Source organism: Winogradskya humida (assembly GCF_016862215.1).
In the GTDB taxonomy this organism is placed as follows: Bacteria; Actinomycetota; Actinomycetes; order Mycobacteriales; family Micromonosporaceae; genus Actinoplanes; species Actinoplanes humidus.
The window spans coordinates 1-41,794 of record NZ_BOMN01000007.1 but is presented as its reverse complement, the minus strand read 5'-3'; the positions used below and the strand labels follow the sequence as shown (position 1 = coordinate 41,794).

Genomic DNA, 41,794 nt, shown 5'->3' with positions numbered 1-41,794 from the left:
GGCATGCGCTGGACTTGCGGGACGACCCGACGTGGCGTCCGGTCCGGCATGCGCCGGACCGGCGGGATGACCCGACGTAAAGCGCGGCCTAGCGTCGTTGCCGGAGCTGCGGGGATTACCGAACGTGAAGCGCGGCTCGGCGTGGCTGCTGGCGCTGTGGGGATTACCCGGCGGGGTCAGTGGGCGACGCGGGTGCGGGTGTTGTTGCGGGGGCGAGGGGCTGCGGCGAGGGCGGCGACCATGGCGTCCATGTCCGCGCGGGCCTGGGCGCGGGCGCGGTCGGCGAGCATTGCCTCGTAGGCGTTGCTCTGGGCGGTGCGGGCGTTGCCCATCACTCTGCGCTCCATGCCGGTGAGGAACTCGGCGGTGCGGGAGACAAAGGTGCGGGAGGCGGCAGCGAAGCCACTCTCAGTAGCAGTCATGTCAGGACTCCACAGACCTGTCGGCGCCAGGGACCAGAACCAGTTTGCCTGAAGCCCAGGGTGCCGGAGCCGTATTTCGGCCGGGTGACGCCACCGTCACAGTCTTCCGGGGTCAACCGATCATCCAGGGTGCCGCAGGTGGGTGCAGCGACACGCGTGGGACGGGTGTGACAGATATGACATCTGTCGCCCGGCAGCGCATTATGCCGCAGTCCATCTCGTGAGGATCGCCATACCCCGGAGGGCTGGACAGGACGGCCGCCACCTAGCATCGGGCCGAGGACACCCGGAGAGGGGAGTCGTTCGGTGACATCCGATCAGCGTGGTGCGGGACCGCAGAATGTGCTCGAGGAGATCCTCGAGGGGGTACGCGAAGACGTAGCGGCCCGGCAGGAGAAAGTTTCGCTGGACCAGGTTCGCGAGCTCGCGGCGGCGGCTCCGCCGGCGATCGACGCGTACGCGGCGTTGCGCAAGCCCGGGGTGGCAGTGATCGCGGAAGTGAAGCGGTCGTCGCCGTCCAAGGGTGCGCTGGCCGACATCCCCGACCCGGCGGTGCTGGCGGGCGAGTATGCGGCCGGCGGTGCGCGCTGTATCAGCGTGCTGACCGAGGGCCGGTGGTTCGGCGGTTCGCTCGCCGACCTGGCCGCGGTGCGCGCGGCGGTGGGCGTGCCGGTGCTTCGCAAGGACTTCGTCGTCTCCAGTTATCAGATCCACGAGGCCCGCGCCCACGGTGCCGACCTCGTCCTGCTGATCGTGGCGGCGCTCGAGCAGAACGTGCTGACCGGTCTGCTGGAGCGGATCGAGTCGCTGGGCATGACCGCGCTCGTCGAGGTGCACAACGAGGAAGAGGCCGACCGGGCACTGGACGCGGGTGCCCAGGTCATCGGGGTGAACGCCCGGGACCTGCGGACTCTCGAGGTGGACCGGTCCGTCTTCGAGCGGATCGCGCCGGGGCTGCCGAACAACGTCGTGAAGATCGCCGAGTCGGGGGTGCGCGGTCCGCACGACCTGATCCGGTACGCCTCCGCGGGTGCCGACGCGGTGCTGGTCGGCGAGGGCCTGGTCACCCAGAAGAGTCCTCGTGACGCGGTCGCCGAGCTGGTCAACGCCGGTAACCATCCCGCTACGCCGAGGCCGGTCCGATGAGTGCACCCGTACTGCCCGATCTTTCCGGACATTTCGGGCAGTTCGGCGGGCGGTTCGTGCCCGAGGCGCTCGTAGGTGCGCTCGACGAGCTCGAGGCCGCGTACCGATCGGCAAAGAACGACCCCGTCTTCCAGGAGCGCTTCACCGGTCTGTTGCGCGATTACGCGGGTACGCCGTCCCTGCTCTACCGCGCCGAACGGCTCTCCGAGGCCATCGGTGCGGAGGTGTTCCTCAAGCGTGAGGACCTGAACCACACCGGCGCGCACAAGGTCCGCAACGTGCTCGGCCAGGCGCTGCTCGCGAAGCGGATGGGCAAGCCGCGGGTGATCGCGGAGACGGGCGCCGGCCAGCACGGCGTCGCCAGTGCCACCGCCGCCGCGCTGCTCGACCTGGAATGCGTCGTCTACATGGGCGAGATGGACACCGAGCGGCAGGCGCTGAACGTCGCGCGGATGCGGATGCTCGGCGCCACCGTCGTGCCCGTCACGAACGGCTCGCGGACGTTGAAGGACGCGCTGAACGAGGCGCTGCGGGACTGGGTCTCCAGCGTCGACACCACGCACTATCTGCTCGGCACGGCGGCCGGCCCGCACCCGTTCCCGGAGATCGTCCGGGACTTCGTGGGCGGCATCGGCATCGAGGCCCGCGGGCAGATCCTGGACAGGATCGGCAAGCTGCCCGACGCGGTCGTCGCGTGTGTCGGTGGCGGGTCGAACGCGATCGGCATCTTCCACGCGTTCGTCCCGGACGAGGGTGTGCGGCTGTACGGCTTCGAGGCCGGCGGCGACGGCATCGAGACCGGGCGGCACGCTGCGTCGATCACCGGTGGTTCGGTCGGTGTGCTGCACGGCAACCGCACGTACCTGCTGCAGGACGAGGACGGGCAGACGAAGGAGTCGCACTCCATCTCGGCCGGGCTCGACTACCCGGGTGTCGGGCCGGAGCACGCGTGGCTGCACGACACGGGCCGGGCGAGCTACGAGCCGGTCACCGACGCGGAGGCGATGTCCGCGTTCCAGCTGCTGTGCCGCACCGAGGGCATCATCCCGGCGATCGAGAGCGCGCACGCGCTGGCCGGCGCCGCGAAGATCGCCCCGCGGCTCGCCGCCGAGCTGGGCCGTCCGGCGACGATGATCATCAACCTGTCCGGGCGTGGCGACAAGGACGTGCACACCGCCGGGGCGTACTTCGGAATTCTTGATGAGAACGAGGTCATCGTGCCGGGGGAAGTGACGTGAGCATCGCCGCGACGTTCGGTAAGGCCAAGGCGGAGGGCCGGTCGGTCCTCGTCGGCTGCATGCCCGCGGGGTTCCCCACGGTCGACGACTCGATCACGTCGATGGTCGCCATGGCCGAGGCCGGCTGTGACGTCATCGAGGTCGAGCTGCCGTACTCCGATCCGGTGATGGACGGGCCGGTGATCCAGAAGGCGAGCGACATCGCCCTGGCCGCCGGCGTCCGCACCCGGGACACTCTCAAGATCATCGAGGCTGTCTCCGCCACCGGCGCCACGGTCGTGCTGATGACCTACTGGAACCCGATCGAGAAGTACGGCGTCGACGCGTTCGCCCGCGACCTCGCCTCGGCGGGTGCCACCGGCATGATCACGCCGGACCTGATCCCCGACGAGGCCGGCGAGTGGATCGCCGCCGCCGACAGGTACGCGATCGACAAGACGTTCCTGGTCTCGCCGTCGTCGACCGACGAGCGGCTGGCCATGACGGTCGCCAACTGCCGGGGCTTCGTCTACGCCACCGCCCTCATGGGGGTCACCGGCGCGCGGACCAGCGTCTCGTCGCAGGCCCCCGAGCTGGTCGCCCGCATCCGCGCCGCCGCCCCGGACCTGCCCGTCGGCGTGGGTCTCGGTGTCGGCACCGGTGCGCAGGCCGCCGAGGTCGCCGCGTTCGCCGACGGCGTGATCGTCGGCAGCGCGCTCATCCGGTGTGTGCTCGAGGCCCCCGATCTGGCGACCGGGCATCAGCGGCTGCGCGCGCTGAGTGCCGAGTTGGCAGAAGGTGTACGCGCGGGCCAGCCCGCCTAGTGGCAAGGCGGTAGGGTGCGCGCGTGAACTACGACTACGCCTCCATCCCCAGTCCGACGACGTCGGTGTGGCACCTGCTGGGCCTGCCCGTCCGGGCGTACGCGCTCTGCATCGTGCTGGGCATCGTCGTGGGTGTCCTGGTCATGGAGCAACGCCTGCGCCGCCGCGGTGTGGCGCCCTGGGCCTCGCTGGACATGGCGGTCTGGGCCGTGCCGTTCGGCATCGTCGGCGCCCGGATCTACCACGTCATCACGTCGCCCGCCGAGTACTTCGGCGCCGGCGGTGAGCCGTTCCGGATCTTCCAGATCTGGGAGGGCGGCCTCGGCATCTGGGGCGCGGTGGCCGGTGGCGCACTCGGTGCCTGGCTTGCCGCCCGCCAGCTCGGCCTGCCGCTCTCGGTCTTCGCCGACGCGCTCGCGCCCGCCCTGCCGCTCAGCCAGGCCGTCGGCCGCTTCGGCAACTGGTTCAACAACGAGCTCTACGGCAAGGCCACCACGTTGCCGTGGGGCCTGCAGGTGCACGACATGGACCGTTCTAACCCGGGTCACGCCACCGTCATCGACGGCAAGGCCGTGACTCTGCCGGGCCTCTACCAGCCCACCTTCCTGTACGAGGCCCTGTGGGACATCGGCGTCGCGGTGCTGGTGTGGGCCCTGGACCGCAAGTACAAGTTCGGCAAGGGCCGGGCGTTCGCGATCTACGTCATGGCGTACACCGCCGGCCGGTTCTGGATCGAGATGCTGCGCGTCGACGACGCCAACCACTTCTTCGGCATCCGGCTCAACGTCTTCACCGCGATCATCGTGTTCCTCGCGGCGCTGATCTACTTCCTGCTCGTCAAGGGTCCCCGCGAGTACGTCGTGCCGATCGACGCCCCCGCCACCGCACCCGTGGCCGCAGCCGAGAGCGACATCAGCCAGGTCGACGTCGCCGGTGGTCCGGACAAGGAGCCGGCGAAGGCTCCGAAGGCTTACCGGGTGGTGAGCGAGGAAGAGTTCCGGGTGTACGAACGTACGGGAATCCTCGCGCCCGCCGCACCCGGAAGCGAACCCGAACCCGAACCCGTTCCCGTCGCGGTGTCCGTCGCCAAGCCGGCTGTTGAGCCTGCCGCCGGACCCGCACCTGCGCCTGAGGTTTCCGCCTTCGCAAAGCCGGCCAAGGCCGCTGAGCCGGCCAAGCCCGTTGAGCCGGCCAAGCCCGTTGAGGTTGCCGAGTCCGCCAAGGCCGCTGAGCCGGCCGAGCCCGCCGTTGCGCCTGCTGCGAAGAGCGACGCCCCCGCTGGTAGCAAGGCGGACGACGAAGCTGCCGCCCCCGCCGACGAGCGTTAAGGCCCGGGGCGCGGTAATGCGCACGGCGGTGGTGGTGGGTGCGGGGATGGCCGGGCTGGCCGCCGCCGGTGCACTGGCCCGCGACGACTGGCAGGTGACGCTGCTGGAGCGGGGCGAGCGGGTTGCCGCGCCGCCGACCGCCCTGGTGCTCTGGCCCAACGGCCGGCGTGCCCTGGACGCGCTGGACCCCGACGGCGGCTGGTCGTCGATCGCGGCGCCGCTGCCCGACGGTGGGGTACGCCGCCCGGACGGTCAGTTCCTGGTCGCGCCGCACACCCGTCCGGGTGCGGGCCCGGCGCCGGCGGTGGTGCACCTGGAGGACCTGTACGACGCGCTGGTGGCGGGTCTCAACGATCACGTCGAGATCCGCACCGGCGTGGAGATCACCAAGGTCCGCGCGCATCGGGGGTCTCGCCCGGCGGTCGGCGACGGGCGGGTCTTCTACGAGGCCGACCTGATCGTCGCGGCCGACGGTATCGACAGCGCGGTCCGGCACGCGCTCGCCCCGGAAGCCGTGGTGGTTGGCTCGGGCTTCGCCGCGTGGCAGGCCGTCGTGCCCCGCTACCGAGCCCCCGACCTGCCACCGGATCAGGCGGCCGGGGGAGAGACCCTGGGCGCCGGGTACCGCTTCGTCTCCATGCCGCTCGGGGAACGCGCGGCCGGCAAGGGCGGCATCTACTGGGTCGCGACCGCCGCCGGGGCACCGCGTCCCGAACCCGCGGCGACCCAGCTGGCCCTGCTGCGCCGGTGGTTCGCCGCGTGGCATCCGCCCGTCGGGGAGCTGCTCGCCGCCACCCGCCCCGAGGATCTGGTGCCGCAGGAGGTTCGCGAGCTTCGGCCGCTGCCCCGGGCTTACGGGTTCCGGTGCGGCAGTGGTGGCGTGGTGCTGCTCGGCGACGCCGCCCACGCGATGCCGCACCACCTGGGTCAGGGTGCCTGCCTCGCGTTCGAGGACGTCGCGACGCTGCGGTCGCTGGTGGCCACGGCTTCACCGGGGGCTGAGCTGGGCCAGGCGGTGGAGGACTACGACCGGGCGAGGCGCCCGAGAACCGCTTCGGTGGTACGCCAGACGCGGCGCATGTCAGCCGTCGTGCAGGCGCGCGGCCGGCTGGCACTGCGAGCCCGCAACGCCGCCCTCGGCTCGCTACGCCCCCGGATCCTCGGCCACGCCCACGGCCACACGGCCGACTGGCAGCCGCCCGAATAAGCCCGCCCGAACAAGCCTGCCCGAACAGGGCCGACGGAACAGGGCCGCCCGGACAAGGCCGCAGGGCGTCAGACCGTTGCGGCGGCGGGGGAGCCGATGCAGGCCGTCCCCGCGCGACGGAAGCCGATCTTGGAGTAGAGCCGGGCCACGTCGTCGTCGGCCGCGGACAGGAACACCATGTCGTCACCCTCGAGCAGGGCGCGGCGGGCGAGGTTGGCGGTCAGCTGGGAGGCGTACCCCTGGCGGCGGGCCGAGGGCAGCGTCGCCACCCCGACCACCTCGCTGACGCCGTCGACCCGCTGCACCGAGCCGCACGCGACGATGCCGTCGGCCGGTGACTCGACAACCGCGCTGATGCACCGCCCCGACGCGTGCCGGCGCTCCTGCTCGGCGATCATCTCGGCGCTCGGCTGCGGCACGGCGTCGCGTTGCTCGGGCCCGGCGGGGTCCAGGATCAGCGCCCCGGCGGTGGCGGTGCTGGGCGCGGCGGAGGTCGCCGAGGCGGGGGCGCCGAAACCGAGCCGCCCCACCGCCCGCGTCGCGGCGATGTCCGCGGCGAAGGACGCCGAGCCCGGCTCGAGGAAGCGGATCGCGGCGCCGGGGATGGGCAGCTCGGGCACCAGGGCCGCCCGGTCGAGCACGAGCAGCGGCGCGAGCAGCACGTCGAGCCCCGCGGAACGGGCCACCGCGAGCAGGTCCGGGGTCGTCTCGTGCACCCATTCGAAGGCTTCGGGGGCGCTGACCTCTCGTTGCCGGGCGCGGACGGCAGTAACATCGGCAGCGGACGGTGTTTCGCCGCCCAGGCGTGGCCGGGCGTAGTAGGGCCATCCCCTACCCTCGCGGACGAACAGCACGAATTCCCCGATTTCCTCCGCGACCGCGGCGTCACGGGGGACAGCGTCGTAGAACCGCTCCAGCCTGGGGAAGATATCGGTATCCTCTAGCGCCACCGCGGCAGCGTATCGAACCAGCGCGGATCAAGGGTGATCCCGGCGCGGGCAGTGTGATCCATCCGCACCTGGCGTTCGGTGCTGACTAACGTAGTATCGAGAGACTTTTGCAGGGCCGACGTCGTCCCGACCTGAAACGGAAACACAAGTGACGATCGGAGGCCCGGTGGCTGCGCAGCATTCCCAAGGCTCGCAAGGGCTCTACGACCCGGCAAACGAACGCGACGCATGCGGCGTCGCGTTCGTCGCTGACCTGCACGGGCGACGGTCTCACGACGTTGTCGCCAAGGGTCTCTCCGCGCTGATCCGGCTCGACCACCGTGGCGCCCGTGGCGCCGAGTACAACACCGGCGACGGCGCCGGCATCATGATCCAGGTCCCGGACGCGTTCCTGCGCGAGATCGTCGACTTCGAGCTGCCGGAGCCTGGCGCGTACGCCACGGGTCTGGTCTTCCTGCCGACCGATGTCTCCGACGCGGCCCGTGCCATCGCGGTCTTCGAGAAGTACGCCCTCGTCGAGGGTGCGGAGATCCTGGGCTGGCGCGACGTCCCGGTGAACCCGTCCGGCCTGGGCGCGACCGCGGAGGCCGCCCGCCCCGCGATCAAGCAGGTCTTCCTCGCCGCCGAGCGGCTGACCGGCGCCGGCACCGGGCAGCGTCTCACCGGCCAGGAGCTCGACATCGTCGCGTTCTGCGTGCGCAAGCAGGCCGAGCGGGAGACGCAGCAGCGCGGCGTCGGCGCCTACTTCCCGTCGCTGTCGGCGCGCACCATCACGTACAAGGGCATGCTCACGCCCGACCAGCTGCCGGAATTCTTCCCGGACCTCACCGACGAGCGGATGGACAGCGCGATCGCGCTGGTGCACTCGCGGTTCTCGACCAACACGTTCCCGTCGTGGCCGCTGGCGCACCCTTACCGGTTCATCGCGCACAACGGTGAGATCAACACGATCCGTGGCAACAAGAACTGGATGGCGGCCCGCGAGGCGCTGCTGAAGTCGCCGAACGTGCCGGGCAACATCAAACGGCTCTTCCCCATCTGTACGCCCGAGGCGTCCGACTCCGCGAACTTCGACGCCGTGCTGGAGCTGCTGCACCTCGCCGGGCGCAGCCTGCCGCACTCGGTGCTGATGATGATCCCGGAGGCGTGGGAGAACGACCCGGGCATGGACCCCGCCCGCCGCGCCTTCTACCGCTTCCACGCGAGCCTGATGGAGCCGTGGGACGGTCCCGCGTCGGTGGCCTTCACCGACGGCACGGTCATCGGCGCTGTCCTGGACCGCAACGGCCTGCGCCCCGGGCGCTGGTGGCACACGAGCGACGGCCTGGTCGTGCTCGGCTCCGAGGCCGGCGTGCTCGACATCGACCCGTCGACCGTCGTCGCCAAGGGCCGCCTGCAGCCGGGCCGGATGTTCCTGGTCGACACCGAGGCCGGCCGGATCGTGCACGACGACGAGATCAAGGCCGAGCTGGCCGCCGCCAAGCCGTACGACGAATGGCTGCACGCCGGGCTGATCGACCTCGGTGACCTGCCGCCGCGCGAGCACATCATCTACACGCACGACTCGGTCATGCGCCGCCAGCAGATCTTCGGCTACTCCGAGGAGGAGCTGAAGATCCTGGTCGCGCCGATGGCCCGGCTCGGTGCCGAGCCGCTCGGTTCGATGGGTACGGACACGCCCATCTCGCCGTTGTCGACGCGCCCGCGGCTGCTGTTCGACTACTTCCACCAGCTGTTCGCCCAGGTCACCAACCCGCCGCTGGACGCGATCCGCGAGGAGATGGTGACCAGCCTCTCGATGACGATCGGGCCGGAGGGCAACCTGCTCAACCCGGGGCCCGCGAGCTGCCGGCAGATCGTGCTGCCCTACCCGATCCTCGACAACGACGAGCTGGCCAAGCTGCTCTCCATCGACGAGGACGGCGACCTGCCCGGTTTCAAGGCGGTCCGGGTCTCCGGTCTCTACCCGTTGCGCGACGGTGCTGCCGGCATCAAGGCCCGGCTGACCCAGATCTGCCGCCACGTGTCGGAGGCGATCGAGGACGGCGTACGCATCCTGGTGCTCTCCGACCGTGACTCGAACGCCGACCTGGCGCCGATCCCGTCGCTGCTGCTCACCGCGGCCGTCCACCAGCACCTCGTCCGCGAGCAGACCCGCACGCAGGTCGCGCTCGTCGTGGAGAGCGGCGACTGCCGGGAGGTGCACCACGCGGCAGTGCTCATCGGGTACGGAGCCGCGGCGGTCAACCCGTATCTCGCCTTCGAGAGCGTCGACGACCTCATCGCGACCGGCCCGCTCGCCGGGATGGAGTCGCAGAAGGCGGTCCGCAACTACGTCAAGGCGCTCGGCAAGGGCGTCCTGAAGATCATGTCCAAGATGGGCATCTCGACGGTGTCGTCGTACTGCGGCGCGCAGGTGTTCGAGGCGGTCGGCCTGGACAACAAGCTGCTGCAGCGTTACTTCGCCGGCACGTCGGGGCGCATCGGCGGCTCCGGGCTGGCCCAGATCCACGCCGAGGTGGCCGTCCGGCACCAGAAGGCGTACCCCAGCAACCCCGCCGAGCGCAGCCACCGCCGTCTCGAGGTCGGCGGCGAGTACCAGTGGCGCCGCGAGGGCGAGGTCCACCTCTTCAACCCGGAGACGGTGTTCCTGCTGCAGCACGCCACCCGCAGCAAGCAGTACGACGTCTTCAAGCAGTACACCGCGAAGGTCGACGGGCTGGCCGAGGCGGCGGGCTCGCTGCGCGGGCTGTTCCGCTTCGACCCCGGCCGCGTGCCGGTGCCGCTGGACGAGGTCGAGCCGGCGTCGGAGATCGTGAAGCGCTTCGCGACCGGTGCCATGTCGTACGGCTCCATCTCCGCGGAGTCGCACGAGACGCTGGCGATCGCGATGAACCGGCTCGGCGCGAAGTCGAACACCGGCGAGGGCGGCGAGGACGTCGAGCGGCTCTACGACCCGGCGCGGCGCTCCAGCGTCAAACAGATCGCGTCCGGCCGCTTCGGCGTGACGAGCGAATACCTCGTGAACGCGGACGACCTGCAGATCAAGATGGCGCAGGGCGCGAAGCCGGGCGAGGGCGGGCAGCTCCCCGGAAACAAGGTGTGGCCCTGGATCGCGAAGACGCGGCACGCCACGCCGGGCGTCGGGCTCATCTCGCCGCCGCCGCACCACGACATCTACTCCATCGAGGACCTGGCTCAGCTCGTTCACGACCTGAAGAACGTGAACCCGGCTGCGCGCGTACACGTGAAACTGGTTTCTGAGATCGGGGTCGGCACCGTCGCAGCGGGCGTGGCCAAACTCAAGGCCGACGTCATCCTGATCTCCGGCCACGACGGCGGGACGGGCGCGTCGCCGCTCAACTCGCTCAAGCACGCCGGTTCGCCGTGGGAGCTCGGCCTGGCCGAGGCGCAGCAGACGCTGCTGCTCAACAAGCTGCGCGACCGGGTCACCGTGCAGGTCGACGGTCAGCTCAAGACCGGCCGCGACGTGATCATCGCGGCGCTGCTGGGCGCCGAGGAGTTCGGCTTCGCGACCGCGCCGCTGATCGTCTCGGGCTGCATCATGATGCGCGTCTGCCACCTGGACACCTGCCCGGTCGGCATCGCCACGCAGAACCCCGTGCTGCGCGAGCGTTACACCGGCAAGCCCGAGTTCGTCGAGAACTTCTTCATGTTCATCGCCGAGGAGGTCCGCGGCTACCTCGCCGAGCTGGGCTTCCGCACCATCGACGAGGCGATCGGGCAGGCCGAGGTGCTCAACGTGGTCCCGGCGCTCGACCACTGGAAGGCCAAGGGCCTCGACCTGAGCCCGGTGTTGTTCGTGCCGGAGCTCGAGGAGGGCGCGGCCCGCCGCGGCATCGTCGCGCAGGACCACGGCCTGGACAAGGCGCTGGACAACGAGCTGATCGCGCTCGCCCAGCCGGCCCTGACCGACGGCACCGAGGTGCGCGCCGAGGTGAAGGTCCGCAACGACCATCGCAGCGTCGGCGCGATGCTCGGCGGCGAGGTCACCCGTCGCTACGGCGGCAACGGCCTGCCCGACAACACCATCGCGTTCACCCTGCGCGGCACCGGCGGCCAGTCGTTCGGCGCGTTCCTGCCGCGCGGCGTGACCCTGCGGCTCATCGGCGACACCAACGACTACGTGGCCAAGGGCCTCTCCGGCGGCCGGGTCGCGATCCGTCCCGCCGAGGACGCGCCGTTCGTCGCGGAAGAGAACATCATCGCCGGTAACACCATCCTCTATGGAGCGACGGCGGGCGAGCTGTTCCTGCGCGGCAAGGCCGGTGAGCGGTTCGCCGTCCGTAACTCCGGCGCCTCGGCGGTTGTCGAGGGCGTCGGCGACCACGGCGCCGAGTACATGACCGGTGGTGTCGTGGTGGTGCTCGGCTCGATCGGGCGCAACTTCGCCGCGGGCATGAGCGGTGGCATGGCGTTCATCCACAACCTGGACGCGTCCAAGGTCAACCCGGAGCTGGTCGACCTGGCCCCGCTGACGGTGGAGGAGCAGGAGATCCTGCACCGGCTCGTCACGACCCACCTGGACGAGACCGGCTCGGCGGTCGCCGAACGGCTGCTGGGGGACTGGCCGGCCGCGGTGGCGGAGTTCACCGCCGTCGTGCCGCGTGACTACAAGCGAGTGATGGAACTGATCAAGACCGCCGAGGCTGCCGGTCGCGACGTCGACGAGGCAGTTATGGGGGCGACTCGTGCCTGATCCGAACGGTTTCCTGAGGTACGAACGGCAGTTGCCCAAGCGGCGCCCGGTGCCGGTGCGCATCCGCGACTGGCACGAGGTCTACCCGCCCGCGGGCGAGGAGCTCATCCGCGACCAGGCCACCCGGTGCATGGACTGCGGCATCCCGTTCTGTCACGAGGGCTGCCCGCTGGGCAACCGCATCCCTGACTGGAACGACCTGGTCCGCACGGGAGCGTGGGCGGCGGCGGCCGAGAGCCTGCACGCGACGAACAACTTCCCGGAGTTCACCGGGCGGCTCTGCCCCGCGCCCTGCGAGGCGGCCTGCGTCCTCGGCATCGCCGACGACCCGGTCACCATCAAGCAGGTCGAGGTGGAGATCGCCAACCACGCGTTCGACCTCGGCTACGTCAAGCCACAGCCGCCGGTCACCCTTTCCGGCAAGTCGGTCGCCGTCGTCGGCTCCGGGCCCGCGGGTCTCGCCGCCGCGCAGCAGCTGGCCCGGGCCGGGCACGCGGTCACGGTCTTCGAACGCGACGACGCGATCGGTGGCCTGCTGCGCTACGGCATCCCCGACTTCAAGCTGGAGAAGGAGCGCATCGACGCCCGGATGGAGCAGATGTCCGCCGAGGGCGTCGAGTTCCGCACCGGCGTCAACGTCGGCGTCGACATCTCGGCTGCTTCTCTCAGGGAGCAGTTCGACGCCGTGCTGCTCACCTGCGGGGCGCTCGAGAGCCGTGACACCCCGGGGACGCCGGGACGCGAGCTGGGCGGCGTGCACCTCGCCATGGAGCACCTCGTCCCCGCCAACCGGGTCGTCGCGGGTCTGCAGGACAGCACCCCGATCGACGCGAACGGCAAGCACGTCGTGATCATCGGCGGCGGCGACACCGGCGCTGACTGCCTCGGCGTCGCCCACCGCCAGGGCGCGGCCGGCGTCATCCAGCTCGACCAGTACCCGCTGCCCCCCGAGACCCGCGTCGCCGGCCAGCACCCCTGGCCGACGTGGCCCGTCATCCTGCGCAACTACCCGGCCCACGAGGAGGGCGGCGAGCGCGTCTTCGCCGTCGCCGTGCAGGAGTTCGTCAACGACGGCTCGGGCAACGTTTCCGCCGTGCGGGTCGCCGATGTTGTGGTCGAGCGGGTTGACGGAGTGCGCACGGTCACCGTCACCCCCGGCTCGGAGCGCGACCTGCGCGCCGAGCTGGTGCTCCTCGCGATCGGCTTCGAGGGCACCGAACGCCAGCCGCTGCTGGAGCAGTTCGGCGTCACCCCGAACCACCGCGGCTCGGTGGACTCGGGCGACGACTGGCAGACCGACGCCCCCGGCGTCTTCGTCGCCGGCGACATGCACCGCGGCGCCTCCCTGATCGTCTGGGCGATCGCCGAGGGCCGCGCCGCCGCCGCCGCGATCCACACCTACCTGGGCGCGCCCGGCGAGCTCCCGGCCCCCGTACGCCCCTCGTCGCAGCCCCTCGCGACGGTTCGCTGATTCCGGGCAGGTGGGACGGCTCCGGCCGTCCCGCCTCCCGCCTCAGCGTGTGCGGTCAGCCCACCAGGGTGACATCCGAGACCCGCAGCTGGAAGTCGTGCGGTTGCCCGCCGACCTGGAACTGCAGTTCACCGAGCCGCGTGGTCGTCTCGGCGGTGAACTCGAAGTTCTGAGACCGCGCTTCCGGCCCGACCCGCACGTCACGGGTGAAGAAGTAGACGGTGGCTGTCTCTGCGGGTTGCTGCACCCGGACCCTGACTGTCGCCGCGACATCGGACTGCACGGTGAATGACAGCTTGTAGTGTTTTCCGGCCACCATCGGCAGGCAGCCGCGCAGCACGATCATGTTGAAGTTGTGCTTCGTGCCGGTCGGCACCTGGGCCACGAATTCGTGCAGCGCGTACGGGTACACGTTGACGCGCCCGTCGCTGGCCCACCAGTCGTTCGCCTTGAGGTAGCCCTTCGGGTGCTCGTGGCGCACCTCCATGAGGTCCGTCGGGCCGGGCGGGGCGTCCTGCACGCAGGGGGACGTGGCCGGGCGGATCCCGGCGGCGCCGATGGAGAGACCCTCGGTGCCTTCCGGTGGGGAATTCTTCAGCTGACCTTGCGGAGGGGAACCCTTCGCTTGGTCACGACCGGAGAGCCAGGCTCCCGCGCCGCCCGCCGCGACGAGCGCCACCATCAGGGCAGTCACCAGCGCCAGCTTCCTCGTCAGGCGAGGCGTTGGCACAGGTGCGGGCTCAGGCGCAGGCTCGGGGTCGGGCTGTTCGTCCCGCCGCCGTTCGCGGTGTAGCTGCTCGACGACCTGGACCAGCACGTCGTGGCGTTTACGCCACTGGATGATCTCCTCGCGATCGGCCCCGCACGCCCGGACAAACGGCTCGACGACGCGGCTCCAGTCGGGCGGGCGCCGGACCTTGCCCTGGACAATCGTGTAGAGATGGCTGCGGCTGAGGTTCAGCTCCCGCGCCAGCGAGGACGAGCTGCGCCCGGACCGGCGCTGAAGCTCGCCCATCTCGAAGCAGAAGTCCGCAACCGGTCCGGCGCCCGTTTTCTCAGTCATGTCTACGTCCCCGTGTCCTGCGTTGTCCGGTGACCGTCCGATATCGACATGGTACGAGCGGCACCAGCCCATCGATCGTCCTGAATTGTCAGGTGTCCGCCACCGGACAGTGCCGCCGGGGCACACCATGCCGTATGGCAAACGGATACGGGGGCAGGCCCGGCCCCGGCAGCAGGACGCTCTGGCTGTTGGTTGTCGGGGTCATCGTGGTGGCACTCGTGCCGCTGCTGGTATTTCTGGCCCGCGACGAGGGTCGCAGCCGGCTCATCAACGTCGTGTCGGTCATCGTTGAATTCCTCAGCCTCGCCGTCGCGCTGCGCCATCACCCGCCGACCAGCCGCGCCCGCACCCCGGCGACCGCCCGCCAGTGGGTGATGGCGGTGGCCGGCATCCTGTTCACCGGTGGTGTGGTCGGCTTCGTCTGGCGTTACAACACACATTCCCCGCTGCCGGCGGCGCCGTTCCGGGTGACGGCGATGACCGACGCGCAGAGCGTCTCGTGGTCCCCGGCGGCCGGCACCGTCCGTCGGCACCGGCTCGAGTTCACCCCGGTCCTGACCAACTCCCAGCCAACCGGGCTCTGTGTGCGCGATACCCGGATCACTGCCGACCTGTACGCGGGCCCGGCCATCCAGGACACCGCGACCGTCGGCGACGGCCGCAAGGTCCGCCTCGACCTGGGCCCGCGCGGTTACCCCATGACCGTCCGGCTGACCGTGCACACCCCGCCGGCGTGCGAGATCGACGTCGTCGCCACCAATCCCACGTTCCGCGGCTGAGAGAGATCACCATGAGAAAGCGCGTCAAGGCAGCCGTGGCAGCCTTCCTCACCCTGGTCCTCGTCGTCGCCTGCGGCGACAGCCAGCTCGGCGACGCCCCCCGGACCGTGAGCCTGAACAGCGACATACCCGGCTGGGGACTCTCCCGCGGCGGCGACTGGAGCGGCTTCGACTACGACCTTGCCCGCTGGCTGGGCAACCAGGCCGGCTTCAAGATCCGGCCCTTCGACACCCTCACCCAGAGCCGTGAAAAGTTGCTTCGCGACGGCACCGTGGACATCGTCACCGCCACCTACTCGGCAACCGACGAACGGCGGAAGCTGATCGACTTCGCCGGCCCGTACATGGTCGCCCAGCAGGCCCTCCTGGTCCGCACGGGCGACGCCGCCAAGCTCGTCGCGGGCGACACCCACGCGATGACGATCTGCACCATGGCGGGTTCGACCAGCGAATCGCAGCTGACTCAGAACGGCTACACCTCTTACCACGCCCGACCGACCATCACCGACTGCCTTGACGAGTTGCACGCGGGCACGGTCCAGAGCATCAGTACCGACGACCTCATCCTGTACGGCCTGAGCGCCGCCGAACCCGGTAAGTACAAGGTGCTGGACGATCGGATCGGCGGCCTCGAGTACTACGGCATAGGCCTGCCCAAGGGACACAAGAAGTGGTGCGACCAGCTCTCCGCCGAGTTGAGCGACTTCATCACCTCGGGCCTCTGGCAGTCCTTCCTGGCCAAGAACCTCCCCGACATGCCCATGGACCAGTACCGCGCACACAGCCCCGCCAGTATTCAGCCCTTCGCCTGCGCCGACTGAGCACCATGGGCCTGAAATGCGGATGACGTGATTGCTGAGGGTGAGGGATGGCAGTCGCCGCCGTCACAGGGGGGCCGGGCGATAAGCTGAGGCCGTATCGCGGTCGCTGACGCCCGCACCCCGCCGCTTGCGGGCGCGGGGTTCGGCCACCCGCATTTCACCATCCTGACGGGGGTCGGCCGGCAGGCCCGCCCGAAAGAGAGATTAGCCTGATGGCTGTGACACGCCGCGCCAAGATCGTTTGCACCATGGGTCCCGCAACCGCCTCCCCCGAGCGCATGCTCGGCCTGGTCGAGGCGGGCATGGATGTGGCCCGTATGAACTTCAGCCACGGCAGCCACGAGGATCACCAGAAGATCTACGAGCTGATCCGCGCCGCCGCGAAGCAGACCGGCCGGGCCGTCGCGGTCCTCGCCGACCTGCAGGGTCCGAAGATCCGGCTCGGGAAGTTCGCCAACGGGCCGCACGTGTGGGCCACCGGTGACAGCGTCACCATCACGAGCGACGACATCCTCGGCACCCCGGACCGCGTCTCGTGCACCTACAAGAAGCTGCCGCAGGAGGTCAAGGTCGGTGACCGCCTCCTGATCGACGACGGCAAGGTGGCGATCGAGGTCTCCGCCGTCGACGGCAACGACATCCGCTGCCTGGTCACCGAGGGCGGCCCGGTCTCCAACAACAAGGGTGTCTCGCTGCCGAACGTCGCGGTGAGCGTCCCGGCGATGAGCGACAAGGACGAGGCGGACCTGCGGTTCGCGCTGGGCCTCGGCGTCGACCTGATCGCGCTCTCCTTCGTGCGCTCGCCCGACGACATGAAGCTCGTCCAGGAGATCATGACCGAGGAGGGGCGCACCGTCCCGGTCATCGCCAAGGTCGAGAAGCCCGAGGCGGTCGACCACCTCGAGGCGATCGTGCTGGCGTTCGACGGTGTCATGGTGGCCCGTGGTGACCTCGGTGTGGAGCTCCCGCTCGACCAGGTGCCGCTCGTGCAGAAGCGCGCGGTGCAGCTGTGCCGCGAGAACGCCAAGCCGGTCATCGTCGCCACCCAGATGCTCGACTCGATGATCGAGAATTCCCGCCCGACCCGGGCCGAGGCCTCCGACGTCGCCAACGCCGTGCTCGACGGTGCGGACGCCGTCATGCTCTCCGGCGAGACCTCGGTCGGTAAGTACCCCGTGCTGACGGTCAGCACCATGGCCAAGATCGTCACCACGACCGAGGGTGGCGACTTCGGCGTCCCGATCCTGCAGCACGACCCGCGCACCCACAGCGGCGCGCTGACCGTGGCGGCGGCCCGCATCGCGCTGAACATCGGCGCCAAGGCACTCGTCGCGTTCTCGCAGACCGGTGACACCGTCCGGCGTCTCAGCCGGCTGCACAGCGAGCTCCCGCTGCTCGCCTTCACGCCCGTCCCCGAGGTCCGCGACCAGCTCGCGCTCTCCTGGGGTGTCGAGACGTTCCTGACGGACTTCGTCCAGCACACCGACGACATGTTCCGCCAGGTCGACCAGGCCATGCTCGGCCTCGGTCTGGCCAAGCCCGGTGAGTACGTCGTGGTCGTGGCCGGCAGCCCGCCGAACGCCCCCGGCTCGACCAACACCCTGCGGGTCCACCAGCTCGGCTCGCTCGTCGACCCGAGCACCGTGTGACCGTGCCCCTCTCCGGGCAGGCCGCCGTCGACCAGCTGCTCGAGGTCCTCGACCTCAAGCAGCTGGACCAGGACCGCTTCCAGGGCGAGAGCCCACAGGTGGGAGCGCAGCGGGTCTTCGGCGGCCAGGTCGCGGGTCAGGCGCTCGTGGCGGCCGGACGCACGGTGGATCCGGCCCGCTCGGTGCACAGCCTGCACGGCTACTTCGTGCGCCCCGGCGACCCCACCGTCCCGATCGACTTCACCGTGGAGACGATCCGCGACGGCCGCTCGTTCTCGGTGCGCCGCTCGACGGCCCAGCAGCACGGCCGGACGATCTTCTTCATGTCGGCGTCGTTCCAGGTGACCGAGGCGGGTCTCGACCACCACACACCGGCACCGGTCGACGTGCCGGGCCCCGAGGACACCCCGACGATGGGCGACTGGCTGGAGCGCTATCCGGAGCGGCGGTCGTCGTTCAACGCCTCCCCGCAGGCGATCGACGTCCGCTATCTGGGCACGCCCGGCTGGGTCCCGCCGGGCGACCGGGCGGCGGCCTCCGAGCAGCGCGTCTGGATGCGGATCAACGGCAAACTGCCGGACGACCCGCTCATCCATGCCTGCGCGCTGACGTACGCGTCGGACCTCTCGCTGCTCGATTCGGTCCTGTCCGTGCACGGCGAGGTGTGGGGCCCGGGCGGCGTTATCGGCGCCAGCCTCGACCACGCGCTGTGGCTGCACCGCCCGTTCCGCGCGGACGAATGGTTCCTGTACGACTGCACGAGCCCGTCCGCGTCGGGCAGCCGTGGCCTGGCCAGCGGGCGCATGTTCACCCGCGACGGCACCCACATCGCCAGCGCCGTCCAGGAGGGCCTGCTCCGGCGGGTCGGGGCCTGACCGGCGGCACGGAAGACCCCGCCGGTGCGGGATCCCCAGCCCGGCGACTGGCCGGCTTGCGGGCCCCGCGCCCGGCGAGGCGGGTCAGTCCAGCAGGCGGCCGCGCGTGATGATCGAGGTGTCGTCCATGCCGGGCATCGCGGCCCGGGCCGCGTGTGACGTGGGGTCCAGCAACGGCAGCTGCGAGTTGTCGGCGTAGCGCTGCGGTTCCTCCGAGGCGTTGGCCGCCGCGATCGCCGCTGCCTGTGCCGAGGCCTCCGTCGACGCCGCGAGGGCGGGATCGGGCAGTTCGGCGCCCTCGGCGGTGTCGGGGACGCGTACCTGCTGGGCCTGGTCGGCGGCGGCCTGGGCGGCCACTCCCGCCGTGGGGGACCCGGTCACTCCGGCGAGCGCGAGCATGGTGTCCAGATCCGCGGTGGTCCGCAGCACCTCGTCGTGGAAGGTGCCCGGCGTACCGTCGCTTACGGCGCCGGAGAAGCCCGCTGTGGGCGTACCCACAGGATTTGTTGAATGAGACGGCCTGGACAGATCCGCCATGCCCGCGGCCGACGTGCGGTGGGTGGTGGCCGCGGCGTGCCTCGGAGCCGGACCCCGCACGGGTGCCTCGTTGTAATCGCCCAGGCCCGCCGTGTAACCGGCAACGCCGAGCGCGCGCTCCTCCGGGAGCTCCAGCAGCCGCTGCGCGCGCGTCCCGGCCGTTGCCTCCCGCAACCTCAGCGAGGCCACCAGGTCGGCAACACCCCGGATCGCGGCTGCGCCGCCGAGAATCACGACCACGATCTCAGCCGTACGCGCAAACGAGCTCGCGCCGTAGAACCCCAGCCCGACCTCCAGCACCCCGACCACCGTGAGCAGTCCCCAGATCCGGTCGTTCTCCCGGGTCATCATCGCGATCGCCAGGTCGGCGGCCCCGCGCACCATGAGGTACCAGCCGATCAGCGCCGCCGGCGTGGTCCACGTGTTGCTGCTGTCGGCGAGGAGCACACCCCCGGTCGCGGCGAACAGCGCGGCCATGCCGAGGTTCAGCCACCACGTACGCGTCCCTGCGAGTGCCCGGACGGCCTCGGTGAGCGCCGCGAACAGGATGACCGGCCCGGCCACCTCGGCGACGTCGGCGGGTTCGAGCCGCAGCACGCTCCAGGCGACCGCCAGCCAGGCCACTCCGGAAAAGAGCAGAAAGCCCCACATCCCGTCACGCACGACGGTCATGGGGGATGAGCCGGACCACAACATGGCGCCTCCCGCGGTGCTGGTACTGCCATGACAACACCAGCCGGGTCCGGCAAACCGGTCTTTCCGGAAAAACCCGCGGTCGGCGCGCCCGGGGCCCATGATCGTTTTTGGCGCACCGTCACGCGTTCCGGCACACGTCACCCGATCGTGGGGAAAAGTCACGGGGAAATGCGGGCCGGTCGCTCTGCGTGCAATTGATCAACGATTTCGAGCTTGGCGGCGCGCGTCGTCGCGGACGTTCTCCTGCTGGCTGTTGCGGCAGGTCAGCGCGTTCGGGCGTACCGATAAAAAATCGACCCCCGGGATGGACCCGGGGGTGCGACGTCGTACAGAAGTGCCGAGGGCGGGATTCGAACCCGCACGCCCTTTCGGACAGAGCATTTTGAGTGCCCCGAGTCTGCCATTCCTCCACCCCGGCGCGCACGACTCACCGCGACCAAGGTCACGGCGATACGAGCAGGACACACACTACCTACTACGCTGTCGGGGGTGACACCCAGATACCCGGGTGTCGCGACTTCGGGAGTGTTGGGGGTAGGAGTTTCGTGGCCGACACGCAGGCGAGTGCCGAGCGCAGGCGGGTGTTGATCGCCGAGGACGAGGCTCTGATCCGGCTCGACCTGGCCGAGATGCTGGTCGAGGAGGGCTATGACGTCGTCGGTGAGGCCGGCGACGGCGAGACCGCGGTGCGCCTGGCCGAGGATCTCATCCCGGACCTGGTCATCCTCGACATCAAGATGCCGATCATGGACGGTCTCGCGGCCGCCGAACGGATCGCCGGCGGGCGGATCGCCCCCGTGGTGATCCTCACCGCCTTCAGCCAGCGCGATCTGGTCGAACGCGCCCGGGCAGCCGGGGCGATGGCCTACCTCGTCAAGCCGTTCCAGAAGTCCGACCTGGTGCCGGCGATCGAGATCGCCCTCTCCCGGTATTCGGAGATCTCCGCCCTCGAGACCGAGGTGGCCGGGCTCACCGACCGGCTCGAGACGCGGAAATCGGTCGAGCGGGCCAAGGGCGAGCTCATGACGAAGTTCTCGATGACCGAGCCGCAGGCGTTCAAGTGGATCCAGCGCACCGCGATGGACCACCGGATGACCATGCGCGAGGTCGCCGACCGCATTCTCGCCGAGGGCCAGGAGCCTTCGGCTGAGGTCCAGCCGCCCCAGTGACCTCGGCCGGCCGTCCAGCTTTGCGCCGTTGTGTGGCGGCGCTGCTGGCGGCCGGGCTGGCGGGGTGCTCAGCCGATCCGCCGGCCCCGCCCTCGCCGTCGGAGATCGGCCGCACCTGGCGGGCCGTCGAGCTTCCCGCGCCGCAGGGCGCTCCCGGCCGTACGGTGCTGCGGGATGTGACCTTCTGCCCCGGGCACTGGTTCGCGGTGGGTGCGGTGGCGACCAGCGTCGAAGCGACCCGCCCGGCAGCCTGGTCGAGCACCGACGGCCGGTCCTGGAAGCCGTTGGCGATCGAGGCGAAGACGTACTACGGCGAGCAGAACATCCTGTCATCGGTGGCCTGCCGGGACGGCCGGATGGCCGCGGTCGGCGCGAAGGTGGGCGGCGCGCACGGCAACCCCCGCACCAGCTCCTGGTACGAGACCGCAGCCGGCACCCTGCGCGAGGTCACCGCGCCTTTCGAGCTGTACGGCGGCCCTCAGGCGGTCAACGTCTCCCGGCTCGACGCCGGCCCCGCGGGCTGGCTGATCACCGGCAACCGGATGAGCGGCGCCGCGGCCTGGACCTCGGCGGACGCCACCCGGTTCGACATCCACGAGCGCGCACCCGGCCTCGCCTCCACCGCGGCGGGGGAGAGCTGGGCCTTCGACGGTGTCCCGTCCGGCGCCGGCTGGCTGGTCGTCGGCGGCTACCTGCCCACCGGCCGCATCGACCGGGACGCCGCCGGCTGGACCTCGTCCGACGGGAAGACGTGGACGGCGGTCTCCGCCGCTGACCCGACGCCGGACTACGAGGAACTGCAGCGGGTGGCCGTCGCCGACGTGCCGGTCGCCGTCGGGGTCCGCGGTGGCCGGTTCGGGGCGTGGCGGTTGCAGGAGCGGACGTGGGTCCCGGCCGGTGCCTTCGGTGCCGTCGCGCCGGGTGGTCGCGGTGGTGTCAGATCCGTGGCGTACGCCGATGGGGTCCTCACCGCCGTCACCTCGGACGGGGTCGCGTACTCCCTCTGGTCCTCGCCCGACGGTGGCAGAGCCTGGTCGCCGGTCGCGATGCCTGCCCGCGTGGCCGCCGGGGCGGACAGCGCCGCCGCCGTCGCCGTAGGACCCGGCGGGGTGCTGCTGATCGCCGACGATGCCCAAAAGGCACTAATTTATCTGGACGAAACAGACAGGTAACGTCCGAAACGTGTTGCATGGGCCACTCGGGCAGGACAGGCCAGGCCTAACGCGCCGGGCTTCGTAACGGTTTGGCAAGTGTGCCTTCTACGGCTTACGCAGGTAATGCCGGGCAAGTACGCTCCGCCATCACAAGCAGTAAGCAGGCAATGCGGTACGGACATGACGGGGACGGCACGTGATGACCTTCTGTCCGCGGCGCCCCGCCTGCACCAGGATGAAAGGTCATAAGCCTTGAGGCGAAACTTTGTACGGGCCCTCGGAGCCGTGGGTCTGTCCGCGGCACTGCTCGGCATGGCAGCTTGCCAGGACGCCGGCAGCGACGACACTACGGATTCGGCCGCCTGCGGCGGCAAGATCGCCATCTTCGGCGCCTTCACCGGTCCCAACGCCGGCCTGGTCATCCCGTCGCTGAACGGGGCCAAGCTCGCCGTCAAGCAGTTCAACGCGGCGAACCCCGACTGCAAGGTCACCATGCAGGACTTCGACACTCAGGGCAACGCCGACCAGGCGACCCCGATTGCGAACCAGGTGGCCCAGGACCAGTCGTTCACCTCGGTCATCGGTGGTCACTTCTCCGGTGAGTCGAAGGCCACCATGGCGACCTACGACGCCGCCGGCCTCGTGATGGTCAGCCCGTCGGCCACCGCCGCCGAGCTCACCACGCTCGGCCACAAGAACTTCTTCCGCGTGGTCGGCAACGACGACACGCAGGGTGAAGCCGCGGTCACCTACATCAAGAACGTGCTCAAGGGCCAGAAGGTCTTCGTCATCGACGACGGTCAGACCTACGGCGTGGGCATCATCGACAAGGTCAAGGCCGGTCTCGGCGCGACCGTCGCCGGTTCCGACAAGGTCCAGACGGACCAGCAGAACTTCGACGCCACGATCTCGAAGATCAAGTCCGCGAAGGCTGACGTCATCGCGTACGGCGGTTACACCAACGAGGCTGCCCCGCTGCTCAAGCAGGCCCGCGCCGCCGGCGTCACCGCCAAGTTCCTCGGCTTCGACGGCCTGTACGACCCCGGATTCCCCAAGGGTGCCGGTGCCGCCGCCGACGGCGCGGTCGTGACCTGCCCGTGTCTGCCCGCCGCTGAGGCCGGTGGCACGTTCTCCGCCGACTTCACCAAGGAGTACGGCGAGGCGCCGGGTTCCTACGGTGCAGAGGGCTACGACGGCGCGACGATCCTCCTCGAGGGTTACAAGGCCGGCAAGAAGACCCGCGCCGAGCTGCAGGAGTGGGTTCGCGCCTACGACAAGCAGGGTGTCTCGAAGTACCTGAAGTTCGCCGAGAACGGCGACGTTGACAAGAGCAAGGTCGTCATCTGGTCCTACGACATCACCGGCGGCGCGTTCAAGCCGCAGCAGGAGATCAAGCTCAGCTAGTACGCGGTTCTGTGACGCGGCCGGAGGCGGATGCCTCCGGCCGCGTCTGGTGCAAAAAGGGGATTTCGTGAACTTCGATGAACTCTTCGGGCACCTGGGCCAGCACACGGTGGACGGTTTGGCGAAGGGCTCTATCTACGCCCTCGTCGCGCTCGGATACACCCTGGTCTACGGCGTACTGAAGCTGATCAACTTTGCCCACTCCGAGGTCTTCATGATCGGCACTTTCGCCGTTCTCGGGGTGTGGAACCTGCTGGGCGCAGACGGCACGCAGGGCGTGGCAATGACGCTGCTGCTGCTTGCCGCGGGATTGCTGGGCGGAGCCTTGGCCTCGGGTGCCACCGCGGTCGCGGTGGAACGCGTGGCCTACAGACGGTTGCGCCAGCTCAACGCACCACCGCTGATCTTCCTGATCACCGCGATCGGCATCTCCATGGTGCTCTCCGAGACGTTCGGCATCTGGCAGGGCCGGCTCGTGGTGGGCATGCCGACGCTGATCAAGCAGAAGGTGGCCTTCACCATCTTCGGCACCGAGGTCACCAACACCCAGCTCATCACCATCGTCGCGGCTCTTGTGATGATGTTCGCGCTGGACCAGTTCATCAACCGCACCCGCTACGGCCGGGGCGTGCGGGCGGTGGCACAGAACCCCGACGCGGCGGCGCTCATGGGCGTCAACAAAGACCGCGTCATCATGCTGATCTTCCTGCTCGGTGGCCTGCTCGCGGGCGCCGCCGCACTGCTCTACTCGGTGCGGTACGGCAACACCCGCTTCAACGTAGGCTTCCTGCTGGGCCTCAAGGCCTTCACCGCCGCGGTCCTGGGCGGTATCGGCAACCTGCGCGGCGCGCTCCTCGGCGGTCTGCTCCTCGGCGTCGTCGAGGTCTACGCCGCCACCCTCACCCAGTCCAACTGGGAGGACGTCGCCGCGTTCGTCGTGCTGGTCGTGGTGCTGCTGTTCCGCCCCACCGGCCTGCTCGGAGAGTCTTTGGGGAGGGCACGCGCATGACCGAGACCCCGAACGAAGGACGCCTCTCCGGCGTCAGCAACTTCTTCGCCGGCGTCGGCAACCGGTGGCGTGGCCTGCCGAAATGGCAGCGCGGCATCGGCTTCCTGGCCTTCGTCGCGTTCCTCTACTACCTGCCGCTGCTCGGCGTTCCCGGTCTGACCTGGCTGCGGACCGACTCGATCGAGGGCGGCAACAACTGGGCGGGTGTGCTCTTCACCTGCGCGGTCTACGTGCTGATCGCACTCGGCCTCAACGTCGTCATCGGCCTGGCGGGCCTGCTCGACCTCGGCTACGTGGGCTTCTTCGCGATCGGCGCCTACGCCGTCGCGATCTTCGGCTCCACGCAGTCGCCGGTCGTCAAGTCGCTGCAGGACAAGTTCGACCTGGCCCCGGAGTGGGCGATCACCTGGGCGATCTGCATCCCGATCGCCATCGCCCTGGCGATGATCTCGGGTGTCATCCTCGGCTGGCCGACGCTGCGGCTGCGCGGTGACTACCTCGCCATCGTGACGCTCGGCTTCGGCGAGATCATCCGCATCGTGATCCGCAACTCGACCAACTGGTCGGGTGGCCCCGCGGGTATCGCCTCCATCCCCGGTCCGCAGGGCGCGCCCTCGGCCGACAACCACATCTTCGGTCTCATCGACGCGAAGCCGTGGTACTGGCTGGCGCTCTCCATCGTGCTGCTCGTCGTCTTCCTCGTCCGCCGGCTGGAGAACAGCCGGGTCGGCCGCTCCTGGCTGGCGGTCCGCGAGGACGAGGATGCCGCGGCGGTGATGGGCGTCAACCCGTTCAAGTTCAAGATGTGGGCCTTCGCCATCGGTGCGGCGCTCGGTGGCCTCTCCGGCTTCCTGTTCGCCAGCCGGCAGGGCTTCATCGAGCCCAACCAGTTCAACGCCAACCTCTCCATCCTGTTCGTGGCGATGGTGGTTGTCGGCGGATCTGGCAACATGGCTGGTGCGGCGCTCGGTGCGGTGCTGCTGGCGTACCTGCCGGAGCGGTTCCGGGACTTCTCGGAATACCGGTTCCTCGTCTTCGGCCTGGCGCTGGTGCTCGTCATGCTCCTGCGCCCGCAGGGCCTGCTGCCGAGCAAGCGGCGCGCCCGTGAGCTCAAGGACCGTCAGGAGGAGGTGGCCGTCGGTGCCTGACGAACGCGAAGTTCTTCTCGACGTCGATCACGTCACGCTGCGCTTCGGTGGTGTGGTGGCGCTCAACGACGTCAGCTTCAGCCTCTACAAGGGCGAGATCCTCGGGCTGATCGGCCCCAACGGTGCCGGCAAGACGACCTGCTTCAACGTCATGACCGGCGTCTACAAGCCCACGTCGGGCGGCGTGCTCTTCGACGACAAGAAGATCACGGGCAAGAAGCCGCACGAGATCAACCGGATGGGGGTGGCCCGGACGTTCCAGAACATCCGGCTCTTCCCCGAGATGTCGGCCATCGAGAACGTCATGGTCGGCACCGACTCGCGGCACTACACGAGCGTGCTCGGCGCGCTCTTCCGGCTCTACCGGGTGAAGGTCAAGCCCGAGGAGCTGCCGCGGGTGGACTCGTCGAACGGGCTGGTGCGCACGTGGCAGCAGGTCGCGCGTACGAGTGCGAAGATCTTCGGTCTTTCCCGGCACACGCTGGAGGAGCGGGCGGGTGAGCGCAAGTCGCTCGAGCTGCTGCGTCTCGTCGGCATCGAGCACCGCGCCAACGAGCTGGCCCGCAACCTGCCCTACGGCGACCAGCGGCGCCTGGAGATCGCGCGGGCGCTCGCGACCGAGCCCAAGCTGCTCTGTCTCGACGAGCCGGCCGCCGGCTTCAACCCCGCCGAGAAGGAGCAGCTCAACCAGCTGATCCGCAAGATCCGCGACATGGGTTACACCGTGCTGCTGATCGAGCACGACATGCGGCTGGTCATGGGAGTCACGGACCGGATCGTGGTGCTGGAGTTCGGCAAGAAGATCGCCGAGGGCACCCCGGCCGAGATCCGGGACAACCCGAAGGTGATCGCCGCCTACCTGGGGGAGTCCGCTGATGCTGCTTGAGCTGCAGGACGTCACGCTCAAATACGGCCGCATCGAAGCCCTGCACGGCATCAGCCTGCAGGTCGAAGAGGGCGAGATCGTGGCGCTGATCGGCGCGAACGGCGCCGGCAAGACCTCCACGATGCGCGCCGTCTCGGGGCTGAACCCGCTGGCGTCGGGCAAGATCGTTTTTAACGGCGAGGACATCTCCACGCTCCGCGCCGACCTGCGGGTCATCAAGGGCATCTGTCAGTCGCCCGAGGGCCGGGGCGTCTTCCCGGGTATGACCGTGCGGGAGAACCTGGACATGGGGGCGTACACCCGGCGTGACAGCGCCGGTATCGCCGCCGACCTGGAGCGGGTGTTCGGCCTGTTCCCGCGTCTGCTGGAGCGGGCCAAGCAGGCCGCCGGCACCCTGTCCGGCGGCGAGCAGCAGATGCTCGCGGTCGGCCGGGCGCTGATGAGCCGGCCCAAGCTGCTGCTGCTGGACGAGCCGTCGATGGGTCTCGCACCCATGATCATCCAGCAGATCTTCGACATCATCACGGAGATCAACCAGCAGGGCACCACGGTGCTGCTGGTGGAGCAGAACGCCCAGCAGGCGCTGTCGCGGGCCCACCGCGGCTACGTGCTCGAGACCGGTGCCATCGTCAAGGCCGGCACCGGGCAGGACCTGCTCACGGACCCGGCGGTCAAAGAGGCCTACCTCGGCGTCGCCTGATTTCGCTTCATCGACAGGGCGTTCCCCGGTGGGGGGACGCCCTGTTGCTTATTGATGTCGTACCCCCCGACTAGAGTTCACCGACGTGAGCGACGACGCCCAGACCCCCCGCTTGCTGCTGCTCGACGGCCACTCGCTGGCCTACCGAGCCTATTTCGCCCTGCCCGTGGAGAATTTCTCCACCCAGACGGGTCAGGCGACGAACGCAGTGTTCGGATTCACCTCGATGCTGATCAACATGCTTCGCGACGAGAAGCCGACCCACATCGTGGTCGCCTTCGACGTGGCCCGGCAGACGTTCCGCACCGAGCTGTTCCCGGAATACAAAGCGGGCCGGTCGGAGACCCCCAAGCCCTTCCTCGGCCAGGTCAGCCTGATCAAGGAGGTACTGGAGGCACTGCGCATCCAGGTGGTCGAGAAGCCCGGTTACGAGGCCGACGACATCATCGGCACGCTGACCACCCAGGCCCTCGAGCAGGGTTTCGACGTCATCGTCTCGACCGGCGACCGCGACTCGTTCCAGCTCTCCGGCGAGAAGGTCACCATCCTCTACCCGGTGCGCGGCGTGTCCGAGGTCTGGCGGATGACGCCCGAGGCCATCGAGACGAAATACGGCGTCCCCCCGAACCGCTACCGCGACAAGGCCGCGCTGGTCGGCGACTCCAGCGACAACCTGCTGGGTGTGCCGGGCGTCGGCGACAAGACCGCCGCGAAATGGATCAATCAGTACGGCGGCCTCGACGGCGTCATCGCCCGCGTCGACGAGATCAAGGGCAAGGTCGGCGACAGCCTGCGCGCCCACCTGTCGCAGGTCATGCGCAACTACGACCTCAACAAGCTCGTCTGCGACCTGGAGCTGCCCGTCGGCCCGCAGGACGTGAAGTGGCAGGGCTGGGACCGCGAGGCGGTGCACCAGGTCTTCGACGCGCTCGAGTTCCGGGTGCTGCGCGAGCGCCTCTACTCATATCTCGAGGCCGTCGAGCCCGAGGCCGAGTCCGGCTTCGACCTGGCAGGCACCGTCCTGCGCGCCGGCGAGGTCACCGGCTGGCTCACCCAGCACGCCGGGAGCGCCCCGGTCGGGGTCGCGGTCACCGGCACCTTCGGGCGTGGCACCGGCTCGCTCAGCGGCATCGCGGTCGCCACCGGCGACGGCCCGGCCGCCTGGTTCGACCCCGCGGAGCTCGACGAGACCGACGAGGGCGCGGTCGCCGCCTGGCTCGCCGACCCCGCCCGGCCGAAGGTCATCCACGACGCCAAGCCCGCCATGCTGGCGTTCCAGTCGCACGGGTGGACCCTGCAGGGCGTGCGGGTCGACACCGCCCTCGCCGCCTACCTGGCCAAACCCGACCAGCGGGCCTACGACCTGACCGACCTGGCCCTGCGCTACCTCAAACGCGAGCTGCGCGTCGACGCCCCCGACAACGGCCAGCTCACCCTGCTCGACCCGCCCGGCGAGGAGGACTCCGCCGAGCAGAACGTCATGCTCCGCGCCCGCGCCACCCTCGACCTCGCCGACACCATCACCGAGGAGCTCTCCCGCGACGACGGCGCCTCCCAGCGCATCCTCGCCGAGGTCGAGCAGCCCCTCGAGGTCGTGCTCGGCGAGATGGAGCGCATCGGCATCGCCGCCGACATCGACTACCTGCACGAGCTCGAGTCCAGCTTCGCCGCCGAGGTGAAACTAGCCCAGCAGGCCGCGCACGAGGTGGTCGGGCGCGAGTTCAACCTCGGCTCGCCCAAGCAGCTGCAGGAGATCCTCTTCGTCGAGCGCGACCTGCCCAAGACCAAGAAGATCAAGTCCGGCTACACCACCGACGCCGACGCCCTGCAGAGCCTGCACGCCCAGACCGGCGACCCGCTGCTGACCCACCTGCTGCGCCACCGCGATGTGGCAAAACTCAAATCCACGGTGGACGGCCTGCTCAAATCGGTCTCCGACGACGGCCGCATCCACACCACGTTCTACCAGACCGTGGCGGCCACGGGCCGGCTCTCCTCGACCGACCCCAACCTGCAGAACATCCCGATCCGCACCGAGGAGGGCCGCCGCATCCGCCGCGCCTTCGTCGTCGGCAACGGTTACGAGTCGCTGCTCACCGCCGACTACAGCCAGATCGAGATGCGCATCATGGCCCACCTCTCCGGCGACGAGGCCCTCATCGCGGCCTTCAACTCCGGCGCCGACTTCCACGCCGCCACGGCCTCCTCGGTCTTCCACGTCCCGGTCGAAGAGGTCGTCCCCGACCAGCGCCGCAAGATCAAGGCAATGAACTACGGCCTTGCGTACGGTCTGAGCGCGTTCGGCCTCTCCAACCAGCTCACCATCACCACGGAAGAAGCCCGTGGCCTGATGAACGAATACTTCGAACGCTTCGGTGGCGTCCGCGACTACCTCCAAGCAGTAGTCCGCCGAGCAGTCCAGGACGGCTACACAGCCACCATCCTCGGCCGCCGCCGCTACCTCCCCGACCTGAGCAGCGACAACCGCCAACGCCGCGAAATGGCCGAACGCATGGCCCTCAACGCCCCCATCCAGGGCTCCGCCGCCGACATCATCAAACTCGCCATGCTCCACGTCGACCGCGCCATCCGCGAGGCGGGCCTCGAAAGCCGCATGCTCCTCCAGGTCCACGACGAACTCGTCTTCGACGTCGCCCCCGGCGAACGCGAACCCCTCGAGGCCCTCGTCCGCCAGGAAATGGGCGCCGCCTACCCCCTCTCCGTCCCCCTGGAGGTCTCGGTCGGCCTGGGCAAGGACTGGAACGGCGCCGACCACTGACCCACCCCGCTCACCCCGGGTCGCTCCGAGCCTCGGGCCTGCCTCGGATCGCTCCAGGCTGCGGGTCACTTCGGGTCGCTCCGAGCCGCGGGTTTGCCTCGGGTCGCTCCGAGCTGCGAGGTCGCGGCTCGGAGCGATCTGCTGTCAAGTACTCCCCAGCCGCGGCGCCCGATCCATGGCGGTCCTCGAACAGCGCCGGACGGGGACCCGCGGCACGTCCGGTATCAGCACAGACCGGGGAAAGCCCTCGAGCAGGTTGATCACGTTCCCCAGTGGACCCCCGGGCTGACGGAGGTTCGTCTGGTGGGACTTCGGGCACATACGACGATCTTTTTTTCTTGATTCAACCGACCCGCCGCAATATCCATTTCCGGCCGCCGCACCCGCCTCCACCTCGGACTTCTTGGTCCGCTGGCGACGGCTGCGCGGATGCCGGATGCGTTTCTCGATAATGCATTCTGGCGCTACGCATCAGTAATCTCGCGGTGCGCAGCGAATTGTCAGGTTCTTGTGAGAACGATTTGCCTTGCTCTGCAAGGGTGGGCTGATGCCAAGCACTTCCATCGAGATGACATCGCTGTCGGCGGCCTGGGCACCGGTGGTTCGCCGCCCGCTCGAAGCCGACCAGGCAAGCGCCTTCGCCCCGATGTTCAAGGCTCTGGGCGACCCCGTCCGGCTCCGGCTCCTCTCCATGATCGCCTCCGCCGGCGGCGGAGAGGTCTGCGTCTGCGACCTGACCGGCTCCTTCAAACTCACCGGCCCCACGATCTCCCACCACCTCAAAGTCCTCCGCGAAGCAGGCCTGGTCGACAGCGACCGCCGCGGCACCTGGGTCTACTACCGCCTCGTCCCCGCCGCCCTGGTCCTCCTCACCGGCCTCCTCGACATAACCTCCGCCGCCGCCACCAACTGACCCTCCCAGCCCCGCCTGGGGCCGCCTGAGGCCCGTCAGCTTGCGGACCTCGTGCTTGTGCCACCGCCGTGTGGGTGGCTAATGCGCCTGCCGTGAGGTCGGCCTGCGTGATGCGCCTGCCGTGAGGTGGGGGCGAACCTTATGCCGCTGCTGCTGCCGCTGCCTTGAGGTGGGTGGGCTTGATGCGCCTGCCGTGAGGTGGGGGCGAACCTCATGCTGTGCCGTTGCCGCGATGTGGGTGGGCTTGATGCACCTGCCGTGAGGTGGGGGCGAACCTCATGCCGCTGCCGCTGCCGCTGCCGCTGCCGCTGCCGCTGCCGCTGCCGCTGCCGCGATGTGGGTGGGCTTGATGCACCTGCCGCAAGTTGAGGGTGAACCTCATGCTGTGCCGCCGCCGCGAGTGGGCGGGCTTGATCCGCCTGCCGCGAGGTGGACGGAGCGTCATGGCGTGCCACCGCGACGAGGTGGGCGGGCCGCATGCGCCTGCCACGAGGGCGGCGGCTCCTCACGCCACCAAGGGCGTCGGTGGGCCTCATGCCAGATGTCGCGAGGTGGGGCGGGTCTCGCGCCCATGCCGCGAGGCTGAAGGTCGATGCCATGGGTGGGCGTCCCGATGTACTTAGGGAGTGCCGCGCACATAGCGTGCGCCTAGGGAGTGACGCGTACTCAAAGAGTGACGCCCACTTGGGGAGTGGCGGGCACTCATTGAGTAACGCGCGCTTGTGGGTGTAACGCGCTTGGGGGAGTGACGCGCGTTGGAGATGCATCGCGCGCCGGGGGAGACGTGCTGAGGGAGGTCGTGGCTCCCATGCGGGCGGGCACAGGAGTCGGGTTGTCCCATGCCGGCCATTCCCGGCGAGCGACGATGGTGAGGCGGGCGGTGGTGTTGTCCCGGACAACCGGCTGCGGACGGCGAGCTGATCTTGCCCGGCTGACTTCACCCGTATGGGTTATATCAGCCGAGGGATCCGAGGACTTGAGCGACGGTGAGGGAGCTCACTGCGTACCCAAACTATTTTTTGAGAGGGTCGTGGCCCCAGTTCATCAGTGAGTATCGCCAGTTGCTCTCGTCGATGTTTCCGGACGGCCGCTGGGCCAGGTGGCGGTGGACGTAACCCACCACCTTCGCCATGTGGGCCATGTCGGCGTCGGTGAGCTCGGCCTTCTTCGTGTGCAGCAGCTTGACGATCTTCCGCCCGCTGTCGTGCCCCACGGACTCGCTGCCCGCGGGCCCCTTCTGGCCAACCGACCGGGATTCATCGGTCGCCAGCCATTTGTCCAGCTCGGCGGGCGCCATGTTGACCGCCGACCGGAATTCGGCGTACGGGTCACTCGTCATGGAGCGCTCCGGGCTTGTGCACCGCCGTGGCTCCGGTCTTGTCGCTCTTGACCTTGAACTGGGGCTCGTCCGGGGTGGCTTTCACCGTGCGGCCGGAGTCCTCGGTCTCGGTGGTGATCTTCTTCTCGACCGTGCCGTGGACCTCGTGGCCGTGGCTGCTCCAGGACACCCTGTCACCTTTTCGTGGGCTCATGACCTGCGGATACCCGCGGATCAGGGCAGGTAACAGACGAAGATCGCGGTGCCGGGGAAGAGGCGGCCGCGCAGGGGGCTCCATTGGCCCCAGATCTGATCATGGCCGGCCGGCCATTCCGGCTCGATCAGGTCTTTGAGGACAAAACCCGCGTCCACGACCTCCCGGACCCGGTCGCCCAGGGTGCGGTGCTGCTCGACATATGTGGGTACGCCGTCCTCGTCCTGTTCCACGTAGGGCCGGCGGTCGAAGTAGGGGTGGACCGCGAGCAGTCCCTCCTTGCCCGGTTCGTCGAGGAAGACCCAGCGCATGGGGTGGGTGATCGAGAAGACCCAGGTGCCGCCGGGGCGCAGGACCCGCGCTGCCTCCTTCATGAGCGCTCCGGAGTCCGCGACGAACGGGATCGCGCCGAAGGCCGTGCAGACGGTGTCGAACGAGCCGGTGGCGAAGGGGAGGGCGAGGGCGTCGGCCTGCACGAGCGGTACGCGTACACCCGAACGGTCTTCGGCTTGCCGGGCCTGGCGCAGCATGCCGGCACTCAGGTCCATCGCGATCACGTCGGCGCCCTGGCCGTCGAGCCAGCGGGCTGCGGACGCCGCGCCGCAGCCGAGCTCCAGGATGCGCTTGCCGCGTACCTCGCCGAGCAGTTTCGCGTCCGCCTCGCGGAGGCCTTCGGGGCACCAGATGAAATCGACGTCGCCGAGGAAGGCTCCGTGCTCCTCCTGGTAGTCGTCCGCGTCGAGGTCCCACCAGTGCCGGCTGGCGACGCGGCTTTCGTCGTCGGTCACCGGGCGGCGGAGCGTGGCGGCCCGGGTGGGGGGCTGGTCTTCGATCACTCAGCCACCGTACGGGCAGAGCTCGTGCAACGGTTTCGGCACGGTCATCCGGCGCGCGGGACGTCGAAAATGGCACATAACGCCCGTGATGGCGGGTTTTACGGGATCAATATGCCTCGGTACTCAGGAGGGCTTGCAACCTGTGGTAATGCGCACGGTAAGCTAGTCGATGCGCTCGCGGAATCGTGTGCCTCGGCAGGGAGCAGGTTCCGCAAGTCGTCGGTCCCAGCATGATCCTGCTCGCTTGATCATGAAGCTTCCCGAGCTAGAAGCTTCTTTGATCACCGGATGTTCGTGCTGTGCCCGTCGGCAGTTCCGCGGCGCGCAAGAGACACCACGAAACCATCCGTTCGGAGCAACAGTCCACATGACGAGCAGCATCGAGGCCACCTCGAGCGCCAACAGGGTCACCGTCGACGATCTTGGCTCGGAGGAAGCTTTCCTCGCAGCCATCGACGAGACCATCAAGTACTTCAACGACGGCGATATTGTCGAAGGCACCGTCGTCAAGGTCGATCGGGACGAGGTCCTGCTCGACATCGGCTACAAGACCGAGGGCGTCATCCCCTCGCGCGAGTTGTCGATCAAGCACGACGTGGACCCCGCGGAAGTGGTGTCGGTCGGTGACCACATCGAAGCCCTCGTCCTCACCAAGGAGGACAAGGAAGGTCGCCTGATCCTCTCGAAGAAGCGCGCGCAGTACGAGCGCGCTTGGGGCACCATCGAGAAGATCAAGGAAGACGACGGCGTCGTCCGTGGTTCCGTCATCGAGGTCGTCAAGGGTGGACTCATCCTCGACATCGGCCTCCGTGGCTTCCTGCCGGCTTCGCTGGTCGAGATGCGCCGCGTGCGCGATCTGCAGCCGTACGTCGGCCGCGAGCTCGAAGCGAAGATCATCGAGCTCGACAAGAACCGCAACAACGTGGTCCTCTCCCGCCGCGCGTGGCTGGAGCAGACGCAGTCCGAGGTTCGCACCGAGTTCCTCAACAAGCTGCAGAAGGGCCAGGTCCGCAAGGGCGTCGTGTCCTCCATCGTCAACTTCGGTGCCTTCGTGGACCTGGGTGGCGTGGACGGCCTCGTGCACGTCTCCGAGCTCTCCTGGAAGCACATCGACCACCCCTCCGAGGTTGTCGAGGTCGGCCAGGAGGTCGAGGTCGAGGTGCTCGACGTCGACCTGGACCGCGAGCGCGTCTCGCTGTCGCTGAAGGCGACCCAGGAAGACCCGTGGCGCCAGTTCGCCCGGACCCACGCGATCAACCAGATCGTGCCGGGCAAGGTCACCAAGCTGGTTCCGTTCGGCGCCTTCGTCCGCGTGGACGACGGCATCGAGGGCCTGGTGCACATCTCCGAGCTGGCCGAGCGTCACGTCGAGCTGCCCGAGCAGGTCGTCCAGGTCGGTTCGGACGTGCTGGTCAAGGTCATCGACATCGATCTCGAGCGTCGCCGCATCTCGCTGTCGCTCAAGCAGGCCAACGAGGGCTTCGTCGAGGGCGAGGAGCACTTCGACCCGACCCTCTACGGCATGGCCGCCACGTACGACAACGAGGGCAACTACATCTACCCGGAGGGCTTCGACCCCGAGACGGGCGAGTGGCTCGAGGGCTTCGACAAGCAGCGCGAGACGTGGGAGAAGCAGTACGCCGACGCCCGCGAGCGCTGGGAGGCCCACACCAAGCAGGTGCAGGCGTCCCGCGACGCCGACGCCGAGGCCGCGCTCAACCCGCAGCCTGTTGGTGCCGTGACCACCTCGTCGTCGACCTCCTCCACCTCCTCCACGAGCTCGTCCGCCCCGGCGCGCTCCAACGAGGAGCCGGCCGGCACGCTGGCCACCGACGAGGCGCTCGCCGCTCTGCGCGAGAAGCTCGCCGGCGGCAAGTAGTCACCCCGCACGACTGATCCGGCAACCCCGCTCCCCGGCCTCCGCGCCGGGGAGCGGGACCCGGATCACCACCGCACTCCAGCCGGGCCCGCCCGGTCGGACGCGGTAGTCGTGCTTGGTGCGGCGCCTTGCTCCTGGTCGGCACTGCTCCGGCTGGGAGTGGATCGGCTCGGGTGTTGTCCGGCTCGGGTGTTGTTCGGGTCGGCGTCGCTTCGGCGAGGTTGGGCAGTGCGGTCGAGGTGGGTTCGTTCGATCGAGGTTCGGTAGGTGATGCGGCCAGGGACGCCTGGCTGAGCCAGGGACGCCTGGCGGAGATCACCGATCAGCCCGGTCCGGCCCGCTCCTCCGCTCAGCTTTTCCGCTCGTTGCGGCCCCGGCTCTGATCGACGTCCGATCTGCTCTGATCTGTGTTCGGCTCTGCTCCGCGTCCGGCCCGTCCGGACCGGGATGGTTTCGTAGCTCGAGAAGCCGCCAATCCAGCACCTCACGGTGCCGGGTGGGCGGCTTCTCTGCGTCGTTCCCCAACCGGCCCCACCTACGGCAGCAAAGCCCGCGCCGCCGCCTGACCGCGGGTGCGGATCGCGTTCTCATAGCTGGCGTGGGGCGGGCGCGACTGGTGTTGTTCCGGGGGGCGATGGGCGATAATTGGCGGGTGCTCATGGTGGGGTTGACCGGTGGAATCGGGGCCGGCAAGAGTGCCGTTGCCCGGCGGCTCGCGCAGCTCGGTGCGGTGATTGTCGACGCCGACAAGCTGGCCAGGGAGGTCGTTGCCGGCGGCACCGACGGACTGGCCGCGGTGGTCGAGGCGTTCGGGCCCGGGATCGTGGGCGCTGACGGAGAGCTGGACCGCCCCGCGCTCGGCGCGCGGGTGTTCGGGGACGAGCAGGCCCGGCGCCGGCTCGAGAAGATCATTCACCCACGGGTACGCGCCCGCACCGCTGAACTCGTCGCCCGCGCCGCAGAAGCCGACCCGGGCGCCATCGTGGTCAACGACGTTCCGCTGCTGGTGGAAACCGGGCTCGCGCCCACGTACCACCTGGTCATCGTCGTTGAATCGGCGCCGCGGACCCGGATCGCCCGGCTGGTGGGGACCCGCGGGATGAGCGAGGAGCAGGCCGCCGCCCGCATCGCCGCGCAGGCCGGTGACGACGAGCGCCGTGCCGCGGCGGACGCGATAATCGACAACAACGGGACGCTCGGGCGGCTTCAGGAGCGGGTGGATGAGCTATGGCGTGAGCGGCTCCTGGCGTACGAAAGTAATGTTCGTTTCGGTAAGCGTGCCGCCACCGACGGGAGCTTGCACGTCGTGGCCCCGGACCTGTCGTGGCCGGCGCAGGCGGCCCGGATCATCGCCCGGATCGACCATGCGCTCAGGCCGGTCCTCGGCGGGCCGGCGGAGGTTTCGCACATCGGCTCGACGTCGGTCCCCGGGCTGCCCGCGAAGGACGTGATCGACCTGATGCTGACCGTTCCCACCCTCGACGAGGCCGACAGACTGTCGGACGCGCTCGGTGCCGCGGGCCTGCCGCGGCGCGAGGGGGAGTGGCGCGACAACGCCCGGGGCATTCCCGGCAAAACTTGGCCCAAGCGTCTGCATGGCAACGCCGATCCCGGCCGTCCCGTCAATCTCCATGTACGCGTTGAGGGGTCCCCGGGCTGGCGTTTCGCCCTCCTCATGCGGGACCACCTGCGCGCTGTGCCGGCGGCGCGCGACGGGTATGCCGAGGCGAAGGAGCGCTGGGTCGCGGAGCATGCCACCACGGACAGCTATGCCGAGGCGAAGGAGCCCTGGTTCGACGCTGAGGCGGCTGCGGCGTACGAGTGGGCTGAGGCCACGGGCTGGCGTCCCTGACTTTCCCGGCTGATTTCCCGGCTGTTCGCGGGCTGGTTGTTCGCCGGGCTGGTTGTTTGCGGGGCTGGTTGTTTGCGGGGCTGGCTGTCTTGGGGGTAGGGGCGCTCGCGACGGTCGGTCGGCGCTGGAGAGCGCGACCTTGCGGGACGCGCCTGCCGGCTGTGTGCCGGGGCAGCGATCCCGGTCCCGTCCGTGGCGCCGCTCGGTGGCGCCGGACCGGCCGGGCGGCCGCCGCGAGCGACCTACGCAACCAGGGTAGGTCCGCCGCCGAGAGCCGGACAACGCCTGGTGGCGGGGGCGAATACGCACTCATCGCACACGCCCCGGACCGGCCCGGCAAAACTTGTCGTACCCCCGACGTACGGTAGGTCCCATGGCGCTCGACATCCCACGACTCGACGGCACTTTCCAGGTCGTCAGCGACTACAAGCCGGCCGGTGACCAGCCCACGGCCATTGCCGAGCTGGAGCGCCGGGTGCGCCGCGGCGACCGCAACACCGTCCTGCTCGGCGCTACCGGCACCGGCAAGAGCGCGACCACCGCGTGGCTCATCGAGAAGCTGCAGCGGCCCGCTCTCGTGCTCGCGCCCAACAAGACGCTGTGCGCACAGCTCGCCAAGGAGTTCCGCGAGCTCATGCCGCACAACGCCGTCGAATACTTCGTCAGCTACTACGACTACTACCAGCCCGAGGCGTATATCGCCCAGACCGACACCTACATCGAGAAGGACTCGTCGGTCAACGAGGAGGTCGAGCGGCTGCGGCACTCGGCCACCATGTCGCTGCTCACCCGGCGCGACGTGATCGTGGTCGCGACCGTCTCGGCGATCTACGGCCTGGGCACCCCGCAGGAATACATCGAGCGCGCCGTCAAGCTGAAGGTCGGCGAGGAGATCGACCGCGACAAGATGCTGCGGCGCCTGGTCGACATCCAGTATTCGCGCAACGACATGGCCTTCCAGCGGGGCACGTTCCGGGTCCGGGGCGACACCCTCGAGATCATCCCGGCATACGAAGAGCTCGCGATCCGCATCGAGATGTTCGGTGACGAGGTCGAGAAGCTCTACTACCTGCACCCGCTCACCGGCGAGGTCGTCCGCGAGGTGGACCAGCTGGTGATCTTCCCGGCGACCCACTACGCGGCCGGTCCCGAGCGCATGGAGCGCGCCATCGGCCAGATCGAGGTCGAGCTGGCCGAGCGGCTGGCCGAGTTCGAGCGGCAGGGCAAGCTGCTCGAGGCCCAGCGGCTGCGGATGCGCACCACCTACGACATCGAGATGATGCGCCAGGTCGGCTTCTGCAACGGCATCGAGAATTATTCGATGCACATGGACGGCCGCAACCCCGGCGACCCCGCATACACGCTGCTCGACTACTTCCCCGACGACTTCGTCACCGTCATCGACGAGTCCCACGTGACGATCCCGCAGATCGGCGGGATGTATGAGGGCGACGCCTCCCGCAAACGCATCCTCATCGAGCACGGCTTCCGCCTGCCCAGCGCCGCCGACAACCGGCCGCTGCGCTTCGACGAGTTCCTCGAGCGGGTCGGCCAGATGGTGTTCCTGTCCGCGACCCCCGGCCCGTGGGAGCTTGGCCAGGCCGAGGGCGAATATGTCGAGCAGGTCATCCGCCCGACCGGCCTCGTCGACCCCCAGGTCGTGGTCAAGCCCACCAAGGGCCAGATCGACGACCTGATGCACGAGATCAACCAGCGCACCGCCCGCGACGAGCGCGTCCTGGTCACCACCCTCACCAAGAAGATGGCCGAGGACCTCACCGACTACCTCCTCGAGAACGGCATCCGGGTCCGCTACCTGCACTCCGAGGTCGACACCCTGCGCCGCGTCGAGCTGCTCAAGGAGCTCCGCAAGGGCGACTACGACGTCCTGGTCGGCATCAACCTGCTCCGCGAGGGCCTCGACCTCCCCGAGGTCTCCCTGGTCGCGATCCTCGACGCCGACAAGGAAGGCTTCCTGCGCAGCGGCCGCTCCCTCATCCAGACGATCGGCCGCGCAGCCCGCAACGTCTCCGGCGAAGTCCACATGTACGCCGACAAGATGACCCCCTCCATGCGCAGCGCCATCGAGGAAACCGACCGCCGCCGCGACAAGCAGATCGCCCACAACAAGGCCCACGGCATCAGCCCCGAGCCCCTCCGCAAAAAGATCCACGACATCCTCGACGACATCTACCGAGAAGCCGAAGACACCGACACAGCCCTCACCGGCAACGTGGTCGGCGGCGGCGGCCGCCAGATCTCCCGAGGCAAGGGCCCCGTCCCCGAAACCCGCTCCAAGTCCCGAGCCTCCGCCGGCACCCCCGCCCGAGAAGGCATGGCCCGCGCCGAGCTAGCCCAACTGATCCAAGACCTCAACGACCAAATGCTCGGCGCCGCCCGAGAACTCCAATTCGAACTAGCCGCCCGAATCCGCGACGAAGTCTCCGAACTCAAAAAAGAACTCCGAGGCATGGACGTCGCCGGCGTCCGCTAACCCCCGCCGCCGCCCACCCCCGCCAGTTCCCCTCGCCCTTCCCCGCCCCTCGGTCCCTGCTCGCGGGCGTGGGCTTGCTCGCAGATGTGGGTCTGCTTGCGGGCGTGGGCTTGCTCGCAGATGTGGGTCTGCTTGCGGGCGTGGGCTTGCTCGCGGCGTTGGCTGGGCGTGGGTTTGGGTCTGCTTGCGGGCGTGGGCTGGGCTTGGGCCTGCTCGGGACGTGGGCTTGGGCCTGCGCTTATGCCTGCTTGTGGGCCCACGAGCAAGCCTGGGCCTGGTTGCTCCTGGGACGCCAGGGCGAGGTTGGGATGCGTCCTGGTCCGCTTGAGCTGGGCTCGGTCAACTTCTGCCCTACCTGGGCTTGACCCGTGCTCATCGGGGCCCGCTCGGGCTACGGAGGTTTTAGCCCGCCTGGGCTGTGCTCGGTCTTGGCCCGCCTGAGCCGTGCCAGCAACTCACCCGCCGACGGCACACCCGACCAGATCCAGGCACTCGGCCCGCTTGCCTCTCGGCCCGCTTGCCTCCCGGCCCGCTTGCCTCTCGGCCCGCTTGCCTCTCGGCCCGCTTGCCTTTCGGCCCGTTTGTCTCGGCCCGCTTGCCTTTCGGCCCGCCTGGGATTCGCGAGGCGTATCTGGATGGTTGGGCGGTTCAAGGCCTTCGTCGCGGGGGTCCTGCTCACCCATTTCTGCTGGAACGCGATCCTGGGGTTGTGGTGGCCGTCACCAGTGGGGAGGGGATAGCTCAAGCGGGCGACGGTGCGCGGGCGTGGGAGGGCGGCTGGTTGCGTGGTCGCTTTCTGCTAGCTGGCAGCTTGAAATCTGGTTTATCCGGTTTGGGAAGTGCTGGCGGGGAGAGCCTGGACACGGTTGGCTGGGGTCATGTGTCACTGCGGGCGGGGATGGGACACAATGGCTTCCGTAGGAGGGGAGTATTCCCTCGCGCCGGTGTCGTCAGCACGGTCAGCGTCCGCAAGGATGGGCCCGGGGCCGGTGGTTCTCACGATAGTGGTGAGAGCGGAAGAGACCTCCGACAGTTGCACGTCGCCGTGCCGGACCCCTTATCCGGTGTGGCGATGCCCCGTGCCTGCCGGAGGTTCTCGTTGAATATTTCTGCTTGGGTCTGGTTTGCGACCCTCGGTGCTTTGGTCGTCATGCTCGCCGTTGATCTGCTGATCGTCGGGCGGCGACCCCATGAGCCTTCGATGAAGGAGGCCGGTGGATGGGTTGCCTTCTACATCGGCCTGGCCATCGTGTTCGGGCTCGGGTTGTGGCTGACCGCGGGGTGGACGCCGGCCGCTGAGTTCTACACCGGCTGGCTGACCGAGTATTCGCTCAGCGTCGACAACCTCTTCGTCTTCATGATCATCATGGCGCGGTTCAGCGTGCCGCGGCGGTTCCAGCAGAAGGTGCTGCTCATCGGCATCGTGCTGGCGCTCGTCATGCGGGGTGCGTTCATCGCTGCCGGTGCTGCGCTGATCGAGCAGTTCTCGTGGGTGTTCTACATCTTCGGCATTTTCCTCGTCTACACGGCGGCCACGCTGCTGAAGAACGGTGACGAGGAGGAGGAGTTCAAGGAAAATCTGCTGATCCGGTGGGCGAAGCGGGTCTTCCCGCTGTCCAGCTCGTTCGACAGCGGCAAGATGACGGTGGTCACGGAGACCGGGAAGCGGCTGTTCACGCCGCTGCTCATCGTGATGATCGCGATCGGGACCACGGACCTGATCTTCGCGCTCGACTCGATCCCGGCGATCTTCGGCATCACCAAGGAGCCCTACCTCGTCTTCACCGCGAACGTGTTCGCGCTGATGGGGCTTCGGCAGCTGTACTTCCTGCTCGGCGGGCTGCTCGAGCGTCTCGTCTACCTCAACATCGGGCTGGCATTCGTGCTCGCGTTCATCGGGGTGAAGTTGTTCCTCGAGGCGCTGCACACCAACACGCTGGCCTTCATCAACGGCGGGCACGGCGTGCACTGGGCGCCGGAGATCCCGATCTGGCTCTCGCTGGTCGTGATTCTCGGCACGCTCGGCATCGCGACGGCGGCGAGTCTTGTGAAGTCGTCGCGGGACGCCAAGAAAGAGCTGACCGACACCACGGTCTAGGTGTGCTGTCCGCGGATGTGGCTCAACCTTGGTCGCCGGCGGAGTTTGTGGTGATGCGGGAAGGCCGGTAGAGCCTTTCTGCGGGCCGGCCCAGAGTTGTCGTGCCGGGCGGCCGAGGGCGGGGTTCGCCCGTAGGGCGCCATGATCCGCGGGCCGGGTTGCTGTGGGCCGGGTTGCTGTGGGCCGGGTTGCTGTGGGCCGGGTTGCTGTGGGCCGGGTTGCTGTGGGCCGGGTTG

31 protein-coding genes and 1 tRNA gene are annotated in these 41,794 nt (G+C 69.1%); 24 read left to right on the top strand and 8 right to left on the bottom strand.

The window, feature by feature from the left end; translation table 11 throughout:
- Window positions 1-176 precede the first annotated feature (176 nt).
- Window positions 177-422, bottom strand: coding sequence for a hypothetical protein (locus tag Ahu01nite_RS02120; RefSeq protein WP_203834632.1), 246 nt, complete (start codon window positions 420-422; stop codon window positions 177-179).
- Between the two features lie 342 nt (window positions 423-764).
- Here Ahu01nite_RS02120 and trpC point away from each other — a divergent pair, with 342 nt between their 5' ends.
- The 5 genes from trpC to Ahu01nite_RS02095 are packed head-to-tail and all read left to right on the top strand — an operon-like array spanning window position 765 to window position 6,144.
- The gene (gene trpC / locus Ahu01nite_RS02115) at window positions 765-1,568 is read left to right on the top strand and encodes an indole-3-glycerol phosphate synthase TrpC (protein ID WP_203834635.1); all 804 of its coding nucleotides are present in this window, start codon (window positions 765-767) and stop codon (window positions 1,566-1,568) included.
- Window positions 1,565-2,806: a tryptophan synthase subunit beta gene (gene trpB / locus Ahu01nite_RS02110; protein ID WP_203834631.1), complete on the top strand. Its 1,242-nt coding sequence runs from the start codon at window positions 1,565-1,567 to the stop codon at window positions 2,804-2,806. Before trpC ends, trpB begins: the two co-directional genes overlap by 4 nt.
- Complete coding sequence (gene trpA / locus Ahu01nite_RS02105; RefSeq protein WP_203834630.1) at window positions 2,803-3,609, top strand: tryptophan synthase subunit alpha; 807 nt, start codon at window positions 2,803-2,805, stop codon at window positions 3,607-3,609. The genes trpB and trpA overlap by 4 nt, the downstream gene beginning before the upstream one ends.
- 23 nt (window positions 3,610-3,632) lie before the next feature.
- Window positions 3,633-4,937: a prolipoprotein diacylglyceryl transferase gene (lgt, locus tag Ahu01nite_RS02100; RefSeq protein WP_239158561.1), complete on the top strand. Its 1,305-nt coding sequence runs from the start codon at window positions 3,633-3,635 to the stop codon at window positions 4,935-4,937.
- A 16-nt stretch (window positions 4,938-4,953) separates the two neighbouring features.
- Complete coding sequence (locus tag Ahu01nite_RS02095; protein ID WP_203834629.1) at window positions 4,954-6,144, top strand: FAD-dependent oxidoreductase; 1,191 nt, start codon at window positions 4,954-4,956, stop codon at window positions 6,142-6,144.
- A gap of 68 nt (window positions 6,145-6,212) precedes the next feature.
- On the opposite strand, the gene Ahu01nite_RS02090 is transcribed toward Ahu01nite_RS02095, so the two are convergent.
- The gene (locus Ahu01nite_RS02090; protein WP_203834628.1) at window positions 6,213-7,094 is read right to left on the bottom strand and encodes a GNAT family N-acetyltransferase; all 882 of its coding nucleotides are present in this window, start codon (window positions 7,092-7,094) and stop codon (window positions 6,213-6,215) included.
- A gap of 148 nt (window positions 7,095-7,242) precedes the next feature.
- Here Ahu01nite_RS02090 and gltB point away from each other — a divergent pair, with 148 nt between their 5' ends.
- Window positions 7,243-11,814 carry a glutamate synthase large subunit gene (gene gltB / locus Ahu01nite_RS02085; protein ID WP_203834627.1) on the top strand — a complete coding sequence of 1,524 codons (4,572 nt, stop codon included), beginning with the start codon at window positions 7,243-7,245 and terminating at the stop codon, window positions 11,812-11,814.
- Window positions 11,807-13,285 carry a glutamate synthase subunit beta gene (locus Ahu01nite_RS02080; RefSeq protein WP_203834626.1) on the top strand — a complete coding sequence of 493 codons (1,479 nt, stop codon included), beginning with the start codon at window positions 11,807-11,809 and terminating at the stop codon, window positions 13,283-13,285. Before gltB ends, Ahu01nite_RS02080 begins: the two co-directional genes overlap by 8 nt.
- Before the next feature lie 55 nt (window positions 13,286-13,340).
- Here Ahu01nite_RS02080 and Ahu01nite_RS02075 read toward each other — a convergent pair whose 3' ends face one another.
- On the bottom strand, window positions 13,341-14,348 hold the full coding sequence (locus Ahu01nite_RS02075) for a helix-turn-helix domain-containing protein (RefSeq protein ID WP_203834625.1): 1,008 nt from the start codon (window positions 14,346-14,348) through the stop codon (window positions 13,341-13,343).
- 134 nt (window positions 14,349-14,482) lie between these two features.
- Here Ahu01nite_RS02075 and Ahu01nite_RS02070 point away from each other — a divergent pair, with 134 nt between their 5' ends.
- From Ahu01nite_RS02070 to Ahu01nite_RS02055, 4 genes are all read left to right on the top strand, one after another.
- The gene (locus Ahu01nite_RS02070) at window positions 14,483-15,127 is read left to right on the top strand and encodes a hypothetical protein (RefSeq protein WP_203834624.1); all 645 of its coding nucleotides are present in this window, start codon (window positions 14,483-14,485) and stop codon (window positions 15,125-15,127) included.
- Between the two features lie 11 nt (window positions 15,128-15,138).
- On the top strand, window positions 15,139-15,948 hold the full coding sequence (locus Ahu01nite_RS02065) for a transporter substrate-binding domain-containing protein (protein WP_203834623.1): 810 nt from the start codon (window positions 15,139-15,141) through the stop codon (window positions 15,946-15,948).
- A 212-nt stretch (window positions 15,949-16,160) separates the two neighbouring features.
- Entirely contained in the window at window positions 16,161-17,597 is a 1,437-nt protein-coding gene (gene pyk / locus Ahu01nite_RS02060; RefSeq protein WP_203834622.1) for a pyruvate kinase, read from the top strand.
- On the top strand, window positions 17,594-18,472 hold the full coding sequence (locus Ahu01nite_RS02055) for an acyl-CoA thioesterase (protein WP_203834621.1): 879 nt from the start codon (window positions 17,594-17,596) through the stop codon (window positions 18,470-18,472). Before pyk ends, Ahu01nite_RS02055 begins: the two co-directional genes overlap by 4 nt.
- Before the next feature lie 84 nt (window positions 18,473-18,556).
- Here the strand turns inward: Ahu01nite_RS02055 and Ahu01nite_RS02050 are convergent, their stop codons facing one another.
- Complete coding sequence (locus Ahu01nite_RS02050) at window positions 18,557-19,681, bottom strand: HdeD family acid-resistance protein (RefSeq protein ID WP_203834620.1); 1,125 nt, start codon at window positions 19,679-19,681, stop codon at window positions 18,557-18,559.
- 359 nt (window positions 19,682-20,040) lie between these two features.
- A tRNA-Leu gene (locus tag Ahu01nite_RS02045) sits at window positions 20,041-20,123 on the bottom strand.
- A gap of 127 nt (window positions 20,124-20,250) precedes the next feature.
- On the opposite strand from Ahu01nite_RS02045, the gene Ahu01nite_RS02040 reads away from it, so the two are divergent.
- From Ahu01nite_RS02040 to Ahu01nite_RS02000, 9 genes are all read left to right on the top strand, one after another.
- Window positions 20,251-20,874: an ANTAR domain-containing response regulator gene (locus Ahu01nite_RS02040; RefSeq protein ID WP_203834619.1), complete on the top strand. Its 624-nt coding sequence runs from the start codon at window positions 20,251-20,253 to the stop codon at window positions 20,872-20,874.
- A gap of 32 nt (window positions 20,875-20,906) precedes the next feature.
- Window positions 20,907-22,046, top strand: coding sequence for a hypothetical protein (locus Ahu01nite_RS02035; protein WP_203834618.1), 1,140 nt, complete (start codon window positions 20,907-20,909; stop codon window positions 22,044-22,046).
- Between the two features lie 234 nt (window positions 22,047-22,280).
- On the top strand, window positions 22,281-23,432 hold the full coding sequence (locus tag Ahu01nite_RS02030; RefSeq protein WP_203834617.1) for a branched-chain amino acid ABC transporter substrate-binding protein: 1,152 nt from the start codon (window positions 22,281-22,283) through the stop codon (window positions 23,430-23,432).
- 67 nt (window positions 23,433-23,499) lie between these two features.
- A complete protein-coding gene (locus Ahu01nite_RS02025) occupies window positions 23,500-24,441 on the top strand; it encodes a branched-chain amino acid ABC transporter permease (protein WP_203834616.1) in 942 nt (313 codons plus the stop codon).
- Window positions 24,438-25,589, top strand: coding sequence for a branched-chain amino acid ABC transporter permease (locus tag Ahu01nite_RS02020; RefSeq protein WP_203834615.1), 1,152 nt, complete (start codon window positions 24,438-24,440; stop codon window positions 25,587-25,589). The genes Ahu01nite_RS02025 and Ahu01nite_RS02020 overlap by 4 nt, the downstream gene beginning before the upstream one ends.
- Window positions 25,582-26,475 carry an ABC transporter ATP-binding protein gene (locus tag Ahu01nite_RS02015; RefSeq protein ID WP_203834614.1) on the top strand — a complete coding sequence of 298 codons (894 nt, stop codon included), beginning with the start codon at window positions 25,582-25,584 and terminating at the stop codon, window positions 26,473-26,475. The genes Ahu01nite_RS02020 and Ahu01nite_RS02015 overlap by 8 nt, the downstream gene beginning before the upstream one ends.
- Window positions 26,465-27,175, top strand: a complete 711-nt coding sequence (locus tag Ahu01nite_RS02010) for an ABC transporter ATP-binding protein (RefSeq protein WP_203834613.1) — start codon at window positions 26,465-26,467, stop codon at window positions 27,173-27,175. The genes Ahu01nite_RS02015 and Ahu01nite_RS02010 overlap by 11 nt, the downstream gene beginning before the upstream one ends.
- 85 nt (window positions 27,176-27,260) lie before the next feature.
- Window positions 27,261-29,954: a DNA polymerase I gene (gene polA, locus Ahu01nite_RS02005; protein WP_203834612.1), complete on the top strand. Its 2,694-nt coding sequence runs from the start codon at window positions 27,261-27,263 to the stop codon at window positions 29,952-29,954.
- A gap of 547 nt (window positions 29,955-30,501) precedes the next feature.
- Complete coding sequence (locus Ahu01nite_RS02000; protein ID WP_438874750.1) at window positions 30,502-30,867, top strand: ArsR/SmtB family transcription factor; 366 nt, start codon at window positions 30,502-30,504, stop codon at window positions 30,865-30,867.
- A 1,012-nt stretch (window positions 30,868-31,879) separates the two neighbouring features.
- Here the strand turns inward: Ahu01nite_RS02000 and Ahu01nite_RS01995 are convergent.
- The 3 genes from Ahu01nite_RS01995 to Ahu01nite_RS01985 are packed head-to-tail and all read right to left on the bottom strand — an operon-like array spanning window position 31,880 to window position 33,235.
- Window positions 31,880-32,206, bottom strand: a complete 327-nt coding sequence (locus tag Ahu01nite_RS01995) for a DUF3140 domain-containing protein (RefSeq protein ID WP_203834611.1) — start codon at window positions 32,204-32,206, stop codon at window positions 31,880-31,882.
- Window positions 32,196-32,375, bottom strand: a complete 180-nt coding sequence (locus tag Ahu01nite_RS01990) for a hypervirulence associated TUDOR domain-containing protein (RefSeq protein WP_239158560.1) — start codon at window positions 32,373-32,375, stop codon at window positions 32,196-32,198. Before Ahu01nite_RS01990 ends, Ahu01nite_RS01995 begins: the two co-directional genes overlap by 11 nt.
- 44 nt (window positions 32,376-32,419) lie before the next feature.
- Window positions 32,420-33,235, bottom strand: a complete 816-nt coding sequence (locus tag Ahu01nite_RS01985; protein WP_203834609.1) for a class I SAM-dependent methyltransferase — start codon at window positions 33,233-33,235, stop codon at window positions 32,420-32,422.
- 367 nt (window positions 33,236-33,602) lie between these two features.
- On the opposite strand from Ahu01nite_RS01985, the gene rpsA reads away from it, so the two are divergent.
- The 4 genes from rpsA to Ahu01nite_RS01965 all read left to right on the top strand — a co-directional run bounded on the left by rpsA (window position 33,603) and on the right by Ahu01nite_RS01965 (window position 41,558).
- Window positions 33,603-35,114 (top strand): 30S ribosomal protein S1, encoded by a 1,512-nt coding sequence (gene rpsA / locus Ahu01nite_RS01980; protein WP_203834608.1) that lies wholly within the window; start codon window positions 33,603-33,605, stop codon window positions 35,112-35,114.
- Window positions 35,115-35,766: 652 nt separating this feature from the next.
- On the top strand, window positions 35,767-36,966 hold the full coding sequence (coaE, locus tag Ahu01nite_RS01975; protein WP_203834607.1) for a dephospho-CoA kinase: 1,200 nt from the start codon (window positions 35,767-35,769) through the stop codon (window positions 36,964-36,966).
- A gap of 373 nt (window positions 36,967-37,339) precedes the next feature.
- Window positions 37,340-39,460, top strand: coding sequence for an excinuclease ABC subunit UvrB (gene uvrB, locus Ahu01nite_RS01970; RefSeq protein ID WP_203834606.1), 2,121 nt, complete (start codon window positions 37,340-37,342; stop codon window positions 39,458-39,460).
- Between the two features lie 1,099 nt (window positions 39,461-40,559).
- Entirely contained in the window at window positions 40,560-41,558 is a 999-nt protein-coding gene (locus tag Ahu01nite_RS01965; RefSeq protein WP_203834605.1) for a TerC family protein, read from the top strand.
- Window positions 41,559-41,794 lie beyond the last annotated feature (236 nt).

Bases quoted from the DNA above. Each gene is read 5' to 3' on its own strand.
- Ahu01nite_RS02120 (WP_203834632.1), bottom strand. From the start codon at position 422: ATGACTGCTACTGAGAGTGGCTTCGCTGCCGCCTCCCGCACCTTTGTC.
- trpB (WP_203834631.1), top strand. From the start codon at position 1,565: ATGAGTGCACCCGTACTGCCCGATCTTTCCGGACATTTCGGGCAGTTC.
- Ahu01nite_RS02095 (WP_203834629.1), top strand. From the start codon at position 4,954: ATGCGCACGGCGGTGGTGGTGGGTGCGGGGATGGCCGGGCTGGCCGCC.
- Ahu01nite_RS02075 (WP_203834625.1), bottom strand. From the start codon at position 14,348: ATGACTGAGAAAACGGGCGCCGGACCGGTTGCGGACTTCTGCTTCGAG.
- Ahu01nite_RS02070 (WP_203834624.1), top strand. From the start codon at position 14,483: ATGGCAAACGGATACGGGGGCAGGCCCGGCCCCGGCAGCAGGACGCTC.
- Ahu01nite_RS02065 (WP_203834623.1), top strand. From the start codon at position 15,139: ATGAGAAAGCGCGTCAAGGCAGCCGTGGCAGCCTTCCTCACCCTGGTC.
- pyk (WP_203834622.1), top strand. From the start codon at position 16,161: ATGGCTGTGACACGCCGCGCCAAGATCGTTTGCACCATGGGTCCCGCA.
- Ahu01nite_RS02050 (WP_203834620.1), bottom strand. From the start codon at position 19,681: ATGACCGTCGTGCGTGACGGGATGTGGGGCTTTCTGCTCTTTTCCGGA.
- Ahu01nite_RS02020 (WP_203834615.1), top strand. From the start codon at position 24,438: ATGACCGAGACCCCGAACGAAGGACGCCTCTCCGGCGTCAGCAACTTC.
- Ahu01nite_RS02010 (WP_203834613.1), top strand. From the start codon at position 26,465: ATGCTGCTTGAGCTGCAGGACGTCACGCTCAAATACGGCCGCATCGAA.
- Ahu01nite_RS02000 (WP_438874750.1), top strand. From the start codon at position 30,502: ATGCCAAGCACTTCCATCGAGATGACATCGCTGTCGGCGGCCTGGGCA.
- Ahu01nite_RS01995 (WP_203834611.1), bottom strand. From the start codon at position 32,206: ATGACGAGTGACCCGTACGCCGAATTCCGGTCGGCGGTCAACATGGCG.
- rpsA (WP_203834608.1), top strand. From the start codon at position 33,603: ATGACGAGCAGCATCGAGGCCACCTCGAGCGCCAACAGGGTCACCGTC.
- uvrB (WP_203834606.1), top strand. From the start codon at position 37,340: ATGGCGCTCGACATCCCACGACTCGACGGCACTTTCCAGGTCGTCAGC.